Source organism: Gemmata algarum (genome assembly GCF_034097035.1).
GTDB lineage: Bacteria > Planctomycetota > Planctomycetia > Gemmatales > Gemmataceae > Gemmata > Gemmata algarum.
Genome location: NZ_JAXBLV010000166.1, coordinates 1 through 57,671, shown reverse-complemented (window position 1 = coordinate 57,671; position 57,671 = coordinate 1). Strand labels below are relative to the sequence as shown.

General features: G+C 69.9%; 38 protein-coding genes and 1 tRNA gene. 21 read left to right on the top strand and 18 right to left on the bottom strand.

The window, feature by feature from the left end; genetic code table 11:
- Positions 1 to 29 precede the first annotated feature (29 nt).
- Complete coding sequence (locus R5W23_RS12835) at positions 30 to 833, top strand: arylamine N-acetyltransferase family protein (protein WP_320686658.1); 804 nt, start codon at positions 30 to 32, stop codon at positions 831 to 833.
- Positions 834 to 869: 36 nt separating this feature from the next.
- Here the strand turns inward: R5W23_RS12835 and R5W23_RS12830 are convergent, their stop codons facing one another.
- The 3 genes from R5W23_RS12830 to R5W23_RS12820 form a co-directional block, all read right to left on the bottom strand.
- On the bottom strand, positions 870 to 1,811 hold the full coding sequence (locus R5W23_RS12830) for an endonuclease/exonuclease/phosphatase family protein (RefSeq protein ID WP_320686657.1): 942 nt from the start codon (positions 1,809 to 1,811) through the stop codon (positions 870 to 872).
- Positions 1,812 to 1,872: 61 nt separating this feature from the next.
- The gene (locus R5W23_RS12825) at positions 1,873 to 4,803 is read right to left on the bottom strand and encodes a serine/threonine-protein kinase (RefSeq protein WP_320686656.1); all 2,931 of its coding nucleotides are present in this window, start codon (positions 4,801 to 4,803) and stop codon (positions 1,873 to 1,875) included.
- 478 nt (positions 4,804 to 5,281) lie between these two features.
- Positions 5,282 to 7,477 (bottom strand): TRAFAC clade GTPase domain-containing protein, encoded by a 2,196-nt coding sequence (locus tag R5W23_RS12820; RefSeq protein ID WP_320686655.1) that lies wholly within the window; start codon positions 7,475 to 7,477, stop codon positions 5,282 to 5,284.
- Between the two features lie 141 nt (positions 7,478 to 7,618).
- Between R5W23_RS12820 and R5W23_RS12815 the strand changes: the two genes are divergently transcribed.
- Positions 7,619 to 8,947, top strand: coding sequence for an MFS transporter (locus R5W23_RS12815; RefSeq protein WP_261188293.1), 1,329 nt, complete (start codon positions 7,619 to 7,621; stop codon positions 8,945 to 8,947).
- A gap of 19 nt (positions 8,948 to 8,966) precedes the next feature.
- On the opposite strand, the gene R5W23_RS12810 is transcribed toward R5W23_RS12815, so the two are convergent.
- The gene (locus R5W23_RS12810) at positions 8,967 to 9,455 is read right to left on the bottom strand and encodes a YciE/YciF ferroxidase family protein (RefSeq protein ID WP_261188292.1); all 489 of its coding nucleotides are present in this window, start codon (positions 9,453 to 9,455) and stop codon (positions 8,967 to 8,969) included.
- 237 nt (positions 9,456 to 9,692) lie between these two features.
- Between R5W23_RS12810 and R5W23_RS12805 the strand changes: the two genes are divergently transcribed.
- The 3 genes from R5W23_RS12805 to R5W23_RS12795 all read left to right on the top strand — a co-directional run bounded on the left by R5W23_RS12805 (position 9,693) and on the right by R5W23_RS12795 (position 13,329).
- Positions 9,693 to 10,406 carry a DUF421 domain-containing protein gene (locus R5W23_RS12805; RefSeq protein ID WP_320686654.1) on the top strand — a complete coding sequence of 238 codons (714 nt, stop codon included), beginning with the start codon at positions 9,693 to 9,695 and terminating at the stop codon, positions 10,404 to 10,406.
- A 323-nt stretch (positions 10,407 to 10,729) separates the two neighbouring features.
- Positions 10,730 to 10,879, top strand: a complete 150-nt coding sequence (locus tag R5W23_RS12800) for a hypothetical protein (RefSeq protein ID WP_261188290.1) — start codon at positions 10,730 to 10,732, stop codon at positions 10,877 to 10,879.
- 140 nt (positions 10,880 to 11,019) lie between these two features.
- Entirely contained in the window at positions 11,020 to 13,329 is a 2,310-nt protein-coding gene (locus R5W23_RS12795; protein ID WP_320686653.1) for an OPT family oligopeptide transporter, read from the top strand.
- 190 nt (positions 13,330 to 13,519) lie between these two features.
- Here the strand turns inward: R5W23_RS12795 and R5W23_RS12790 are convergent, their stop codons facing one another.
- Positions 13,520 to 14,590, bottom strand: a complete 1,071-nt coding sequence (locus R5W23_RS12790) for a hypothetical protein (RefSeq protein ID WP_320686652.1) — start codon at positions 14,588 to 14,590, stop codon at positions 13,520 to 13,522.
- 544 nt (positions 14,591 to 15,134) lie between these two features.
- Here R5W23_RS12790 and R5W23_RS12785 point away from each other — a divergent pair.
- Positions 15,135 to 19,658 carry a vWA domain-containing protein gene (locus R5W23_RS12785; RefSeq protein ID WP_320686651.1) on the top strand — a complete coding sequence of 1,508 codons (4,524 nt, stop codon included), beginning with the start codon at positions 15,135 to 15,137 and terminating at the stop codon, positions 19,656 to 19,658.
- A gap of 206 nt (positions 19,659 to 19,864) precedes the next feature.
- Positions 19,865 to 21,247, top strand: a complete 1,383-nt coding sequence (hflX, locus tag R5W23_RS12780) for a GTPase HflX (RefSeq protein ID WP_261188283.1) — start codon at positions 19,865 to 19,867, stop codon at positions 21,245 to 21,247.
- Positions 21,248 to 21,280: 33 nt separating this feature from the next.
- On the opposite strand, the gene R5W23_RS12775 is transcribed toward hflX, so the two are convergent.
- From R5W23_RS12775 to R5W23_RS12755, 5 genes are all read right to left on the bottom strand, one after another.
- Entirely contained in the window at positions 21,281 to 21,940 is a 660-nt protein-coding gene (locus tag R5W23_RS12775; RefSeq protein WP_261188281.1) for a hypothetical protein, read from the bottom strand.
- Positions 21,941 to 22,917: 977 nt separating this feature from the next.
- The gene (gene bamA / locus R5W23_RS12770; protein ID WP_320686650.1) at positions 22,918 to 25,275 is read right to left on the bottom strand and encodes an outer membrane protein assembly factor BamA; all 2,358 of its coding nucleotides are present in this window, start codon (positions 25,273 to 25,275) and stop codon (positions 22,918 to 22,920) included.
- Between the two features lie 364 nt (positions 25,276 to 25,639).
- A complete protein-coding gene (locus R5W23_RS12765; protein ID WP_320686649.1) occupies positions 25,640 to 27,133 on the bottom strand; it encodes a hypothetical protein in 1,494 nt (497 codons plus the stop codon).
- 20 nt (positions 27,134 to 27,153) lie between these two features.
- Positions 27,154 to 27,600, bottom strand: a complete 447-nt coding sequence (locus R5W23_RS12760; RefSeq protein WP_320686648.1) for a hypothetical protein — start codon at positions 27,598 to 27,600, stop codon at positions 27,154 to 27,156.
- Positions 27,597 to 28,121, bottom strand: a complete 525-nt coding sequence (locus tag R5W23_RS12755) for an RNA polymerase sigma factor (RefSeq protein WP_320686647.1) — start codon at positions 28,119 to 28,121, stop codon at positions 27,597 to 27,599. Before R5W23_RS12755 ends, R5W23_RS12760 begins: the two co-directional genes overlap by 4 nt.
- A 35-nt stretch (positions 28,122 to 28,156) precedes the next feature.
- Between R5W23_RS12755 and R5W23_RS12750 the strand changes: the two genes are divergently transcribed.
- Positions 28,157 to 28,867 carry a 5-oxoprolinase subunit B family protein gene (locus R5W23_RS12750; RefSeq protein ID WP_320686646.1) on the top strand — a complete coding sequence of 237 codons (711 nt, stop codon included), beginning with the start codon at positions 28,157 to 28,159 and terminating at the stop codon, positions 28,865 to 28,867.
- Between the two features lie 28 nt (positions 28,868 to 28,895).
- Here the strand turns inward: R5W23_RS12750 and R5W23_RS12745 are convergent, their stop codons facing one another.
- Together R5W23_RS12745 and R5W23_RS12740 are read right to left on the bottom strand one after the other, a co-directional pair.
- Positions 28,896 to 30,299 (bottom strand): ABC transporter permease, encoded by a 1,404-nt coding sequence (locus tag R5W23_RS12745; RefSeq protein ID WP_320686645.1) that lies wholly within the window; start codon positions 30,297 to 30,299, stop codon positions 28,896 to 28,898.
- Between the two features lie 3 nt (positions 30,300 to 30,302).
- On the bottom strand, positions 30,303 to 31,283 hold the full coding sequence (locus tag R5W23_RS12740; protein WP_320686644.1) for an ABC transporter ATP-binding protein: 981 nt from the start codon (positions 31,281 to 31,283) through the stop codon (positions 30,303 to 30,305).
- Positions 31,284 to 31,426: 143 nt separating this feature from the next.
- On the opposite strand from R5W23_RS12740, the gene R5W23_RS12735 reads away from it, so the two are divergent.
- Positions 31,427 to 31,786: a 2Fe-2S iron-sulfur cluster-binding protein gene (locus R5W23_RS12735; RefSeq protein ID WP_261188272.1), complete on the top strand. Its 360-nt coding sequence runs from the start codon at positions 31,427 to 31,429 to the stop codon at positions 31,784 to 31,786.
- Positions 31,787 to 31,873: 87 nt separating this feature from the next.
- On the opposite strand, the gene R5W23_RS12730 is transcribed toward R5W23_RS12735, so the two are convergent.
- Positions 31,874 to 33,727 carry a methyl-accepting chemotaxis protein gene (locus R5W23_RS12730; RefSeq protein ID WP_320686643.1) on the bottom strand — a complete coding sequence of 618 codons (1,854 nt, stop codon included), beginning with the start codon at positions 33,725 to 33,727 and terminating at the stop codon, positions 31,874 to 31,876.
- Between the two features lie 388 nt (positions 33,728 to 34,115).
- On the opposite strand from R5W23_RS12730, the gene R5W23_RS12725 reads away from it, so the two are divergent.
- Positions 34,116 to 34,490, top strand: a complete 375-nt coding sequence (locus tag R5W23_RS12725; RefSeq protein WP_261188270.1) for a hypothetical protein — start codon at positions 34,116 to 34,118, stop codon at positions 34,488 to 34,490.
- A 46-nt stretch (positions 34,491 to 34,536) separates the two neighbouring features.
- Here the strand turns inward: R5W23_RS12725 and trpD are convergent, their stop codons facing one another.
- Positions 34,537 to 35,574, bottom strand: coding sequence for an anthranilate phosphoribosyltransferase (gene trpD, locus R5W23_RS12720; protein WP_320686642.1), 1,038 nt, complete (start codon positions 35,572 to 35,574; stop codon positions 34,537 to 34,539).
- 273 nt (positions 35,575 to 35,847) lie between these two features.
- Between trpD and lexA the strand changes: the two genes are divergently transcribed.
- From lexA to R5W23_RS12670, 10 genes are all read left to right on the top strand, one after another.
- On the top strand, positions 35,848 to 36,477 hold the full coding sequence (gene lexA / locus R5W23_RS12715; RefSeq protein ID WP_261188268.1) for a transcriptional repressor LexA: 630 nt from the start codon (positions 35,848 to 35,850) through the stop codon (positions 36,475 to 36,477).
- A gap of 233 nt (positions 36,478 to 36,710) precedes the next feature.
- Positions 36,711 to 40,130 carry a cation-translocating P-type ATPase family protein gene (locus tag R5W23_RS12710; RefSeq protein ID WP_320686641.1) on the top strand — a complete coding sequence of 1,140 codons (3,420 nt, stop codon included), beginning with the start codon at positions 36,711 to 36,713 and terminating at the stop codon, positions 40,128 to 40,130.
- Between the two features lie 593 nt (positions 40,131 to 40,723).
- Positions 40,724 to 42,646: a chemotaxis protein CheA gene (locus R5W23_RS12705; RefSeq protein ID WP_320686640.1), complete on the top strand. Its 1,923-nt coding sequence runs from the start codon at positions 40,724 to 40,726 to the stop codon at positions 42,644 to 42,646.
- Between the two features lie 23 nt (positions 42,647 to 42,669).
- Positions 42,670 to 43,107, top strand: a complete 438-nt coding sequence (locus R5W23_RS12700; RefSeq protein ID WP_320686639.1) for a chemotaxis protein CheW — start codon at positions 42,670 to 42,672, stop codon at positions 43,105 to 43,107.
- Between the two features lie 176 nt (positions 43,108 to 43,283).
- Entirely contained in the window at positions 43,284 to 45,353 is a 2,070-nt protein-coding gene (locus R5W23_RS12695; protein WP_320686638.1) for a methyl-accepting chemotaxis protein, read from the top strand.
- A gap of 326 nt (positions 45,354 to 45,679) precedes the next feature.
- A complete protein-coding gene (locus R5W23_RS12690; RefSeq protein ID WP_320686637.1) occupies positions 45,680 to 46,516 on the top strand; it encodes a CheR family methyltransferase in 837 nt (278 codons plus the stop codon).
- Positions 46,517 to 46,532: 16 nt separating this feature from the next.
- The gene (gene cheB / locus R5W23_RS12685; RefSeq protein ID WP_320686636.1) at positions 46,533 to 47,570 is read left to right on the top strand and encodes a chemotaxis-specific protein-glutamate methyltransferase CheB; all 1,038 of its coding nucleotides are present in this window, start codon (positions 46,533 to 46,535) and stop codon (positions 47,568 to 47,570) included.
- A complete protein-coding gene (locus R5W23_RS12680) occupies positions 47,570 to 47,944 on the top strand; it encodes a response regulator (RefSeq protein ID WP_261188260.1) in 375 nt (124 codons plus the stop codon). Before cheB ends, R5W23_RS12680 begins: the two co-directional genes overlap by 1 nt.
- Complete coding sequence (locus R5W23_RS12675; RefSeq protein WP_261188259.1) at positions 47,941 to 48,561, top strand: chemotaxis protein CheC; 621 nt, start codon at positions 47,941 to 47,943, stop codon at positions 48,559 to 48,561. Before R5W23_RS12680 ends, R5W23_RS12675 begins: the two co-directional genes overlap by 4 nt.
- A 33-nt stretch (positions 48,562 to 48,594) precedes the next feature.
- Complete coding sequence (locus R5W23_RS12670) at positions 48,595 to 50,643, top strand: hybrid sensor histidine kinase/response regulator (protein WP_320686635.1); 2,049 nt, start codon at positions 48,595 to 48,597, stop codon at positions 50,641 to 50,643.
- A gap of 11 nt (positions 50,644 to 50,654) precedes the next feature.
- On the opposite strand, the gene R5W23_RS12665 is transcribed toward R5W23_RS12670, so the two are convergent.
- The 4 genes from R5W23_RS12665 to R5W23_RS12650 all read right to left on the bottom strand — a co-directional run bounded on the left by R5W23_RS12665 (position 50,655) and on the right by R5W23_RS12650 (position 57,293).
- A complete protein-coding gene (locus R5W23_RS12665; protein ID WP_320686634.1) occupies positions 50,655 to 51,947 on the bottom strand; it encodes a glycosyltransferase in 1,293 nt (430 codons plus the stop codon).
- A gap of 609 nt (positions 51,948 to 52,556) precedes the next feature.
- A complete protein-coding gene (locus R5W23_RS12660; RefSeq protein WP_320686633.1) occupies positions 52,557 to 55,958 on the bottom strand; it encodes an SdrD B-like domain-containing protein in 3,402 nt (1,133 codons plus the stop codon).
- Between the two features lie 275 nt (positions 55,959 to 56,233).
- Positions 56,234 to 56,746, bottom strand: a complete 513-nt coding sequence (locus R5W23_RS12655) for a lipocalin family protein (protein WP_261185976.1) — start codon at positions 56,744 to 56,746, stop codon at positions 56,234 to 56,236.
- Positions 56,747 to 57,227: 481 nt separating this feature from the next.
- Positions 57,228 to 57,293 (bottom strand) — tRNA-Ser (locus R5W23_RS12650).
- On the opposite strand from R5W23_RS12650, the gene R5W23_RS12645 reads away from it, so the two are divergent.
- On the top strand, positions 57,292 to 57,474 hold the full coding sequence (locus tag R5W23_RS12645; protein WP_320686632.1) for a hypothetical protein: 183 nt from the start codon (positions 57,292 to 57,294) through the stop codon (positions 57,472 to 57,474). The two genes, R5W23_RS12650 and R5W23_RS12645, sit on opposite strands and share 2 nt — an antisense overlap.
- Positions 57,475 to 57,671: the final 197 nt, after the last annotated feature.

The following is a 57,671-nucleotide window of genomic DNA, read 5'->3' as shown; positions in this document are numbered from 1 at the left end:
GGCCGCCGAATCTGTTCAAGGTGTGGCTCATGAACCTGGACGCCTACCTCGCGCGCGTCGGCTACACCGGGCCGCGCGAGCCGACGCTCGACGTGCTGCGTGGGCTGGTGCTCGCGCACCAGTGCGCGATCCCGTTCGAGAACCTGGACGTGCTGCTGGGCCGCGGCGTCTCGCTCGCCGACAGCGACGTGGAGCGGAAGCTCGTCGGCGACCGCCGCGGCGGGTACTGCTTCGAGCAGAACTCGCTCTTCTTGCGCGTGCTCACCGCCCTCGGGTTCACGGCGGCGCCGCTTTCGGCCCGCGTCCGGCTCAAGAGCCCGCGCGACTTCACGCCCCCGCGGACGCACCTGTTCGTCGGCGTCATCATCGACAACGTGCCCTGGCTCGCGGACGTCGGCGTCGGCGGGTTGAGCCCGACCGCGCCGGTCCGGCTCGACCGCCTGGGCGACGAACAGCCGACGCCGCACGAGCCGCGGCGGGTCGTGCGCGAGGAGCGGTCGCCCTCGCCCCGGTACTTTCATCAGGCGAAGCTTGGGGACGTGTGGGCCGACGTGTACGAGTTCACGCGCGAGGAGATGCCGGTCATCGACCGCGAAGTCGGGAACTGGTGGACGAGCACGAGCCCGCAGTCGAAGTTCCGGCAGAACCTGATGGTGGCCCTCGCCCGCCCGGACGGCACCCGGGTCTCGGTGCTGAACCGCGAATTCACACACCGCCGCGGGGCCGAGGTGCTCGAGCGGCTCGAACTCGCCGGCACGAATCATCTGCTCGACGTACTCGCGGAGCGGTTCGGTCTCCGGCTCCCCCCGGGCACGCCCCTCGTCGTTCCTTAAAGAACGCGCACCGGCGCGCTCCAGCGGCCGATTCCGTCAATCGGCGGCGAGCGAAAAATCGAACGCCTGATAGCGGTGGTCACTGGTTCCGCTCAGCCCTCCGAGTCGGTAGCGCGCGGGCACGACCCGCGGTCCGTGCAGACAGTGGTCGAGGTCGTAGATCGGCACCGGGACGGGCCAGGTCGCGCCCCAACCGCCGCCGGCGGTGTGATAAGCGTGGGCGTAACCGGCCGGCAGTTCCGACAGGGCACGGGACCGGCGCGGGGCGTTGAAGTCGCCGACGATCAGGTCCGGTCGGTGCCGCTCGATCAGCGCGTTCACCTCGCGCAGCAGCGGGTCACGGGCCGCCCACACGCTGGAGGGCAGATCGAGTACCAAAAGGGCGATCGGGGACCCGTCGGGCACCCAGGTCACCGCCTGCACCTCGAACCCGTCCCGGTCAACCAGCCACCCCTCCGCCCGCAAGTGGCCGCGTCCGACCACGGCCAGGTTCGCAAACGTGGCCGCTCGGTATTCGGCCCCGAGCCGATCGCGCAGCGCCCCGACGTGGGCGGCGTTGACCGCGTCCGTCAGTACGTACAGATCCGCCCGTTCGGCCAGGAGGTGCTCACCGACGCCCGATCGGGCCGGCCGCCCGGCCGTGTTCCAGTGAACGACCCGGAACCGGCCCGTGCCATCAGCCGGACGTCGCCCGGCGTGGTTCTCGATCAGGCCGACGAACGCGACCGCCGGAAGCGCGCCCCCGGCGGCCAGGAGCGCCACCCGGCGCCGTCCGGTCGCGGCGTACAGGAGCGCGACAAGGACCAAAACGGCGGCCACGACGACCGACGGGATGTAGAAGCAGAGCCCGGTGATCCAGGTGGCGTCGCGGGCGAGCTGGCCGACGCCCCAAGCGGAGAGAAGGCACGCCGCTCCGACCGCTGCCGCCGCGCGCCCGCGAGCAAACAGAGACCGCACGGGTGGCAGGGAGGGCGGCATGGGGAGTTCGTTACGACGGGTCAGAAACGCGGGGCGGGCGGTGCTCCGGACCGGAACGACATCACCAGCGGGTGCCGGTGGGGCTCGCGGTGCCGGAACCGACCGGGACCGGTCCGATGTTGAGAGGGGGGCCGTAGATCGTCTTCCAGCCCAGTTCCACCACGGGCCAGACGGTGACGTAGGCGTGGGCGGCGCCGGCGGGCGGCACCAGCGTGACGCCGCCGCCCTCGCGCTGGTGGTTCTCGGCCAGACAGTTGAGGCGCGAGTACGGGTCCGCTTCCGCGGGGTCGGTGAGGAACCGGCGGGCGTCCACCGCGACGACGCAGTGCGCGATCAGCCCGTGCCCGCCCCACGCCCAGCACGCCTTCACCAGCCCGCCGCGCTTGCCCGTGATCGTGTACGCCGGGTACGCCGGCACCAGCCGCGCGTCGCCCGCGAGCCGGGCGCGCACCTGCGCTTCGATGGCGGCCTTCGTCCCGGCGTCGAGCGCGTCGTGGTGCTCGCGCAGGAGGGCCATGTCTTCGGGGGTGAGCGGGCTGCCGGCCCCGATCCGCTGCCGGATCGCGACCACCCGCTCCGCCCGGCCCAGCATGTCCCCCACCTCGGCCGCCCGCGCCACCAGCGGCGGGTAGTCCGTGAGGTCCGGGCCGGGGGCGCCGAGCCGCGCGAGCAGCGTGAACATGTCGCGCGCCTTGAGCGCCTCGGCCACCTTGGCCCACTTCTCGAGCCGGTCGCGGGCCAGCGTGAGCCGCTCGCGCAGCTCCTCGCGGTCCGCGCACCCGGCGAGCAGCTTCCCCTGCTCGCCCCACAGCGCCAGCCACTTCTGGTCCTGGCGGTCCTTGCGCCGCTCGTCGCGATCGATGCCCGCGAACCGGTCGAGCAGCTTACGCCGCACCACCGCCTCCTCGGCCCGCCGGAACAGCCCGGGGTTCACCTTATCGAGGCGGGCGGCGAACCGGAGGTTCCGCGCCTTGAGGCGGTCGTAGGCGGCCGCGATCGCCCGGTCCGACGGCTGCGGCCGTTCCGCCTCGCGGCGCAGCTCGGCCAGCAGTTGCACCGACTCGGCGCCCTCGAGCACCCGGACGGTGTGCGGGTGCGGGTAGTTCGGCGGCAGCTTGCCCGCCGCGGCGAGCACGGCCTCCTCCGGTCCCCCCTGTTCGGCGCCCCGGATCGCCCGCTCCAGTGCTTCGACGAGGGCGAGCCTGGCCCGGGCCTCCGTTACGCGGGCGGCGAACGGCGCGGCCTCGGCGCACGCGCCGAGCCCCGCCCCGTCGCCCCAGGCGCCGACCAGCTTGGAGTCGTTCTCGTGCGACGCACCCGCGGGGACGCGGCGCAGCTTCTCCAGCGCCGGCCACCAGCGGGCCGCGTTCTCGCCCCGGGCGCGGTGCGCGGGGCCGAGGGACGGGTGCGGCGGGCCGGCCGTGACCACCCCCTGCCAGGCGTCGGACAGCTCGCGCTCGGTCTGGGGGCTCTTGGCGAACGCCGCCAGGAACGCGTCGGCGGCGCGGATGCGGGCGCGCCAGCCGTTCGCGGCGGCCTCGTAGGCGCGGGCCTCCGCGGCGCCCGACAGCTTGGCCCCGGTGTCGTCCCAGAGCTTCACGAGCGCCCGCCCGTCGCCCGGGTTGACGGTGGCGGCCTTCAGAGCGTCGAGGAGGGGCACCAGCCCGGCCGCCGCCCGGGCGGCGGTGAGCAGGTGGGGCTCCAGCCAGTCGTCGAGCAGCGCGGGCTGGTACGCGGCGGCGGTCGCCCGCGGGTTCCGCTCGTCCACGGCCCGTTTCAGCGCCTCGCGCACCACGACCCGCTTGCGGGCGGTGTCGCAGACGGCCCGCAGGTCGGTCGGCAGCGCCCGCCCGGCCGCTTCCAGCCGGGCGCCCTCGGCCGCGATCCGGGGCCAGTCCCGGACCGGGGCGTCGCACAGCCCGCGCAGCGCGGCGACGGGGTCGGTGCTGCCCTTGAGGTCCGCGGGCAGGTCCTTCCCGGCGCGCCGGAGCCGGACGGTCTCGGTCTCGATCTGCGCCCAGTCGCGTGCGGACACCGTGAGCAGCGAGCGGAGCCGGGCGAACGGGTCGAGGGTGAACGGCGGGATCTGGGCGAACGGCTTGTCGAGCGACGCGCGGAGGTTCCGCGCCCACTCCGCGACCTCGGGGTCCTTGGACCGCATCAGGTCCGGCCAGAGCTGCGACTTCGCGGGCCGCTCCATGTCCGCGGGGGTGAACAGCAGGTTCTCGTTGTCCGTCTTGAGGACGTACTTCACGTACAGCTGGGGGTCCGCGGCGATCGCGCGGAGCGCGACCAGGACGACCCACGCCGAGAAGTGGTCGAGGTCGGCGCCGAGCCGCTCCGCGGCCCGCGCCGGGTGCTGGTAGGCGGGCTTGCCGAACTCCAACTGCTCGAGCCGCTGCTTCGGGTCGGCGGGGGCGAGCGCCGGGACGCACATGCCGTCGTAATCGACCAGCACCGGGGCGTCGTTGACCACCAGCACGTTGTCGTGCTGGAGGTCGCCGTGCGCGATCTGCGTCGCCTGGAGCTGCTGCACCAGCCCGACCCAGCTCTCGGCCATCCGCTTGAGGGCCGCGACGTCGGGCACCTTCCGTTCCGTCGTTTGGCGCACCCACTCGCCGAGCGCGACCCCCTTCACCCAGGCCATCGTGAGGGTCGGGTACCACGCCTTCCCGACGCGGATGCCCTCGGTGTGGTACTGGAACTTGACCACGCACGGGGGCTTCTTCGGCCCGAGCGTCCGCTCGAGGTAGTCGGACACCGCCTTGTACCGCCGCGCCCGGTCCTCGTTGGGGAAGTTGAACAGCTTGAGCGCGACGACCCCTTTGGGGCCGGTCATCTTGTACACGCTGGCGAACGCGCCGCTGCGGGCGCGGGGCACGCCCATCGGGCTGCGCTCCGCCTGGCTCTGCCGCAGGTCCGGGTCGCGGAACGCGGTGTCCGGGTTCTGGAGCGAGTCCTTGTAGTCGGACTGTGTGGGCCAGCTCGCCATCGAGACCGTGTGTGTGGTGTTGAGGGGTGTTGAGTGTTTAAGGGTTGAGGGTTGGTGTCCAGTTACCGGCGGGCGGTCGCCCGGCGCTACTCGGTGAGTGCCCTCGCGAGCCCCGATGCGCAGTCCGTTTCGTGCCGAGTTGGGACAGCTTTTTCAGCGTGGCAACCTCCCCGGACGTGAGTACGTTCCGCCGAAAACACGCGGCGCTGCCGGTGGCGAGTTCCGTTAAACGAACCGCGTGCGATGGGGCCGTACCGGCGGCTATCGCGGAAGGAACCGGCCGCGATGTTTGCCCCAATGCCGTCCGCCGCCTTCACCAGTTGTTTGCCGGCCGTGTCGCGTGCGAAGTTCGTCCGCCGTTCGGCGGTCCGCCCCATCGCGTCCGCGACTTCCTCAGCCAGTTTATACACCTCCAAGTCGCGAACGCGCACGAACCCCATACGCTCACCCCAAAGCACCAAGCACCGAGCACCAAACACTAACGGGCGAACACCTCGTACCCGTGCATGTGGAGCAGCCAGAGGAACGGCTCCGCCACCCCGAACGGCGCGAGCGTGCGTTTCGACAGGTCCTCGACCCCCAGCTCGTTCTCGAACAGGCTCACCGACGACGCCGGGAAGAACAGCACCTGTTTCCCGAAGTAGCTCTCCACGACCGCCCGCACGTCCACGCCGCGGAACATCAACTCTAACATGTCCTCGACCAGATCGCTGCGCTCGCGGACGAGGTCCAGGGTGGTGCGCTTCGGCTGCGCCGGCGTCAGGTCGCCCAACAACTTGCGGACGAACTGCACCGACTGGCCGGCGATCGGGTTGCGGGTTACCAGCAGGTCGAACTTCGGGATCACCACCGCCACCGGGACCGGGATCACGTCCCCGGGCCGCACCCGACGGGCCTCCCGCATGTCAGCCATAAACTCGTTGAGTGCCGCCAGTTGCCGGTCGAGCGTTACCCCGCCCTTGCGCCCGTCGAGCTGGGTCGGGTCGAGGAACAGCATGAACCCGTCCATTTTAACCGCCTGCTTCTTCAGGCGGTCCACGCCGATCTTCTGGTTCACCAGTTCGCCCGAGTAATCGAACAGGTTCACCAGCGCGGTGTTGGCGCCTGCCGGGTCAACGTCCCGGACGTGCATCATCACCGGGTCCGGCGGGGTGTTCACGTCGTGCAGCGTGTTGCCCGCGTCGCGCTTCAGGTTCAGGATGAGGTCGATGTAGAGGTCGAACCGCTCGTCCCCCGCCGAGGGAGCCGGTATCAAGGTGGCGGCGGTCGGGGCCACTTGCTTACGGACCTTGTCGTAGGCGGTCGCGAGCAGGTGCGTTTTGCCGCTGTTCCGCACGCCCACCACTGGGAAGCACAGCCGGCGGACCTGCTGGTAGCTGCGCAAGAACCGGAACCCGCACGTCTTACACTCGACGTACCCGGATTCGGCGGGCTCTGGAGCGGCCGGCCCGGGCTTGCGTCGCGGCGGCGGGGGCTTACGGTTCGCCGCCCGGTAGCGCGGGCGCGTCGCGGCCTCGTCGTCCGGGGCGAACCGCTCCGGCATGGAAATCGTACCCGCCTTCTCGACCACGAGCTTTTCGCTGAAGCATCGAGGACACTTCTTTGCGTCCGCTTTGATCCGGGCGGCTTCCTGGCCCAGGGCACGCCGGTAGGGCAGAACTGCTAGCCCGAACAACAGTGCCGCGGCGCAGCACCGAACCGCCGCGAACCCGATCGCCCGCCACCGGGCGCCGCCCCGGAGTTCTTCAAGTTTGCCCCGGTCGGTCGCGAGCTGGGCCTGACCGGCTTCGGCCTCCTGGGTGAGCCGGACGGCGAGCCGCGCGTCGCGGGCCGCGGACCGGAGCCGGTCCCGAACGTGCGCTTCGCCCTCGCGCACCACTTTTTCAAACGGTGCTCCGGACGCGGCGACCCGTTTCGCCCACGATTCGACCGCAGCCGCCCACTTTTGGTCCGCCTCAGCTTCCGCCGCGTCGGCCTGTGCCGCTGCGTCCTTCGTGGCGGTGGTCAGTTCGCCCTCTTCGCGCACGGCCCAGGCGCTACTGTCCGGGTCATAGGAGGCGGAGCACCCCGGAATCATGAGAAACAGGCACGCCAGCGCCGCCCCGGTCGCCCGCCGGTCGCGACGGAGCGACACCCGCCGTACTCGCGCCCTGAGCCTTCGCGCAACAGCGAACACGACCGCGGCGCACAGGAGCAGCCCGGCGTCGGCGGGCGTGAACTGGAAGGGGCGGTGGACGCCGGCCCCGAGATCGAACCCGTAGGCCGCCTGCTGCTGGTCCGCGTACCGGTGGAACGCGACCTTCTGCTTGTACACCTCTTCCCACTCGCGCCGCGCGGCGTCCGCCCGCGCCCGCGCCGACTCCGACATCCTCAGCGCGGCGTCGCGGAGCGCGTCGTAGTCTCTGTCGAGTACGGGGAGCAGTTCGTTGATTAGCGCCGACGGGTCTTGCGTCTGCCCGGCCGATTGGTCGCGCGGGCGCGGGGGCGAAATGAGATCGACCTCCCACCCGGCGGCCTCCCGCCGGGCGTGCTGCCGGTGCCACTCGTACCGCAACCCGGTCAGCCGCTCCGCATCGGGCGGCGCCGCGCGGGCCGGGCCGCCGAGCGCCAGCACGGCCAGCACGGCACCGAGCGTCAGGGCGCGGCTGCGCGGCCGGCGGTAAGATTCGGCCATGATGGTCCGGATGACGGTTGAGGCAACGGCGCCCAATTTAACGTAAGGACCGGTCGCAGCGGCCGCAAGCCATTTCGCCCCGCGCGCCCCGGCCCGGCGCCGGCGCTATCCGGGCGCGGCGGGAAGCCGTATCTTCTCCGCATGAACGACACTCCCCCCGCCCCCGGCGCCCCGGCCCGCCCCGCCCCCAACCGGGGCGCGCTCGGCATCGTCTGGCTGGTCGTGTTCATCGACCTGCTCGGCTTCGGCATCGTCCTGCCCGTCATGCCCCGCCAGGTGGAACCGTACCTGGCCCACCTCGAACTGGCCCCCGCCGCCCGCGGGGCGGTGATCGGGGTGCTGTTCGCGGTCTTCTCGCTGATGCAGTTCGTGTTCAGCCCGGTGTGGGGGCGCGTCTCGGACCGGATCGGCCGGCGCCCGGTGCTGCTCCTCAGCCTCTTGGGGTCGGTGGTCTTCTACGCCCTGTACGGGTTCGCGGTGGCGCTCGACGCGGCCCGCGCGGAACTGGCGATCGGGCTCATGCTGCTGTCGCGGGTCGGGGCCGGGATCGCCGGCGCGAGCGTCGGCACCGCGGCGGCGGTGATCGCGGACTGCACCCCGCCCGAGAAGCGCGCGAAGGGGATGGCGCTGATCGGGATCGCGTTCGGGGCGGGGTTCACGTTCGGGCCGCTGGTCGGGTTTTTCGGGCTGGAGCTGTTCGACGAGCAGCCGTGGGGCGTCGGGGCGCTCGCGTCCGGGCTGTCGCTCGTCGCCCTCCTGGTCGCGGTGTTCGCGTTCAAGGAGACGCGGGACCCCGCGCATAAAGCGGGCAAAGACTTCTTCAGCGTCGCGCGGTCCGTCGAGGTGCTGAAGATGCCGACCGTGGGCGCGCTGGTGCTGATCTACTTCATGGCCATCTTCGCGTTCGCGAACTTCGAGGCCACGCTCGCGCTGCTGACCCGCGACGCGCTCGGGATGACCAACACCCGCGAGAACCTGTTGGTGTTTGCGGCGGTGGGCGCGGTGCTCACGTTCGCGGGCGGGGCGTACCGCCCGATGGTGAAAAAGCGGTCCGAGGAGGCGCTGCTCCGGTTCGGGCTGGTGCTGATGGTCGCGGGGCTGGCCGCGGTCGGGCTGGTCGCGTTCGCGGCGTACCGGTGGCAGGCCGACGGCACCGTCTCGGGCGCGCAGCTCACGGCGGGGTTCTACCTGTCGATCTCGGTCGCCGTGATCGGGTTCGCGTTCGTGAACCCGTCGGTTTCGGCGCTGGTGTCGAAGCGGTCCGATCCGACGCGGCAGGGCGAGGTGCTGGGGGTGAACCAGGCGTTCGCGTCCCTGGGGCGAATCCTGGGGCCGTTCCTCGGGTCGGTCCTGTTCCAGACGGAGCCGTCGCGCACGCTGCCCTACGCGGTCGCGGTCGCCACGCTGGTGCTCGTCGGGGTCCTGTTGCTGCCGAAGGTGGAACGGCCGCCGGCGGGCGGAGCGGCGTGAGCCGCCCGCCGACGGGCGGTCACTTGTTGGCCTTCTGGTTGATGCCGCGCTCCGCGAGCGCGGTCAACTTCTGGTCGGTGCGCTTCTCCTCCTCGAGCGTCTCGTGTAACAGCGCGGCGGCGTCCGCATGGCCGAGCTGTTTGGCGAACGTGCAGAGCGTCCCGTACAGCGCGATCTCGTAGTGCTCGACCTTCTGCGCCGCGGCGATCAGGCCCGCGTCCTGGGCGTCGGCCTCGAGGCCCAGGCCCATGATCTCCTCGCCCTCCTCGATCAGCCCCTCGGTCGCCTCGCACGTGTTCGAGCCGGTCTTGCACCCCACCATCTCGCACACGCGCTCGAGCCGGGTGAGTTGCTGCTTGGTCTCCGTCAGGTGCTGCTCGAACCCGGCCCTGAGGTCGGGCGAGGTCGCGGCCTTCGCCATCTTCGGCAGCGCCGCCGTGATTTGCGTTTCGGCGCTGTATGCGTCCTGGAGCTGATCGTGGAACAGATCGGTGAGCGTCTTCGCCATGTGATGACTCCGGTTGGATAGCCCCGCGGCGCGGGGGACTGGTTCCGATTCCTGCGTCACTGCCGTGGCAACTTCCTCGCCGCCCCTCTGCGCCTCTCCCCTCCGGCATCGGATTGTCGGCTCTTCCCGACACTTGGTGTCCCGGCCGCCGTTCCGGCGAGCACCGGTGTGCGCGGGGGCGGGAAGGGGCCGCCTCGGCACGTGGGTTGCTCTGGCGCTCGGCGGAAGGAGAACGCGATGCCCGCCTTTAACTCCCCCGACTGGGCACAGGTGCTGATCCCCGACGCCGCGCTCGCGGAGTCGTTCCTCCGCGGGTCGGTGGTTTATCTCGCGCTGATTGTGCTGTTTCGGGTCGTCCTGAAGCGCCAGGGCGGGTCGATCGGCCTGCCCGACGTGATGCTCGTGGTGCTGGTGTCCGAGTGCGTTTCGAACGCCCTGTCGGCCAACGCGAACTCGGTCCCGAACGGGCTGGTGACCGCAAGCGCGCTGCTGTTCTGGAACTACACCCTCGACCGCCTAGCCGGGCGGTGGCCGTGCCTGCGGCGGCTGCTCGAGCCCGAACCGGTGCAGATCGTGAAGGACGGGAAGCCGGTTCGCGAAAACCTCGACACGGAAGGGATCTCCGACGACGAGTTGCGCGCCCAGCTTCGCGGAAACGGCATCGATGACGTGGCCCAGGTGAAGTCCGCGTTCGTCGAATCGGAGGGCAGCGTCAGCGTGGTCAAGAAGGAGGCCCCTCCGCCCCCGGAACCGACCTCACGCGGCACCAGCACGGCCGACGGGGCGCCGAACGAAGAGCAGCTCATCCGACAGTTCCTCGCCGCCGCGGAAGACCTGCGCGGGGTACTGGAGTGGCACGAGCAGCGGGCTACGGAGCACCAGACGGTAGCCCGGTCGGTGCGCATGATGCTCGCGGAGCATGGGGTGCGCACGCCGCGCAAAAAGAGGTAGTGCCCCGCGACTCTTGAGACACGCGAGCGGCGGCGCGGTCACCCGGCTGGCTGGTCCTTGGGGGCTCAAGGCCCACGGCGTGGCGCACGCCAAAGCCCGGGCCGGTCGGGAGGGCGAGGCCGCGGCGTTCGGAGCGCCCGCCGCCACATTTCACACAACGGACATCTTCGCGAACCAATCGCAGGGTAAGATGCGTCTGTTAAACGTGCGGTCCGGACCCAGCCCGGGTCGTGCGCCGCCCGAAAATTGTGCGCCACATCCCGAAACGTGATCTAGGTTCGATCGCCGGACGGAAGTCCCTCGAACCGCGCGGAGCAACTGCCGTGGATCGTACCGATAGTGTGATGGCGTCGTTCATTCAAGAAGTGGTGCGCCGGGCCGCCGAGAGCGCCCGCACCGCCCCCGGCCCGCAGGACTCGGGTGCCCCCGCTCACGCCGAAGCCGCCGCCCTCGTGGCACAGGCCAGCAAGTAACGCCTCCGACCGCTCTTCGGGCGCCGCGCTTCGGCCGCGCCCGCGGGGCGACCGCACACATCTTCTTCACTTCGCGCGCGCCGGCCCGTAAGCTGTGGCTCAACTCTCCGCCACAGTACCGCACTCGCACGGGCCAAAATATGTCGTCCGAAGTGAAACCGGACCCCGGGTTCCAGCCGTTCGTTCCGGCCTCCGAAGCGCCGCCGGAGCTTACTTGGCCCACCGTTTTAACCGGCGTGCTGCTGGGAATCGTCTTCGGGGCGTCGTCGCTGTACCTCGTGCTGAAGGTCGGGCTGACGGTATCGGCCTCGGTACCGATCGCGGTGCTGTCGATCACGCTGTTCCGCGTGTTCTCGAACGCCTTCAAGGTGCGGAAAACGACCATCCTCGAGAACAACATCGTTCAAACCACCGGGAGCGCCGGCGAGAGTATTGCGTTCGGCGTCGGGGTCACGATGCCCGCGCTGCTGCTGCTCGGGTTCGAAATGGACCCGGTGCGTGTGATGACGGTGTCGGTCCTCGGCGCGGTGCTGGGGATCCTCATGATGATCCCGCTGCGCCGGGCGTTCATCGTGAAGCAGCACGGGAAGCTCATCTACCCCGAGGGGACGGCGTGCGCGGAGGTGCTGGTCGCGGGCGAAAAAGGCGGGGCTACCGCGAAAATGGTGTTCGTCGGGTTCGGGATCGCACTGGCCCACAAGTTTCTAACCGCGGCGACCAAGTTGTGGGCCGCGGAGCCGGCCACCAACCTGTACACCGAGAGCGCGGCCGGCGGGGCGAAAGTCGGGCTGAAGGGGGGCGCGGTCAGTGGCGAACTGTCGCCCGAACTGCTGGGCGTCGGGTACCTGATCGGGCCGCGGATCGCGGCGCTGATGACGGCTGGCGCGGTGCTGTCCTACTTCGTGCTCGGGCCGCTGATCGCGACGTTCGGCGAGAAGTTGACCGAGCCGGTGCCGCCGGCCGTCTGGGACATGGAGAAGCCGCGGGACGAGAGCAACCCCGGGCTGATTCGCAACATGGACCCCGAGGACATCCGCAAGGCGTACCTGCGGTACATCGGGGCCGGGGCGGTGGCTGCCGGCGGGATCGTCAGCATGTTCCGGGCGCTGCCGCTGATCCTCGGCTCGGTGGTCGGCGGCTTGCGTGACCTGCGGGCCTCGCGCGGCGGTGGGGGCGGTGCGGCGGCCCGGACCGAGCGCGACATGCCCGCACCGGTCGTCCTTTGGGGTGGGCTCGCGCTCGTGGTGGCGCTGGCCGCGGTGCCGCAGCTCGGCCTGGGGCTGACCCCATACGGCCTTCTTGGCGCGGGACTCATACTGCTGTTCGGGTTCTTATTCGTGACCGTGTCCAGCCGGCTCACCGGCGAGGTCGGTAGCTCGTCGAACCCGATCTCGGGCATGACCATCGCAACGCTCCTGATGGTGTGTGTGATCTTCCTGGTCCTCGGCCGCACCGACACCGGCGCGATGCTGACGGTCCTCATGATCGCCGCGGTGGTGTGCATCGCGGCGAGTAACGGCGGCACCACCTCGCAGGACCTTAAGACCGGCTACCTCGTCGGCGCGACGCCCTCGAAGCAGCAGTGGGCGATCCTCATCGGGGCCGTGACTTCGGCCCTGGTGATCGGTCTGACGATGCTCGCCTTGAACGCGGCCAAGGTGCACTACACGAAGAAAGGCATTCCGGCGGCCGTGGTGCTTCCGGTGCCGCCGGACGCGCCGCAGGAGCGGCCCGGGCGCCCCTACAACGCCGGGGAACTGCTGGACGCGACGGCTTACTACGTTGTCCACGCCCGGGCCGGCGAGCACGAAGGGTTGAAGCCGGGGCGGTACCTGGTGACCGCCGACGGCCGCCCGGTGTACCGGACCGATGTGCCCATCTCACAAGAGCTGAAACAGATGGACAACGGGGCCGACGCGCCCGAACCGTTCTCCGCCCCGACCCCGCGGCTGTTCGCCAACATCATTCAGGGGATTTTGGGAGGCACGCTGGAGTGGTCGCTGTTCATCGCCGGGGCGCTGATCGCGATCGCGTTGGAGCTGTGCGGCGTGTCCGCGCTGCCGGTGGCCGTCGGTATGTACCTCCCGCTCGGCTCCAGTACCCCCATTTTCGCCGGGGGGATGCTCAGGCTCGCGGCCGACCGGCTGCGCGGCAAACCGAAGAACGAGGCGGACGCGGAAACCAGCCCCGGGGTGCTGCTCGCGAGCGGGTACATTGCGGGGGGAACGCTGTGCGGACTGGTCGTCGCGTTCTTCGCGTTTCTGCCGAACGGGTTTAACCAGCTTCTTAACTTGGGCCTGCACCTGTTCGGGGAGTTGAACGATCAGGGGCAAAAGGTGTGGAAGCCCGACGAGGTCGCGGGCGCCAAGATCGCGGCCGTCGTGGTGTTCGGAGCGCTCGGCGCGTTCCTACTGTGGGTCGGCTCACGTAAGGAGAAGTCGGCGGCATGACTCCGGACGGCGCGGTGCTGGTACTCGGCCCGGCGTTTGTCCGGCATCTGGCCCGCTCGCAGACATGAAGCCGTTCGGGTCCGTTGCGCTCGCCCCGCTCGCTCCGCGGGCGGGCCACACTTCAGGAAGCGCCGAACGAAGCCGCCCGCGAGTGTTCGCTCGCGGGCGGCTTCGTTCGGCGGTCGGTTCGTCAGCGCCGGCCGTTCGGCGGCGGGCCGCCGCCGGGCTTGGTCATGACCTCTTGGGCGCGGCGCTGGAACTTGGTCATCTGCTCCCGCAGCCCGGCGTCGCCGCGCTGGAGCAGGTCCAGCTCGTGCTGGATCTCGGCCGACAGGCGCCGCAGCTCGGTCTCCTGCCGGGCGATCATCGCCCGCTCGCGGGCCATCGACACTTCCATCTGCCGCATCTGCTGCTCGAGCGCGTCCTCGTCCTCGCGCAACTGCCGGCGGTCGTCTTCGAGCTTCCGCTTCTCTTGCGTGATCTTCGCGCTCTCGCGCTCCAGCTCGTCGCCCCACTCCTCGAGCTCGTTGCGGGTCTTCGGGGCGGGCGGCGGGGGGGCCAGTTGGCCGGTGGCGATCTGCTCCTCGATCGCGCCCAGTTGCGCGCTCAGCTCCGCGATCTGCGTGTCCTTCTCCGCGACCGCCGCCTCGAACTCCTTCTCCCGGACCAGAAACTGCTGCTCGGTGTTGCTCGCCTCTTGAAGCAGGTGCTTCATCTCGTCGAGCAGCGTGCGCAGCTCCTTGTTCTCGGCCTTCAGCCGCTGGTTCTCGCCGACCGGCGACTCGTCGAACCGGTGGCCGCCCGGGGACAGCTCCGCGAGGTGGTTCAGCGCGCCGGCGATGGCGCTGCCGGGGTCCGTGGCGAAGGACCGGCCGCCGCCGGTCGGGGTGCGCCGCCCCATCATGCTCCGCGGCGCTTCGGGGGCCGCGGCGAACGACTGCGGCGGGGCGGCGAACGACTGCGGCGGGGCCGCATACGAGGGCGGGGGAGCGGCGGCGCGCGCCGGCGGCACCGGGACCGATCCGGACTTGCCCGGCATGCGCAGCCGCGCCAGCAGGTCGCTGGTGCCCCCGCCCCACGCGACCGGGGCGACCGGCGGCGCCGGGAGCGGCGCCGGGGGCTCTTGTTCTTCAACAAGTTCGGCGAGCGGATCGGGCGTGGACGCGGTCGCGGCGATGGGCGGCGGGGTCGAGGCCAGAAGACGGCGGCGCAGCTCCGCGGCCGTAAGCGATTGGTCGGAGGGCGGGTTCGGGTTCGCCATAGTGTTAAGTTCCAACTCCCAGTCTTCACGTTCCAAGTTCTGACAGCACAACGGCTTGCCGCACCGGTTTGCGGCTCCGTGATGGGGACTTGGCGCCGGGCACTTGGAACTGAGAGCTTCAACGATCCTGGCGGAATTATCCTCTTGCCTAGCCTGAATGAGCCTAGGCCGCAGAACCATCAAGTCAAATCAAAATCCCGCGGCCGGTCGCGCGGCTTGTGCGGACGGCGCGGCCGATAACTTGCGGCCCGCCGATCCGAATCGGCGAACTCGCCAACGCCGTCCCGGGAGCGGCGTTAAACCGGCTAGACTGTCCCAACCGGCGGCGCGCTCGCGGGCGCAAAACCCATCGTAGGGACACAGCCTCGGGCGGCGCAGAATTCCGGGCGCCGCTCCGCCGGTCGGACCGGAACACGGCGGGCGGCGCCCGCTCGGTTTCGCGTAGCGGGCCGCCCGCGGCGTGCCGTAAAATCAAGGCTTGGTTCGTACTTGTTCGGGCCGTCCGACCCTCGCCGGACGGCCTACCTGGAGGAGCGACGGGCAGATGAACCTTCTGAAACGGCTGCGGGTGCTACCGGTGCTGTTGGGGGTGGGCGCCACCCTCGCGGCCCTGGGTACCACCCTGTTCGGCGACATGCGCACGGCCCCGCCCGGCGCGCCCCCAACGGACCCCGTCCGCCCCGACGGCGGGCGGTTCGTCGAAGACCTCGTCGCCACCAAGTTCAGCAACACCCCCGTGCTGACGTACCAGCCGCGGGACGGCGAGCTGATCTTCGCGTGGCAGGTGCAGCCGGCCCTGGCCCCCCAGGCGGCCCGGCCGCGGGACGTGCTGGTGGTGGTGGACACCACCGCCAGCCAGGCCGGCCGGCCGCTCCAGCAGGCCCGGAACATCATCACCGGGCTGGCCGCCGGGCTGACCGCCGAGGACCGGGTGAGCGTGTGGTCGCTCAGCACCCCGAACGCGACCCGGACCCTCACGCGCGACTTCCAGCCGGCCACCTCCGAGAACCTGGCCGAGGCCGCCCGCGCCCTCACCGAGGTGGAGTACGGCTCCGGCGCCGCCGACCTCGCGGGCGGGCTGGACAAGGCCCTCGCCACCATGGCGCCCAACCGCAGCCGGCACCAGGTGGTGCTGTACCTGGGCGACGGCGAGAGCGCGTTCCGGCCGGTGAGCGAAGGTGACCGCATCGCCCTGGGCAACCGGATGGACCGCGGCGACGTGTACTTCTTCGCCGTGCCGCTCGGGCTGAAGCTCGAGCCGCAGAACCTGCACGGGCTGGCCGCCCTCACCGGCGGCGCCGTCGTCCGCGTGCAAGAGGACGTCGCCACGCCGCCGGGCCGCAAGGCCTTCGCCGACCGGCTCAAGGCCGCCCTCGACGTGCCCGTCGCGAAGCCCGAGAAGTGGACGTTCGGCGAGGAGGTGGGCGAGCTGTACCCGACCAAGCTGCCCCCGCTCCGCGCGGACCAGGGGACGCTGGTGATGGGCCGGCTCGCGAAGCCCGCCGCGACCGCCGTCAGCGTCGCGGTCAGCGCGGCGGTGAACGGCCGCCCGGTGGAGCTCAAGCTGTCGCAGCCGCTCCCGGCCCCGGCCGTGGACAACTTCTTCATGAACCGGATGGTGGACCAGTGGAAGAGCGCGCCGCACAAGGACGCGCCGGCCATGCTGCGGTCCGACCGCGCCCTGGCGCTGGCCAGCACGCAGGTGAAGCTGTACCGCGACGAGTTCCTCACCCAGGCGGTGTGGGCCATCAGCGCCGACCGGTTCGACGAGGCCGAGAAGCTGTACGCCGCCGCCGCCAAGGTGGACCCCACCGACAAGGAGGCCGCGAAGGGCGCCGCCCTGGCCGCCCAGATGAAGGCCGGCAAGGTCTCCAAAGCCGCCCTCGCCGAAGAGGTGAGCAAAAAGGTTAACGCGCAGAAGATCTCGCCGAACGAGGCGATCCGCACCGTCCTCCAGGACCCGAAGGTGAACGAGCCGGTGCCGCCGGCCAACCCCGGCGCCGCGGTCGACCTCCTGAAAGAGGCCGCCGCCCGCCGCCGGATCGAGGAGGAGCGGTACCGCGTGCTGGCCGACGCGACCGTCCGCCGGGCCCGCCAGTTGCTCCGCACCGACCCCGAGGGCGCGTACCAGGACCTGAAGCGCCAGCGGGACGACATCCTGGCCTACGACGGGATCGGCGACGACGCCCGGCGCCAGCTCGTCGCGGACCTCGAGGCGGTCATGCGCGAGGTGTTCGTGAAGGGGGCCGAGATCAAGCGCCAGGCCGACGCCGACCGCCAGAGCGTGGCCCGCACCAAGCAGCGGCTCAGCGAGTTCGACCGGCTGGCCGACGAGCAGGCCCGCGACAAGGACCGGATCGACCAGTTCCGCCAGCTCATGAAGGAGGCCCGGTACGACATCGCGTACCAGGAGGCCCAGCTCATGGTGCAGGAGAAGGTGAGCCGCGGGCTGACCGTCCCGGTCGCGGCGAGCGCCAGCTACATCATCGGCCAGCAGGCCACCCAGTTGCGCGAGTGGCGCGAGCTGACCCGGATCCGCGAGGACCGGTTCCTGCTCGCCATGATGCAGACCGAGAAGTCCCACGTGCCGTACCCGGACGAGCCGCCGGTCCACTTCCCGCCGGCCACGGTGTGGCGCCAGCTCACCGGGCTGCGCCGCGAAGCGTACATGAACTCGAACCTCGGCCCCAACGCCAGCGAGAGCCAGCGGCGCCTCAAGAGCGCGATCGAGGACACCGAGGTGGACCTGGAGAACAAGAACCTCGTCGAGACCCCGCTGTTCGAGCTGCTCGGGTTCCTGGCCAAGAAGTACAACGTGTCGTTCGTCGTGATGGAGGAGTACTTCAAGGCCGACGGCGTGCCGAACATCCGCGAGGAGAAGCCGAAGCTGGCCGCGACCCAGCTCCGCGGGCTCAAGCTGGGCAACTTCCTGGACCTGGTCCTGGTGTCGATGAACGCCACGTTCATCGTCCGCCCGGACTACATCGAGATCACCACCTTCCAGCGGAAGCTGGAGGAGAAGGTGACCCGGGTGTTCCCGGTGGCCGACCTGGCGATCCCGATCCCCAGCTCGGTGAACCTGCAAACGCTGCAACTGAACCAGAACGTCCAGAACCAGACGCTGGCCATCTTCGGGGCGGCCAGCGGGGCGGCCAACTTCCTCGGCGGCCAGTTCGGCGCCCAGGGCGGCATCAACGGGCTGGGCAACAACAACAACCCGCTGAACGCCGGCGGGAACCCCGGGCCGTTCGGCAACCAGGGCGGCAACCTGGGCCAGAACCCGAACGGTGTGGGCGGCGGGTTCACCGGCGTCGGCGGCGGCCAGCTCGGCCAGTTCGGTAACCTCGGCGGCCAGTTCGGCATCCAGGGCGGCGACCAGAGCCGGCTGCTGATGTCGCTGATCTTCGAGACCGTCGCCAAGGGCGAGTGGGCACAAATGCAAGGGGTGTCCCCGCAGCCCGGGGAGGGCGAGGACGCGCCGCTGCTGACCGCGGCCCAACTGAACTCGCTCGGGTACTACCCGCCGGCCCGCGCGCTCATCATCCGCGGCACCAGCCGGTACCACTCGGCCGCCAGCGTCAAGCTGCGCAAGCAGGACGGCATGGTCGGGCTGCCGGCCAAGCCGGCGGGCGGCGCGTTCGCGATCGGGCCGGGCAACGGCAACATGGGCCTGCCGGGCAACGGCAACATGGGCGCCGGGGTGGCGCTCGGGGCCGAGAAGCCGGGGCTGGTGAACCCGAAGGTGGACGCGGTGGCGATGCGCAAGGCGCTCGGCGCCGACCCGCGGACCATGTGGAGCAAGGCGATCGACCAGACCGTCACCGACCCGGGGCTGATCGTCGCGTGCGCCGAGTTCCTGATGGAGTTCAACGAGTACGGCCACGCGGCCGAGGTGCTCAAGGGGAACCTGCGGAAGGGGCTGGCGACCGAGGCGTGGGCGCACGAGGCCCTGGCCGTGGCGCTCCAGGCCGGCAACGGCAACCCGGTGGAGGTGGAGCGGGCCGCGGTGTCCGCGATCGACCTCGACCCGGCCGACGCCAAGGCGTACCTCAAGGCCGCGCGGGCCGAGGACGGGCTGAAGAACCACGCCCAGGCGGTCGCGTTCTGCAAGCGGGCCGCCGAGTGCAGCCCGAACGACCCGACCCCGTACGCCAACGCGATGGCCTACGCCGAGCGGGCCAGCGACGTGCGCAGCGACGCCGTGCTGTGGGCGGCCAACAACCTGCTCAAGCGGGACTGGAGCACCACCGACGGCGTGGACTACCACAAGCAGGTGAACGACCGGCTGCCGAAGCTGGCGGCCAAGCTGCACGCGGCCGGCCAGAAGACCGACGCCCTCGACAAGGTGGCGGCCGAGCAGACCCGGCGCGACCTGGTGATCGAGTTGCAGTGGCAGGGCGGCGCCGACCTGGACCTGGTGGTGACGGAGCCGACCGGGTCGGTGTGCTCGCCCACCCACAAGCGCACCACCGCCGGCGGGGTGCTCAAGGCCGACCTGCTGGACCAGCAGAACGACCGGTCCGAGGTGTACACCGCGGCCAGCGCGTTCAGCGGGGTGTACACCGTCACCGCGAAGCAGGCGTTCGGCCGCCCCATCGGGGGCCGCGCCCAGGTCAAGGTGACCCGGTTCAAGGGCACCCCGCAGGAGAGCACCGACCTGCTCGACGTGCCGCTGACCGGCAAGCCGGTCGAGGTCAAGCTGGTCGGCGGCTCGCGGACCGAGCTGGCGACCGTGCATGACGAGATGAGCGCGGGCGCGGACCTGCGGGCCGAGACGACCGGCTCGGCGGTGACCGGCGGCGCGTCGGGCATCGGCGTCGGGTTCGGCCGCGCCGGCGCGGCGCTGAACTCGCCGATCACCTCGTCGAACGGCCCGACGATGCCGGTGGTGGCGACCGAAACCGAGGCCCGCAAGCCGGGCATCGACGGCGCCGGGGACGTCCGGGCGACGTACAAGCTGAACCCGGACCGCAAGACCTACAGCCTCACCGTCAGCCCCGTGTTCGCCGGGGTGAAGGGCGAGCTGGCCCTGCCCAAGGTGCCGCTGCTGCCGGGCGCCGAAAAGTGACCCCCGCGACCGCCAAAACCTGAGCGGTTGCGAACCCGCGGCCCGACCGGGATGTCTAATCCCGGTCGGGCCGCGGGCGTTTCGGCCGAACCCCGCCCCGTCCGGTAACAAATCGTAAAGTCTCGCTCGGTAAAGTGATACGGCTTTAGAACTTGCGACCGGACAAGTTGAGGCTTCGCGCCGTCCCGTGCGGCGGCTTACAATGTGTGCGGCGCGATCCCGCGCCGGAGGACGTGATCATCAGCAAGGCATTCGACACCCAGCGGGAAGAGTTCTCGGTCGCGAGCGAGCGGGCGGTGCTGGTCAGCGTGGCGCTGCCCGAGCGCCCGTGGCCCAACGAGGCCGACCCGTGCGACGAGATCCGCGGGCTGGCGGAGACCGCCGGGGCCACCTCCGTGGCCGAACTCACCCAGCGGCGCCACGACATCCAGCTCGCCACCTACCTCGGCACCGGCAAGGTCGGCGAGCTGCACGACCTGGTCGAATCGGCCGACGCGGACGTGGTCATCTTCGACAACGACCTGCTGCCGAACCAGGCGCGGAACCTGGAGCAGGCGCTGGGCGTGAAGGTGCTCGACCGCAGCGAGCTGATCCTGGACATCTTCGCCAGCCGCGCCCGCACGGCCGAGTCGAAGCTCCAGGTGGAGCTCGCGCAGCTCGAGTACTCGCTCCCGCGGCTCAAGCAGATGTGGAGCCACCTGTCGCGCCAGAAGGGCGGCGGGATCGGGCTCCGCGGCCCGGGCGAGACCCAGCTCGAGACCGACCGCCGGCTGGTGCAGCACCGCATCCGCGACCTGAAGCGCAAGCTGGACGAGGTGCTGGCCCGCAAGGAGCGCGAGGTGAAGAGCCGCGCGGAGGAGCACACGGTCTCGCTCGTGGGCTACACCAACGCGGGCAAGTCGCAACTGATGCACGCGCTGACGAAGGCCGACGTGTACGTCAAGAACCAGCTGTTCTCGACGCTCGACACGCGGACCCGGCAGTGGCACATCCGCGACTGGGGCCGGGTGCTGCTGTCGGACACCGTCGGGTTCATCCGCGACCTGCCGCACCACCTCGTCGCGTCGTTCAAGGCCACGCTGTCGGAGGCCCGGCACGCGAAGCTCCTGCTCCACGTCGTGGACGCGAGCAGCCCGCAGGCCGAGGTCCACATCCGCGCCGTGAACAACGTGCTGAAGGAGCTGGACTGCGGCGACCGCCCGACCCTTCTGGTGCTCAACAAGGTGGACAAGCTCCAGGACCGCTCGCTGCTGACGCTCCTGGAGGCCCACCACCCGCGGGCGGTGACGGTGAGCGGGCTGACGGGCGAGGGGCTGGACCAGCTCGAGGACGCGGTGATGGAGGCGCTCGCGGAGGACTTCGCGGAGGCCGAGATCGTCACGGACTCGGGCAACGGGCGGGTGCTGGCGTTCCTGAACGCCCACGCCGAGATCTACCGCCAGGAGTTCCGCGACGACGCGAACGAGGTGGTGATCCGGTGCCATCTGCCGAAGCACCTACTGCACCACATCGCCGGGCCGACGGTGCAGGTGCGGTTCGTGGAGCGCACGGGCCGGCCGGAAGCGGCGGGGCGCCGCGAGGTCGGGTGAGGTCGGTGTTGTGCGTGTGGCGGGCCGCGCCCGCTACACGCACACTTCCACGGTCAGGAAGTTGTCGGGCTCGGCCTTGTACAGCGCCGACGCCACCCGTAACGTCCGGATGCGGTCGTCGTGCCAGGGGCTCTCCAGCCGCGGCATCGTGTCGGGGTGGGGGAAGTCCTCCAGCACGTCGCACCGCACTAACATCGCCCGCACCTTGCGGATGCGTTCTTCTCCCAGGTGCTCGCAGGTCAGGAACAGGGCGTACCTCACGCTCGCGACCGGGAGCCCGGCGTCGAGCCGGATGTGCCCCTCGACGAAGTGCCCGGCGACCGCGTTGAGCACGAAGTTGAGCAGGAACCAGCGGTCCGCTTTCGGGATCGGCAGGATGGGGTTCGCGGGCGTCGTGGCGCGGGCCGCCGCCCACACCTTCTGGATCGCGAGCCGGTTCAGGAAGATCTCGTCGATCGACCGTTCCATTACGGTGCGGATCTTGAGAGTGCCGTCGGCGAAGATGTTCAGGCTGATCGTGAGCCGGTCCAGGAACTCTTTCGCCTTCCACTGCCGCTTGGCCTGCCGCCGCGCCCACCACCAGGTGAACACGAAGGTGGTGCCCGATGTGGTCGCCGCGACGAGAATGGTCACGATGACACGTTTGGTGTACTCGGCCGACACCTCGGCCTCGTTCAGCCCGAACAGGAACATGCCGCCCCTCAAGGTTTGGCGCCCCGAATCCCGACCGGCCGCGTGGGGCTGTGTATTTTATGAGGCGCCGAACCCGGGTCGGTTCGCTCGCTGACGCGCACCGCGGCCCGGCGCTGTAACGGGGGTTACAGTGCCGATCGATAGCAGCAGGTAGGGTACGGGCTGGACATTCGCTGCCGTTCGACTGGCCACGGGCTACCACTTCGCCGGGCGACTGCTACCCACAAATCCCACGCAATTTTTGCCGCTCACGCGGTTCCGGTCCCGCTGCCATCGGAATGATGTGGGGCGACCGACTCCGGTTGAAGAGTGACGGTGTTCTGTAGCCGGCCTCTGTCAACGAATTTCAATCCCGGGAAGCCGAAGTTGCGAATGGTCATGAAATCTGTGGGGATTAAGGCACTCGGACGCGGGCGAGATCGAGCCGGCCATCGAGCCCCCAAGCTCCTGCTGGTCCTTCGTTACTAAGTCATTGCCCGGATTCGGCTTCCCAGGATTGAAATTCGTTGACAGAGGCCGGCTACAGAATACCGCGCGCATACGGATCAAGCGGATTCCAGTCGCTTCCAGTTGGTGGGGCGTGCCCCGCACAGGTCTTTGAGTGTGGTCCGCTCACTCCGTGAGCGGTCGCTCCGGGTATGGGATGGGCATGGCGCGTAACAACAGGCTCTGCAAGTCTGGGCCGCGAATCGGACCCGCGGGCCGACCGCTCACGGAGTGAGCGGACCACACTCAATGGGCAGGACCACGCTGCGCGAACTGGAAACGACTGGATTCGGTAGGGCGCGGTGCTTCCGCTGTCCTCAACCGAGACGGCCCGAACGGGGCTTGTGTGAGCGAGGCCGGCGCAGCGCCGGTTCCGGAGTTGCGGCACGCGGACGTGGGGGGCGCGTATGCGGATCGGATTCTTGTGTGTCAAAGGCGAACCGCGCGGCCGGACGATCCGGCAACGCGGCTGCACTCGCCCACCGAACTTATTACCGCTGGCTACCGAACAGACCCATCGAGAAGCTGAACAGTTGGCGGTGGTCGTACGGCCCCTTCACCACCGGGAACGCGAGGTCGAACGCCAGCGGGAGCGGCCCCAGCGCCGGCACCGACAGCCGGATGCCCGTACCCACCGACACCCGGTAGTCCTTGATGTCGAATTTGCTCTCCACCGTCCCGTGGTCCACGAACGCGACCCAGAACATCTTCTCGCTCGGCAGAATCGGGATCTGGTACTCGATCGAGTTGAGCAGCGAGAACGTGCCGCCGACCGCCAGCGTGTTCTCGTACGGCCCGACCCCGCGGAAGCTGAACCCGCGGAAGCTCCGGATGCCGCCGGCGTAGAACCGCTCGAACACCGGGGCGTTGGTGCCCGCGACCGCCACCTGGGTGCGGAACCCGAGCACGTGGCGCTGGCTCCCGTCCTCGCGGGCCAGGTACTTGGTGGAGAAGAACTGGGTGAACTCGGCCGTCCCGACCGGGAACGTGTAGTCCCCGAGCACCTGCTCGAACCCGGCGTCGAACATACTCCCCTTCGTCGGGTAGACGTACGAGTCGCGGGTGTCGCGGGTGATCCCGGCCCGCAGCCCGAGCAGGAAGTGGTTCCCCGCGTCCTTGGCGATCGACCACGGGGCGTACGCGGGCACGTCGCGCACGTTCACCCCTTCGACGCGGGTGCTGGCCGACGCGGTCCAGATCGAGTCCAGCCGCCGGTCGATGGTGACGCGCCCGCCGTACCGGTCCTCGTTGTACTCCGCGAACGAGCGGTTGTAGAAGTACGCCGAGGTGGTCAGCCCGAACGGGGTGTCGAACAGGTACGGCTCCCGGAACGTCGCCGAGTACCGCTGGAACGTGGTGCCCGGCGCGGCCTCGAGGCGCAGCTCCTGGCCGGCCCCGCGGAACGCCCGGCCGTACCGGAAGTCGTCCCAACTCGTCGGGATGCGGGTGATGTCGAAGTTGCGCTCGTTGAGCGAGATGTTACCCGTCAGCCCGGCGTCCGAGTTCACGCTGCCGCCGAAGATGATCTGCCCGGTGCGGGTCTCCTTCACCCGCACGTGAATGTCCTTGAACGAGGTGTCCAGCTCGTTCGGCATGTCCCGGACGGTCGGCGGCTCTTCCATATCGAAGAGGCCGAGGCGCGCGAGGCGCATCTGGGCCTCTTCGAGCTTCGGGTACTCGAGGATCTGCCCCGGCCGCAGGTCGAGCTGGTTCAGGATGACGCGGTCGCGGGTGATCTCGTTGCCGTCAATGATGATGCGGCCGACCCGGTCGGGCACCCCGCGGTCGTTGCCCACGTTGTACTGCACCTGGACGACGCCGGGCTCGACCTCGTACCACTGCTCATCGACGGCCACATTGTGCCCGCGGCTGCCGTAATAATCGCGGAGCCGCGTCAGGTCGCGCTGGGCGATGCGGCGGTCGTACCGCTCGCCGGGCTTCAGCTCGGTGACGGCCATGAGCTTGTCGGTCTCGAACGACTTGTTGCCGCTGATGATCTTGTCGGACACGCGGTGCTGCTGGCCCTCGACGATGTGGTACACGATGGTGACGCGGCTCTGGTCGGCCGAGCGGCGCACCTCGGGCTCGATCTTGACCGCGAGGTAGCCGAGCGCCTGGTAGTACTCGGTGAGCGCCTTGCGGTCCATCTCGATCGTCATCGGGTTGAACTTGCCGCCGATCGCGCCCGCGAACGCCGTCTTCGTGGTGATCTGGGTCTTGAGCCGCCCGGTGATCGCGCCGACGTTCCCGACGAACTCGACGCCCGCCACCTTCACGACCGGCCCTTCGACGATGTTGTACACGACGCGGCTGTCGGTCGGTTTGTTCCCCTCGACCAGTTCGACGGTCGCGTGGTACCGCCCGTCGTCCTGGTAGCGGCGCAGGATGGCGGCGCGGCCGACCTCGTTGGCCATCGGGTTCATGGCGTCGCCCTTGCGCAGCCCGGTGAGCGTGCGCAGGTCGCCGTCGCTGAGGTGTTGCGCCCCGTGGTACACGATCTCCTGGACCGTGTTGCCCAGTTCGGTGACGACGAACGTGACCGTCACCCGGCCGTCGGACTCGTTGGTGGTGAGCACGCGGACCCCGTCGGCCGTGAACCAGCGCGTGCTCTGGAGCCGGCGCACGTCCTCTTGAACGAGCGCCTGGTCGTAGGGCTTGCCGGCGCGGGTGTGGACCATGTTGAGGATCTGGGCGGGCGAGCGGAGGCGGCTTCCGGCGGTTTGGACCTCGGCAATCGTTTTCCCCTGCGGGTTGTCGGCCGCGGTCAGCCACCCGCGCGAGCCCGCGAGCAGCGCGAGTGCGAACACGGCGGCTACGAGCCACGGACGGAGACGACGACAGGCGGGCATCGGATTCCCCTGAGGGCCTCGGACAGCGGCGGAGCGGTATCGGTGGCGCGAGACGGGCCAATACGCCGGGGAGAAATTTGTGTCAAGATCGTGGCGCGCGGTGCCGAAAGGCGAACACCAGAAGGTCAGGAAAATGCCCACCACAAAGGCACGAAGAGAGCGCGAAGGGACACCGAGAAGGCAAGAGAACGAAGGGAAGGACGAGAAGCTGGATCGAAAAAGAAGGAAACCAAAGGGGGCCGGCGCGGCCCGTTCGGTTACTTCGGTTCCCCCTCCGGCTTTCGACTTCCCTTTGTCCTCTTGCCTTCTCGGTGTCCCTTCGCGCTCTCTTCGTGCCTTTGTGGTGAACTCTTCTCTTCGGCCTCTACTGAGCCCGCAGAGTGATCTCATACCGCAGTTGGTTGATGACGCTCGGGTGCGCACCCGCCGGGGCCGCGCCGGTCAGTGTGAACGTGTTGCCCTTCAGTTCGTACACGAAAGGCTTGAGCGTGTCGGGGTCTTCGGGCACCGGCACCAGCTTGATGTCGGCCAGCGATTTGGGCGGTTTGCCGTCGCCGGCGGCCGCATGCAACCGGACGGCCTCGACGGCGCGCATCAGCGCGACCCGGCGGTTCAGCCGGGTGTGCGCCTCGAACGTCTTCTCGATCGCGGGCACGTTCATCGCGAACACGCTCACGATCGGGTCGCCGCTCTCCTTGCGCAACTTCTCGGACCGCTCGCGCACCTTCGTAATCTCGGTGCGGGCGTCGGGGACGTTCAGGCTGAAGCACTTCGCGAGGTCGTCGTTGTACGACCGGTACGCGGCGACCGCCCGCAGCGCCACCACCTGCGCCGCCGGCATCTCCTTGATCGCCGCCGCGTCCCAGCCCAGGGTGAGGAGCTGCTTCCGCGCGCCCGGGTAGTTCATAGTGGCGTACGCCGTTGTACCGATGCCGCCGGTGCCGATCTGCTTGTCGTCGGGGCGGCCCATCGTCTGGAACGCGGTCATCATCTCCTCGAGCAGCGCGTTCGCGCGGTCTGTCGAGAGCACACCCTTTTCGAGCAGCCGTGCGTTCGGGAACAGGTTGTCGAACAGTCTGGCTTCGCCCTCGAACGCGATCCGCGGGTCGATGACCGGGCGCGGAAGGGTGGTGAGCGCCCAGTACATGTTCGGGCCGCCCGGGCGCTGGATCAGGTGGTCCACTTCGCCCAGGAAAATGCTGGCGACCGCGATGCCGACGAGCGTGTGAATGAGGGTCGGGCCTTCGCCCACGTCCTTGCCGAGCCGCATCCCGATTTGGATGCAGCGGACGGCCTCGTCGAACTTCCCCTCCGCGAGCGCGGCGCGCGTCCGCAGCTTCTGGAACCGGGCCAGTTCGCGGAAGGTTTGCACCTCCGTGAGCAACCCGTCGATGTTACCGACCGACAGCTTGGAGCCCAGCTCCCAATCGCACCGGTCGGCCCGTGCGGCGTCGTCGAGCGCGCGGAACGAGGCCGCGTGTGTCGCGAGGTACTTCTTCACCTCCGCCAGCGGCAGGGCGTCGACCGGCGCCTCTTCCCACTTGATGAGGGTGTCCTGGAGCTTCTTCGCCTCCTGGGCGTCGTGGGGCCAGTTCGGCTGGAGCAGCTTCGCGCGGTGGTAGTCCATCGCGGCGTTGCCCGGCTTGCGGTCGCGGAGCCGGGGCAACAGTTCGTACTTGAGTGCCGGCGCTGCGGCCGGGGCCGGCGACGCCGCGAGCCGGGTGACGAGCGCGGCCGGCGAGTGGGGACGCTCCACACCTTCGGGCGGGGCGTCCTTTTTCGGCTCGGGAGCGCGTTCTGGTGGTTGTGCCCCCGCGAGCGCGGACGCCAGGAACAGGAAGATCAACACGCGCGCCATGTCTGGTCCCTCCGGATGCTTCACTTCTCGCCCGGCGGAGGCGCCGAGGGGCCGAGTGGGGGCAGCGCGCCGAGCCCGACCGTAAGTAACTCGTTGCGTACCCCGAACCAGCGGACCGCCGCGCCCGGTTCGGGCGCCGGGCTGTCGGCCCACGGCGGGGCGGGCGCGTGTTCCACCGCGGGCGTGGCGCCCTTCGGCGGGGGCGTGAACCGGTCGATGTACACGATGCGCTCGGTCGGCTGGGGAGCGGGCCGGAACACGAGCGCCGCGGCCAACCCGGCCGCGACCAGCGCGCAGGCCCCCGCGACGACGCGCCAGAACAGGAGCGCCCGGGCCTTGGACTCCCGCCCCGCGGCGAACATGAGCGCGTGCCAGTTGAACCCGTGCGGGGACGGGTCGAGCTGCGCGAGTGCGACCGCGAGCGGGTCGGGCCGGTTCGGCGGGTGTTGGGGTGCGGGGGTGCTCATGTGGCTCGGACGGGGCGCTCGGCCCCGAGTTTCTGGCGGAGGGTTTCGATGCCCGCGGCGTAGCGCCGGTAGCAGGTCGCGGCGGAACTGCCCACCGCTTGAGCGATCTGCTCGAACGTCAGCCCGCCCCACAGGTGCGCCACGATGATCTCGCGCGTCTCGGCGGGGAGGCCGGAGAGGGCTTCGGCGGCGGCCCGCGCGTCCAGCCCGGTGGGGTCGTAGGACGGCTGGAACCACCGGGGCGCGCTGTCGGCGGCGGCGGCCTCGTACCGGTGCCGCCGGCGGGCCGCCCGGCTGGCGTCGATGGCCCCGTTCCGCACCACCTTGTAGAGCCACGGGAGCAGGTTGTCCGGCGGGGTGCCGAGGCGGACCAGTTTGAGGAACGCGGTCTGCACCACGTCCTCCGGGGTCGCGCACCACTGCCGCGCGTACAGCACGAGTGCCGCCGCGTACCGATCGACCAGTTCGGCTAGCTGCTCCGGTCCCATCGAAAGGTACTGACGCCGCTCCCGCCGTGGCATTTCAGGCGCCCGCGGCGGCACTATACCAAACGGGTATGAAACTTACCCCTCTGGGCGATCAGGCGGTGCTGGCGTACCTCGCGGACGAGCCCGCGGCGGTGGCGCTCGCCGCGACCGTCCGCGCGGCCGACCCCGCCTGGCTGTTCGACGTCGTCCCGGCCTACGCGAGCGTCGGGGTGTTCTTCGACGCCGATCAAATTCGCGCCGCAGACGTAATGGACTGGCTGAACGCGCTGGCGAGCGGGGGGCGCGGACCCGCCGAGGCGGTGCTCGGTGGCAATGCCCACTCGGTGGGCTCACGCCCCCCGCTCGCCTTTCGCGTTCCCGTGTGTTACGAGATGCAGCTCGATTTACCCCGCGTGTGCGAGCACACCGGCCTTTCGGCCGACGCCGTCATCGAGCGGCACACCGCGACCGTTTACACGGTGTACGCGGTCGGGTTCGTGCCGGGGTTCCCGTATTTGGGGTACCTGCCATCGGAACTGTGTGGGGTGGGGCGGCTGCCGAGCCCCCGAACACGGGTGGAACCCGGAAGCGTCGGGCTGACGGGGTGCCAGACGGGCATTTATCCGCTGGCGCGCCCCGGCGGCTGGAACCTGATCGGCCGAACGCCGCTGACGATCGTGGACGCGGCCGACGGGTTCTTTCCGCTGCGGGTGGGGGACACGGTCCGCTTCGAGCGCATCGACGAGGCGCGGTACCGACAGTTAGAAGGCGAGCGATTAGAGGGCGGGCGAGGGGGCTGAATCCCCTCTGCGCCCGCCCAGGCGGCGGTTAGTAGTCCCGGGCTGCGAACCGCCACGCCGAAATCCCGAGGAGGGTACCAATGCCGCACAGAGACACGAGCACCATTTCGGCCCAGGAGGTGCGAATCGGTCGGTCGTACTCCTTCGCCTTCAACTCGTTGGGGGTGAGCACCCCTTCGGCAATGACGCGCACGAGCCGGTCGTCCATTTCGTAGGTGCGAGGAGTGATGGTGTGGATCGCGCTGAACACTGGGAACGTGGACCGCGGAATGAACCCCCACAGCGGCTGCTCGGATTCGACCTCGCGCAGTACGGCCTCCGGCGTGCCGGCCTGCGGCTTGGCCTGAGCCGCCTGCTCCCGGCGGCTCTCGATGCCGTCGTTCACCTTGCCCACGCCCCACAACAGGCCCCACGCCACGCCGGTGAGCAGGATCGCGACCAACGTGCTACGGGTCAACACCGCCGCCAGCGTCGAGAACGCGTACAGCACGGCGAAGCAGAACGTGATCACGGGGATGATGCTCAGGAAGTTGAGCGGCCAGAGCCCGGTCCGCACGCCGATCGCCAGCCACACGCCGAGGACGGTGACCGTCGTGAGGATGAGCACGAACGTCAGGCCGCCGACGTACTTGTAGACCAGCAGGCGGACCCGGCCGATCGGTTTGGACACGAACAGGTCGAGGCTCCCCTTCGCCAGCATGTTCGGGATGAACCCGGCCGTGATGACGACCGCGACGAAGAGCAGCACGGACCCGGCGACCCAGTTGACGAGGTACTTTTCCAGGTAGTACACGCAGTCGCGCAGGGACCGGTACAGGTGCGGGATCTCGTACACGAACAGGATGGACACCTTGTGCCGCCACGCGAGCCGGTCCTCGACTTTGGTCCCCTTCGTCGTGACCTGGTATCGCACTTCTGTCGGGAGCGCCTTTTTCGGGGCGTCCTTTGCGTCCGTTTTGTTCGCGTCCGTTTTGTTCGCGTCCTTTTTGGCGTCGGCGCCTTCCGGCTTTTCCAACTCTGGCGGGCCGCCGGTGACCTTGACGTCGTTGAGGAACTGGAGCTCGCTTTGAAGCATCCGATCGACCTCGGACCGGGACACCGGCAACCCCGGCCGGTTCGCCTTTTTCATGTCCTCGGGGGTGGCGCAGGCGACGACGAACTCGAACGCGTAGTCCGCCTTCCACGGCTCCGCGGTGTTGGTCGAGGTGACGTTTTCGACGGAGAACTTGGGGCGCCCGCTCTCGGGGTTGGAGTCGAGGAGCCGGGTGTACAGCTCGAGGTGGTCGTCCAACTCGTCCCGGAGGGTGACCGGGCGGAAGCCGACGCTCGCAATGAGAAGTATGAGGAGCGCGGCCAGCACCAGCATCACCTGGAGCACCCAGCCGCTTTTGGCTTCGCGGTACGAGTCCTGAAGGAACGCCAGGAATTGCATCGGTTATTTCTCCCGCCGCGAGGTGCCGACCTGCCGGGCGCGGCCCGGGCGCCGCGGGCCGCGGTCCCGTTCGTCCGCGGCGTCGGTCGCGTCCACCATCGACACGAACACGTCCTCAAGGCTCTGCTTCTTCTCGACCAAGTGCCGCAGGTTCAGCCCCTTCCCTTGGAGGAGGGCGAGTACCGGATCGATCCCTTTCCCGTCGGGGAGCACCACCTCGACGTGCTCGCCGGCGGGTTCCACCGTGTAGCCGAGCTTCGTCACCTCATCCCCGGGGAACGTTTGCCCCGAAGACAAGCCGATCACGAACCGGTTCTGCTGCCGGGTCAGGTCCGCGACCGTCCCCTGGCGCACCAGCTCCCCCTGGTGCATGATCGCGACCCGGTCGCACACCAGCTCCACCTCGCCCAGCAGGTGCGAGTTCAGGAACACGGTGCGGCCCTCGGCCTTGAGCTGCTGCATGAGGTCGCGGATCTCGCGCCGGCCCACCGGGTCCACCCCGTCGGTCGGCTCGTCCAGGAAGATGACGGCCGGGTCGTGGAACATGGCCTGGGCGATCCCGAGCCGCTGCTTCATGCCCTTCGAGTACGTGCGGATGCGGTTGTCCATCCGCTTCCGGATGCCGACCACCTCGAGCATCTCGGGGATCTTGCGGCGCCGCTCGCTCCGGGCCATGCCGTAGAGCTGGCCGTAAAAGTCCATGAGCGTGTACCCGGTGTGGTAACCCGGGAACGCGTGGTCTTCCGGCAGGTACCCGACCCGCCGCCGTGCGGCCGCGGTGCCCGACGGGAGCCCGAGCAGGGTGGCGTCGCCGTCGGTCTTGTGGACGATGCCGAGTAGGACTTTGATGAGCGTCGTTTTGCCGGCCCCGTTTTGGCCCAGCAACCCGTAGATCTCGCCCGGCTCGACGCGGATCGACACCCCGCGCAGGGCCTCGACCTGGCCGTAGGACTTCCGGAGGTCGCGCGTCTCGATCACCGCCATGGTTCGCCTCGGGGCTTCGGACCGTGGAACGGCTTACCCTAAATGAAATCGGTCGTCACGCAGAAGATACGGACAACCCGGTGCGGGAGCAATGGAGTACAACAACGGGGGGCCGAACCTGTACAACCGCGAGGGCCGCTGCCGTGCCGAAGTTAACCGTCGAAGGTGTGGGGGAGTTCGAGGTGCCCGCGGGCAAGCGGCTCGTGCTGGCGCTGGTGGACGAGGCGGGCGTGGACCAGCTCCACGCCTGCGGGGGCAAGGCCGCGTGTACGACCTGCAAAGTCGAGTTCGTTTCCGGCGAGCCCGACCAGATGACGGAGGCCGAGAAGCGCGTGCTCGCGGCCAAGGGGCTGAGCGGGGTGCGGTTGAGCTGTCAGATCGCGTGCGACGCGGATCTGGCCGTGAGGTGCGTGAGCCGGTTCGCCGGCAGCGGGCGCAAGAACGCGGGGCCGCGCCCGGGCGACGCGATCGACCCGCCCGCGGTCTGGACGCCGAAAGAGTGAGCCGGGAGGTCGCCCCGAGGCGTCACCAACGGCTCAACACGCGCGGCCCGCGGAGCGCATGTGCGGAACCGTTCCGCGGGCGGGCACTCAGAAGTCACTGAACCCGTCGGCGCCGAGCGAATCCAGTTCGTGACCCTTCGCGGGGCCGTTACTGCCCCGCCGGTGGTTGATCGCTTTCGTGACCGCCGCCCGGGGCTTGGGACCGCCCCCCCTCTTCGCCGGCTTCGCCGCTTTCGCGGCCGGCGCGTGTCCGCCCGGGCCCAGATTGAACCGGCCCACCAGGTCGCGGAGCTGGGCCGCCTGGTCGGTGAGGGTCTGGGCGGTGGCGCTCATCTCCTCGGTCTGGGAGGCGTTCCGCTGGGTGACCGTGTCCATCTGGGCGACCGCCTTGTTCACCTGCTCGATGCCCGTCGATTGCTCGCGGCTGGCGGACGCCATCTCGGTCACGATGTCGGTGACCCGCTTGACGCTGGTGACGATCTCGGCCAGCGTGGTGCCGGACCGGTTGACCAGTTCGGTGCCGGTGTCCACCTTCTTCACCGAGTCCTGGATCAGGGCTTTGATTTCCTTGGCCGCGGTGGCGGACCGCTGGGCCAAGTTGCGGACCTCGGTGGCGACTACCGCGAACCCGCGCCCTTGTTCCCCGGCGCGGGCGGCTTCGACGGCGGCGTTCAGGGCCAGCAGGTTGGTCTGGAACGCGATCTCGTCGATGGTGGTGATGATGTCGGCGATCCTCTTGCTGGACGCGTTGATCTCGCTCATCGCGCCGACCGCGGAACTCACCACGCTCCCGCCCTTTTCGGCGATCTCCTTGGACCCGCTGGCGAGTTGGCGGGCCTGCTGGGCGCTGTCCGCGCTTTGCCGCACGGTTGAGGTAATCTGTTGCAGGGTGCTGGCGGTCTCCTCCAGGCTGCTGGCCTGTTGCTGCGCGCCGGTGGAGATTTCTTCACTCGCGGCGGACAACTGCCCGGACGCGTCCGCCAGTTCCTCGGCCACTTCCCGCACGCCTTCCAGCGCGGACCGCACGCTCCCCACGGCCTCGTTCAGCGCCGCCCCCACCTGTCCGAGGTCGTCGTCACCGAGGGCGGGCATGGCTTGGGCGAAGTCGCCCGCCGCCATCCGGTTGACCGCCCCCAGCACCACGGCCACCTTGCGCTTCTGCTCGGTGATGTCGGTGGCGAACTTGACCACCTTATAAGGCTTGCCGTCGGCGCCCACGATCGGGTTGTAGGAGGCGTGGATCCACAATTCCTTGCCGCCCTTGCCGACCCGCCGGAACTCACCCGTTATGTACTCGCCCCGGTTCAGCTTGGCCCAGAACTCCCGGAACTCGGGGCCGGCAGCGTGCGCGGGCTCGACGAACATGCTGTGGTGCCGCCCCTGGATTTCGGACAGCTTGTAGCCCGTTGTCGCCAGAAAGTTTTCGTTGGCGGTGGCGATGGTGCCGTCGAGGTTGAACTCGACCACCGCCATCGCCTTGCGGATCGCCGCGATCTGCCCTTGGTAGTCGGCGTTCGCCGCCTCCAGCGCGAGCCGCTTCGTGACCACGTCCCAGGTGACCATGGTGCCTAGCCGGGCGCCGGTCGCCGAAAACAACGGCTTCACGCGCAGCTCGAGCGTCTCCGGCCCGAGGCGGATGAGCGTCGACGGCGGGATGGTGTCGGGGCTCGTGAGTGTCCGCCGGACGTTCTCGGGGCGCTTGTGGAACACGTCGATCGACTGGCCCACCAGCGACTCGGCCCGGACCGGCAGGTGCTCCTGGAGCGCCTTCAAGGTTCGGATGGTGGCCGCGTTGGCGTACCGAATCACGAACTGCGTGTCGCAGAACATGACGTTGAATTCGACGGCGTCCAGGATGTGCGCCGGCACCTCGGCGGGCAGCGCCGCGGCTCCCTTGGCGGCGGTCCGTCCCGCGGCGGGCGTGTGGCTGAAAAAGCCCATAACGTGTCACTGGTCCGGAGGAGGGGTAGCGAGTCAGGTCGCGTGCCGAATCCGGAAACGGCCCACCGCTCCGCTCGTACGGACCGGCTGGGCCGCTTTCGCCGGCGGGAGCGGGGCACGCGCTCCCGGTCGCACGGACGACCGTTTTCGAACAACGGGACGGGGCGTCGTATGCTCACCGGCGGCCCGATCAATAGGATCGATTCCTTCCGCACGGATTTGCTCACACCATAATTCGCCGGCTGGGGGCAGCCTCGAATGTCCTGATGGGTACTGGGTTTGTGGCCGATGCGTCCGGCGGACTTGGCAGTCCAGGGCGCCGCTGGTTAGGGTGATGAGGTGTTCTGTGACTTGTTCCCGGCCCGCTCGTCCTCACTTGGAGAGGCCCTTGAGCCGTTACGCCCGCAGCCAGGTGTCCGGCCCCGCGATGGGGTTATTGGTGACCGCCGCCATTAGCGTCACGGCTCTCATCGTGGCGCTCATCATCGATGTCGTCATTTTGGCCACGTTTCGCCTCGAGCCACAACAGAAAACACAGATAACCATCCGGACCACCTGGGCCGCGCTGATGCTGGTGGCCAACTTCGTGATCATCAACGGGGCGCTCCGCATGAAACAACTGGAGAGTCACCCGCTCGCGCTAACCGCGTGTATTCTCGGTATGATCCCGTGCCTCGGCCCGTGCTTCGTTCTCGGCCTCCCGTTCGGCATCTGGGGGCTCACCGTGTTGAACGAATCCCGAGTCCGACGGGCCTTCCGGTGACGAACTCGTGACCGCGGTGAGCCGGGGCGGGATGGGGCTGATCGCGCTAGCCCGCGCGGCTCCCGGAGCGGCACAGGGCCTCCAGAACCGCGCGGGGCTTGCCGGCGTCGAGCGCGGCTTCAGCCCGCTCCACGCCCTCCCGGAGCGTTCGCACGGCTTCGGCGGCCCACAGGGCCGCGGCGGCGTTTGCCAGCACGATCCGCCGGGCCGGGCCGTCCTCGCCCGCCAACACGCCGCTCACGGCGGCCGCGCTCTCAGTCGCGTCTTGCGCGCGGATCGCCGTGAGCGACACCGGGGCCAAACCGAACTCCGACGGCGGCCACTCGCGCGCCTCGTACTCGTTGCCGCGCACGACCCGCACCATCGTCGGTGCCGTTAGGCTCACCTCATCCAGCCCATCCCGGCTACACACCAAAACCGCTTGCCGGACGCCCAAACGCGCCAGCGCCGCCGCCAACGGGTCTAACAACTCAGATTTCCCCACGCCGAGAAGTTGGTACGGTGCATTGGCCGGGTTCGCCAGCGGCCCCAGCAGGTTGAACAGGGTGCGAACGCCGAGCTTCTTCCGGAGGGCGGAAACGTGGGCCATGCCGCGGTGAAAGTGCGGGGCGAAGCAGAACGCGAACCCGGTGCGGTCGAGGCACTGCTGCGCCCACTCGGGGCCGGCTTCGATCGGCACGCCCAACTCGCGCAGCACGTCCGCGCTGCCCGACTTGCTCGACACGGCCCGGCCCCCGTGCTTCACCACGGGCACGCCGGCCCCGCACGCCACGAGGGCCGCCGCGGTGCTGATGTTGAACGTCCCGCTGTCGTCACCGCCGGTCCCGCAGGTGTCGAGCACCGGCCCGGACACCGGCACGAGTTGGAGCATTTGTTCGCGCAGCACGAGCGCCGCGGCGGCCACCTCCTCTGCCGTTTCCCCCTTCATGCGGAGGGCCGTAATAAACGCCGCGCCGCGGACCTCGTCCACCCGACCGGCGACGAGGTCGCGGACCGCGTCGGTGACCTCTGCCGCGGTCAGGTGTCGCCCGGACAGGAGCGCCGAAAACAGTTCGGGGAACCAAGTTGGGGTCGGTAGCTCCAAGACACACGCCCTACAGGGGTGAAAGACCGGTGTACCTCGCGAAATGCTATCGCGCGGATACCGAAAGCTGCAATTTTTCTCTTCCGCTGTGAACAGTTGTTACTTATACTTCCATTCATGTAGTGGACGGGTGTAACGATTGTTCCGGTCGGGCAACCTGGGGTAGATCGAATGCTCGCGACGCCGTCCGCCACCGAACACGAACCCGCCGACAGCACGGACATCCTCTCGGGGGGCCGTCTGTCCGCTCCATCTGCCTTCGGAGACGACCCCATGTCGGAGCGCGTGCAACTCACGCCCAAGCAGCAGTCGATCTACAACTACATCCGCAAGCACATTGAGGAAAAGGGGTTCCCGCCCGCGATCCGCGACATCTGCACGGAGTTCGGCATCTCCTCGCCCAACGGCGTGATGTGCCACCTGAAGGCACTCCAGACGAAGGGGTACATCAACCGCGTCCAAAAGGGCGAGAACTCGCAAAAGGCGCAGGCCCGCGGGATCACCATCCCGGGCGTCACGTCCGGCGGGTTCAGCTTACCCCTTGTTGGCGTGGTCGCTGCGGGCAAGGCCATCGAATCCGCTGAAGACGATCAGCGGCTCGAGATGCGCGAACTATTCGGCAGCGAAGACCTGTTCGTTGTCAAAGTGCGCGGCACGTCCATGATCGAAGGGCACATTGCGGACGGCGACTTTGTGGTGATCCGCAAGGCCGAGACGTGTGAAAATGGCGAGAAGGTTGTCGCTATGATTGAGAAGGCGATGACGCTCAAGAAATACTACAAGAAAAAGAATGAAATCCAGTTGCACCCGATGAACAGCACGATGGAGCCCATCATTGTGGACCCGTCCCGTGAGGACATTCGCATCCTCGGTATACTGGCGGGCGTCATCCGTAAGTGCTGATCAAGAAACGTTATGCGTTGTGCGTCGTGTCGTCGCCCAGCCGGCGACGACACGACGCACAACGCTTTTTCAAGTGGATGTGTTTTAGGTCCTTCTGGAACGCCATCCACGTTGCGTCCCGCATCGGACCAACTGCCGGACACCACACCTCAAAAACACTTATGATCTGGCGCGGCGATCGTTGGCGCGGGGTGGGAACTTGACACTCCGTTAAGAAGCTCGACACTTTCCCCATGCACCGCGAGATCAGCACTGTTGATGACCCGTTTCGATCCGAGACGCCGCTTGGGCTCTACCTGCTCACGGCTGTCGTCGGGGGACTGGTCGCGGCGGACCTGTGGCCCGTTGTTGCCGGGTGGCTCAAAGGCCAGGGCGTCGAAACGTACACCTGGGCGCGCGAGTTGTACGGGTTCCGCTACGCGCTCGCCGCGGCCGTCCTCGGCGGCGGGCGGGTGTTATACACGTCCCTGGAATCGCTGTTCGAGGGTCGTATCGGCTCCGATCTCGCCCTCGCGATCGCGTGTCTCGCAGCCATCATCCTGAAAGAACCGGTTGTTGCCGCGGAGGTGGTTTTCATCGGGCTCGTGGGCGAATGCCTAGAAGCCTATACGTTCTCGCGCACGCAGAACGCGCTCGGTAAACTCGCGGAACTGTTCCCAACCCGGTGCTGGGTGCTGCGCGACGGCGCCGAGGTTCGCACCTTTACTGCCGACGTCATCGTCGGCGACAAGGTCGTAGTAAAGCCCGGCGGCCGGGTGCCCGTTGACGGCGTGGTGACCGACGGGCGCTCGGCGGTCGATGCGAGCGCGATCACCGGCGAGAGCTTGCCGGTTGATAAGGGCGTCGGCGACGCGGTGCTGGCCGGGAGCATCGTCCAGCAGGGCGCGCTCACCGTCGAGGCGCAGAAGGTCGCGAAACAGACCGTCGCCGGACAGGTGATCGAGCTGACCGGCCAAGCGCTCAAAGACAAGGCCCCGCTCGAGCGTTACGCCGATCGGCTGGCGCGGTACTTTTTGCCGCTCGTGCTCGTGCTGGCGCTGGTCACGTTCCTGGGCAACGTCGGCTACCAAATGACCGGTGCGCCGGCCCCGGGGCTCCCGAAACCGACGCTGCGCGCCGCCGCACAAGTGGCCGCGTACCCCGCGCTGGCGGTGCTGGTGGTTGCGTGCCCGTGTGCCCTCATCCTTGCAACCCCGGCCGCGGTCATCGCCGCACTCGGACGACTCGCGGGTACCGGCGTGCTTATCAAGGGCGGTTCAGCTCTTGAGCGACTGGCCGGCGTAACCGCGTTCGCGTTCGACAAAACCGGCACGCTGACCGAGGGGAAACTCGAACTCGGCGACGTGATTCCGCTTTTCGATGTCACCCCGGAGGGGCTCCTCGCCGCCGCCGCCACCGCCGAACAGCGGAGCGAGCACCCGCTGGCGCGGCTGCTCGTGCGCGAAGCCGGCTCCCGCGGCTTGGCCCTCGCGACCGTTGACGAGTTCCGGGCGCATCCTGGGGCAGGCGTTACCGCCCGCGCCGAAGGCGGGGCCCTCGTCGTGGGGACGCGCCGGCTGATGGAGGAGCAGGGCGTCACGCTGCCGCCGGAGGCGGTGGCGGCGCTGGAACGGCTCGACGCATCCGGGCAGACATCGCTCGTCGTGGCCCGTGACGGCGTCGTGCTGGGCGCACTCGGGGCGCGTGACACGCTCCGTCCCGAAGCCGCACAAGTGCTTGCGGACCTGCGCGCGCTGGGCATTCGGCCCGTCGCGCTGCTCACCGGCGATCGCGCGGCGGTGGCGCGAACGGTTTCGGAACAACTGCCCGTTACCGAAGTTCACGCCGAGATGCTGCCGGCCCAAAAGGCCGAGTGGGTGGCCGCGCAGAAACTGCCCCTCCCGTCCCCCGCCTTTCTGACGGGGAGGGCTGCCTTGGCGGGCCGCGATACGGTCCGGGAGGAACAACGGCCGGCAGACGCACCTGCTGCGGACGCGCTCGCAACTACTGACTCGCAATCGCCTCCGGTCCCCCCCTCTCCGGTGAGCGGCGGGCGGGGGGCGGCGGTCGCGTTCGTCGGCGACGGGATCAACGACGCGCCCGCGCTCGCGCGGGCCGGGGTCGGGATCGCCATCGGCAGCGGAACGGACGTTGCTGCCGAGGCCGGCGATGTCGTGATGATGGGCGCGCCGCTCGCGCCGCTGCCGCTGCTCGTGAAGCTGTCGCGCGAAACGGTCCGCATCATCCGGCAGAACATTCTGATCTTCGCGTTCGGGGTGAACCTCGTTGGCATCTTGCTGACGGGGCTGTTGTGGCCGCTGTTCGCGACCTCGCCGGAGTGGTACGAGTCGGCCCCGCTGGTGGGCGTCATCTACCACCAGTTCGGGTCGCTGGCGGTGCTGTTGAACTCGATGCGGTTGCTCGCGTTCGACCGGGCCGACAACCGCACCCTCTCGCGGGCCAAAGGGGCGGCAAAAGCGGTCGAGGGGTGGCTGAACCGGTTCTCGATCGACGACACCCTGCACGCTGTCGCGCACCGGTGGAAGCTGATCCGCTCCGGCGTCCTCGGAGCGCTCTTTGTTGCCCTCGCGCTCACCTCGTTCGCGCAAATCGAAACCGACGAAGTAGGCGTTGTGCGACAGTTCGGCGCGATAACCACGGACCTGCCGCCGGGGCTACACGTGCGCTGGCCGTGGCCGATCGAAACCGTGACCCGGGTGCGGCCCGACGAGGTGCGCACGGTCGAACTCGGGTTCCGCGTGCTGGCGGAGCCGCAGAGTAAGAAAGCGCCTACGAGCAACACCTGGACCAGCGGACACGGCGACGGCGTCGGGCGGCTCACCGACGAGGCCGTGATGGTCACCGGCGACGGCGATCTGGTCGAGATCCTTGCCACCGTTCGGTACCGCGCCAGCGCCCCGCGCCAATACCTGTTCGCGGCCCGCGACCCGGACGCGCTGATGCGCTCGGCCGCCGAAGCGGTCCTTCGCGAACTGGTCGCCAGCCGGCGGTTTCTGGAACTGCTCACGCTCAAGCGGGCGGAACTGGAGCACGACGCCACGAACCGCCTGACTCAGCGCCTTGCGGAGGTCGCTCCGGAGGGGCTGGGTGTCACCCTTGAGGGGTTTACGCTGCACGACCTGCACCCGCCGCCGGAAGTGGTGAACTCGTATCACTCGGTCGCGAAGGCGATTCAGGAGCGCGACCGCACCATCAACGAGGCGCTCGCCGGCGCGCTACGCACCCGGCGCCGCTCGGAAGAAGAGGCGGACCGCATCCTGAAGCGCACGGAAGCCGAGCGTCACACGAAGGTCGAAAGTGCGAAGGCGGATCGGGACGCGTTCCTCGCGTGGCACACGGCCCGCGTGCGGTTGACCGACGCCGAAGAGGCCGCCCTCGCCGCCGAGCGGGCGAACCGGATCGCGGCGAAGCAGGACCCAGCCGCGGTAGACAGGGACCTCGCCGAGCGCCGGGCTCGCACGCTGGCCGAGCGCCGCACGCTGCTCGAAACGCGGCTGACGTACCAGACCGTTGTGGACGTGCTGAAGTCGCGCGACAAGGTCATCATTGATGCGCCCGAGGCGCCGGGCCGCCGACACCTGTTCCTGCTCGACCCGGAACTGCTCAAGGTGCCCCAACTGGTCGCGCCGCGAACGATCGAGAAAGACCCGTGATGCCGAACGCCGGGCGGCTCAGCGCCCGGGGCTACTCAGAGATCGAATCCGGGCGGTTGAGTAATGCCATTGCGGGTTCGGGGCGCCGCGGCGACGCTCGGATGGTCGGCACCCCAGAGGAGGTGCCCGGCGAGGATCTCGACCAAGCTCGGGTCAGAAGCCCGACCATCAGGTATCGATGCCATGACGACTTCGCGGATCGGTCCACTCGGCTAGATCTTCAACCCGCGACCGGGCCACGCGCGGCTCCGGAACAGGGGTGGCGCTCCACACCCACGCACGCCGACTTCCCACCGGGCGCCGATCCGAAACCCGACCACAGCGGGGCCGGCACCGCGATCGTTGTGGCGGCGCAGACCGCCGACAACTTCAGGACGAGGTAATCGCTCGACACCTCGTTCGCACTCTTCTGCTTGCCGTCCACCACACTCATTCAGTAACGGTTGCGCCGACGGCAGCGGTTGGGCGGCCGGTGGCGAATTGGCGATGTGATGCGTCGCCTGTGGCGGATGGGTAAAATGGGTGCCGTGAGCTATTTTTGCTAGGCTCCCTGATAGTGCTGGAGCAGTGACCGCGCACGGTGGGCCTATTGATTGACCTCCGACGAACCGAGCGACGCAGACGACCTGTTCCCGGACTACCTGGTCGAATGCGACGAGCATCTGACCGGGGCGAGGAACCTGTTGCTCGCGCTCGACGCGCACCCCGGCGCTGCCCGGCCGGAACACCTCGACGAGCTGTTCCGGCACTTCCACACCCTCAAGGGGCTGTCGGGGATCGCGGACGTCGGGCACGCGGAGTCGGTCGCCCACCAACTGGAGGAGTACCTCGGCGCGGTCCGCAAGGGTCGCGCCGCGCTGAACCCGGAAGGGATCGCCGCGCTGGTGGACGGGGTGGCGGCGATCGAAGCCGTCATCGTCGCCCGGCGGGACGACACGCCGGCGCCCGAAACAAGTGCGCTGGCCGCACGCTTGGCCGCGCTAACGGGTGCCCCAGCCGGTGACGCCCCCCGGAGCTCAGTGCCTGGCCCCGGGTCAGAAGCAGCCGGACCCGTGGGAGGTGAGAGCCGAACGTGGAAGGTCACGTTCGCGCCGACGCCAGCCCTGGCCGCGTCTGGGGTGAACGTCGGCGCCGTGCGCGAGCGCCTGCGTGCCGCCGGCGAGATCGTCCGCGCCGAACCGGTGGCCGCTCCCGGGGGCGTTTCGTTCACCTTCGTCGTCACCAGTTCCGACCCGCACTTTGAATCGCTCTTCGCCGCGGACGGGCTGAGCGTGGAGCCGCTCGATCGGCCCGCCCCGGTACCGGCGGACGAGCCGGCGCGGGCGGCACCACTGGCCCCGAGTAACGTCGTCCGCGTGGACCTCACGCGCCTCGACGAGTTGGTGCGGGTGCTCGGAGAACTGGCGATCACCCGGGCGCGCCTGGACGGCGCCTTGGAGCGCGTGGCGCGCCTGCTCCCCGTCGCCGAGCGGCGCGAGCTGCACGAAACGAGCCTCACCGTGGGGCGGCAGTTGCGCGACCTGCGCGACGGCGTGATGCGGGTCCGGCTGGTGCCCGTGCGGGACCTGTTCGCGCGCATGCGGCTGGTCGTCCGCGACCTGGCCCGCGGTACCGGGCGCGGCGTCGACCTCGTGCTCACCGGCGAGAGCACCGAGATCGACAAGTTCGTGGTCGAGCGGCTCGCCGATCCGCTGCTGCACCTCGTACGGAACGCCGTCAGCCACGGCCTGGAACCCGCGCCGGAGCGGGCGGCGGCCGGAAAGCCGGCGCGCGGGCGGATCGACCTGCGTGCCGCCGCGGCCGGCGGGGCGGTGGCGATCGAGGTCGAGGACGACGGGCGCGGGATCGATCCCGAGCGGGTGTTCGCCCGCGCCCGGCAGGCCGGGCTGGCGCCGCCCGGCGGCTGGGGCGACCCGGGCGCCGTCCTGGACCTGATTTGCGCGCCCGGGTTCTCCACCCAGGACGCGGCGGACCGCGCGAGCGGGCGCGGGGTCGGGATGGACGTGGTCCGGCGCGCGGTGGAGGAACTCGGCGGGACCCTCGACCTGACGAGCCGGCCCGGTCACGGCGCCCGGTTCGCCGTCCGGCTCCCGCTCACGCTCGCCATCGCCGACGCCCTGATCGTGACCGTCGGCGGGCAGACCTACGCCGCGCCGCAGGCGGCGGTGCGCGCGGTGCTGGTGGTCGAACCCGGTACCGTAACCGTTTTGGAGAACAACGAGCTGATCCGGAACCACGAGGGCGTGCTCCCGCTGCTGCGCCTGGCGGACCTGTTCGGCACCCCGCGGCCGGCCGGCGCGTTCCCGGCGCTGGTGGTGGGCGAGGGGCGGGCCGCGGTCGCGCTGGGCGTCGACCGCGTGGTCGGGCTGCGCGAGGTGGTCGTGCGCCGGCTCGCTGACCCCCTGGTCCAGGTGCCCGGGCTGGCGGGCGCGACCGAACTCGGCGACGGGCGCGCGGTCCTCATTCTCGACGCCCCCGGGCTGGCCCGGTACGCCCGCACGCGCCGGCCCCGCTGACCCCCAAACGAGGCGAACCGACCGTGGCGACCGCAGAACCGTACGTCCTGTTCGAGCTGGCCGGGACCGCGTACGCGATTCCGAGCGCCGCCGTGCAGCGGATGGAGATGGTCGAGCAGGTGACGCCGGTGCCGAACGCCCCGGCGTTCGTCGACGGGGTCGTGTTCTCGCGCGGCCAGGTCGTGCCGGCAATGAGCCTGCGGGGCCGGTTCGGGTTCCCACGCCGCGGGTACGACGCGGCGACGCGCCTCATCGTGGTCGCGCACGGCGACCGGACGGTCGGCCTGATCGTCGATTCGGCCCGCGAGTTCGTGACCATCCCGGCGGACGCGGTCCGGCCGCCGCCCGAGGGCATGGCCGGCACCAGCGGCAACTACCTGGGCGGCATCGCCACGGTCGGCGGTCGCGTCGTGCTGATCCTGAGCGTGGCCGAAGTGCTCGGCCACGCGAGCGCTCACTGATCGACGATCTGGGTTGCGGATGTCCACGCCCGTATTCTGTAGCCGGCCGCTGTGGCGCCGGCGCGATGCGAGTGGTGCTGCACCGGTCTCACCGAGGCCGCCTACAGAAGAGAAGAACTCTTCAACCGGATCGGGTACGGGTTCGCAGCGGCACAACGAACGCACCGGAGAACGACATGGCCACCGAGCCCGCCGACGCCCCGCGCCTCCGCGAAGGGGCCGCCACCGCCGAGGCGGACGAACTCGCCCGCATTTCGGACGCCACGCTGGCCGGCGCGAGCGCGCAGGTCCGGGCGCTGGACGCTGCCGCCGCCGCCGCGAACGGAACGGCGGCGTCCCTCAAGGAGACCGCGGAGCAGGCCGGCGCTGTGGCCGGCGCGATGGAGGAGTTCGCCTCCTCGATCAACGAGATGGCGGCGTCCGCCGAGCAACTGAACGCCACCACCGCCGAGTTCAACGTCGGGCTCAACGAGACCGCCGCCGCCACCGAGGAGGCGGCCGCGTCCGTCCGCGCGGTGACCGGCAAGGCGCAGGAAATGGGGGCCGCCGCAGCCGCCGTGCGCGGCGCGATGGCCGAGGTGGCGGCCTCGGTGAAGGGTGTGAGCGGCGACACGGCGGCTCTGGCCGCCTCGGTGGAGCAGGGCGCGACCGCGGTCGAACAGCTCGGTCGCTCGATCCGGCAGGTGGCGGGGAGCGCCGACGAGATGACCGCCGCGGCGGAGACGGCGGCCTCCGCGATCAACCAGATGGCCGCGTCGACCGAGCAGATGGCCGCGACCGCGGAGAGCCTCAGCGCCGAGGTCGAGGGCGTCGCCACCGGGATCGAGCAGGCCGCGCGGTCCGCCACCGGGGTGGCCCAGAGCGCCGAAAAAATCACCGACGTGGCCGCCGGCGCGGCCGCCAGCGCGACCCAGCTCGACCGGTCCATTCGCGCCGTCGCCGACCTCGCCAAGGAGGCCAACGCGGTGACGGCCCGCATCGCCCGCGAGGCCGAGGAGGGCGGGGCGGCGGTGCAGAAGTCGATCGCCGGGCTGGGCCGGGTCCGCGACTCCATGACCCAGTCGGCCGGGGCGATCAAGGAGATGGGCAAGCGGGCCGGGGAGATCGGCGGGATCGTATCGACCATCAACACCATCGCCGAGCGGACCAACCTGCTCTCGCTCAACGCGTCGATCGAGGCCGCCCGCGCGGGCGAGGCCGGGCGCGGGTTCGCGGTCGTCGCGGAGGAGATCCGCAACCTCGCCAACCGGGCCGCCCAGGCTACCGCCGACATCGCCGTGATCGTCCGGGGGCTGCAAGAGGCGGTCCAGGAAGCGGTCGCCACGTCCAACGAGGGCGCGAAAGTTGCCTACGAGAGCGGGCAGCTCGCCGAGGACGGCATCGCCGGGCTGAAGAAGATCCTCACGGGTGTTCAGGGGACCACGCAAATCGTCGCCCAGATCGCCCGGGCTTCGGAGGAGCAGTTTCAGGCGAGTAACCAGGTGGTGAGCGCGATCGGCACCACGGCGGCGCAGGCGCGACAGGTGGCGGCGGCGTCCGCCGAGCAGACCCAGGCACTACAGGGGACCGTTCTGTCGACCGGCCAGATGCGCAAGATCTCGCGCCAGGTCGCTCAGGCGATGGGCGAGCAGGGCCGGAGCACGCGGGACATTATCAAAGCCGCTCAAGCGACCCGGCTCCTCGCACAGCAGGTCCGCCACGCCACCAACGAGCAGGCGGCCGGGGCCGCCCAGCTCACGCAGTCGCTGGTGTCCATGCGGAAGGTGGCGGCGAGTACGGCCCGGGCCGTCGCCGAGCAGGCGGCGGCGGCCGATCAGGTCGCGGCGGAAACGGACCGGCTCGTCGCGCTGATCGCCGATGTGACCCGGGCCACCGCCGAGCAGGCGGCGGCGGCCGATCAGGTGGCGAAGGCGCTCGGCGGGATGCGCCGCCAGTCCGGGCAGATGGGCCAAGCGCTCGGCGAGCAGACCCGGGCCACCAAGGACATGACGGACACGGCCGAGCACGTGTCCCGGCAGATGGCGCTCATTACCCGGGCCAACCGCGAGCACTCCGCGGCTTGCGAGTCGGTCCTCGGTACGCTGGCCGCCGCCCGCGAAGGGACCGAGCGAACGCTCCAGGGCGCGAAGGACTCGCAGCGCCTGGCCGAGGGGTTGCGCGAGCGGGTGGCGGCGCTCGGCGCGACCGCTAGTAAGCCCCGTCGCCCAACCCCTAAGCCCCGCCCGCCAAAGGGTAACAAGCCGTAGGGATGGGGCGGGCCGGTGGGTGGCGCTGGACGGACCGGGTGCCGTCACCCGTTATGACACCGCACCCGGTTGGTCTATGTTCTCTAGCCGGCCGCCGTGAGGCCGGTGCGACATCATCCGTGTCGCCGCGAAGAGACGCCAGAAGCGCTTGGCTGGTGGGTCCCACCGCGGCCGGCTACAGCAGAACGTTACTCTTCGATTGGTCGCTTCGTAGGAACGTGTTCGATGGAGATGAAAACGTCGAAGCGCGGGCGATCGGCGGTCCCCCGGGCGGGCGCGGGCCGCCGGCCGGGAGGGGCACACGGGCACCCGGCCGGGTGGCGAATATGACACCGGCCGGGGAGCAGCCCGAACTGCCGCTCGGGACGTTCGTCATCTTGCGCGACCTGATCCGCGACCGCATCGGCGTGTCGTTCGAGGACGAGAAGCGCGACCTGTTGGGCGGCAAACTCGCCGACCGCGTCCGGGAACTGAAGCTGGACTCGTTCCTGGATTACTACTACCTACTCAAGTACGGCCCGGGGGCGGACGCGGAGTGGCCGCACCTGACCGACGCGCTGTCCGTTCAGGAAACGTACTTCTGGCGCGAGTACGAGCAGGTGCGTGCTCTCGTTGACGTGCTCGTGCCCCAACACGTGGCGGCCCGGCGCGGCCCGGTCCGGGTGTGGTCAGCCGCGTGCGCCACGGGCGAGGAGCCGCTCAGCATCGCGATCGCGCTCAACGAGGCCGGCTGGTTCGATCGGGCCGACGTCGAGGTGTGGGCCAGCGACGCCAGCCCCGCGGCGCTCGCGAAGGCCCGCCGCGGCGTGTACCGCGAGCGCTCGTTCCGGGTCCTCCCGCCGCACCTGCGCGAGAAGTACTTTGCTCCCGCCGAGGGCGGCACGAAGGTGGACCCGGGGCTGCACGCGCGGGTCCAGTTCCAACCGGCGAACCTGCTGAACGCGGACGACACGCGCGCCCTCGCGACCGCCCCGTTCATCTTTTGCCGGAACGTGTTCATCTACTTTTCCGCCGCGACCGTTGCGCGGGTCGTGCGCGGGTTCGCCGAGCGGGCGCCGGCGCCGGCGTACCTGTTCACCGGCGCGTCGGAGTCCCTGCTGCGGGTGGCGAGCGCGTTCCAGTTGGAAGAGATCGATAAGGCGTTCGTGTACGTCAAGCGCTGACCGCCCCGGGGGAGCCGTGAACGACGTCGTGCGTGTCCTGATCGTGGACGACTCCGCCTTCGTCCGCAAGTCCGTCCGCCAGATGCTGGCCCGGAGCCCGTTCCTCGAAGTGGTCGGGGTCGCGCGGGACGGCGACGAGGCGCTCGAGCAGGTTGAGGCGCTGCGGCCGGACGTGGTCACGCTCGACCTCCACATGCCCCGGTCCGACGGGCTCGACTTTCTCAAACGGCAGATGGCGAGGCGGCCGGTCCCGGTCGTCGTCCTGAGCGCCGCGGGCGAGGGCGATGAACTGGCGGTGCGCGCCCTCGAGGCCGGGGCCGTCGAGGTGGTCCAGAAGCCGACCGCGCTGGCCACCGAGAAGGTGTTCGAGGTCGCCGACCGGCTGATCGCGACGGTGAAGGCCGTCGCCGCCGCGCGCCTGACGCCCGCGGCTCGTGGGCCGCTCCCCGGGGCGCCCCTTCCGGGCGCCGCGCCGAAGGCCAAGCGGGCCGACGTGCTGGTGATCGGGGTTTCGACGGGCGGGCCGCAGGCCCTCAAGCACCTCGTCCCCCGGTTCCCGGCCGACTTCCCGGTGCCGATTGCGATAGTCCTGCACATGCCGGTCGGCTACACTGAGCTTTTCGCCAGGAGCCTTGCAGCGGTCGCGCGCGTGGCCGTGTCCGAGGCGCGCGAGGGGGACCCGTTTCGCCCGGGCGCGGCGCTGGTCGCGCCCGCCGGGCACCACCTGACGTGCGCCCGCCAGCGGGACGGGACGGTGGCCGCCCGGCTGAGCCTGCACCCGCTCGACACGCCGCACCGGCCGGCGGTGGACGTGCTGTTCCGCTCGGCGGCCGAGGTGTACGGCGGGCGCGCGCTCGGGGTGGTGCTCACCGGCATGGGGTCGGACGGCACACAGGGGGCGGCGTGGATCAAGGCGCAGGGCGGCCGGGTGCTCACCGAGGCCGAGTCGTCGTGCGTGGTCTACGGGATGCCGCGGTCGGTGGCGGAGGGCGGGCTGAGCGACCGCGCGGTCCCGCTGGATCGGATGGCCGAGGCGATTCTGGAGGCCCTGTGATGGCGAAAATCCTGGTGGTGGACGACTCGGCCCTGTCGCGGCGGGTCTCGCGCCGCATCCTGGAGGGCGCGGGGCACAGCGTCGCGGACGTGCCGGACGGGCTGGCCGCGCTGGAGCGGTACGCGCTCGACAGGCCGGACCTCGTGCTGCTCGACGTGACGATGAGCGAGATGAACGGGCTGGAGGTGCTCCGGCAGCTCCGGGTGATGGACCCGGGGGCCGTGGTGGTGATGGCCACCGCCGACGTGCAGAGCTCCACCCGCGAGCTGGCCGACGCGGGCGGCGCGTCCGGGTTCGTGCCCAAGCCGCTCGCCGCCGACGCCGTCCTGCGGGCCGTCGCCGCCGCGCTCGGGCGCCAGGGGGCCGCCCAGTGAGGCTCACCGAGGGGCAAACGGACGCGGTCACCGAGGCGGTGAACATCGCGTTCTCGCGGACCGCGGCGGCGCTGTCGGAGATCACCGGCAACCGCGTCGAGCTGGCGGTGCCGGAGGTGTCCGCGCACCCGATCGCCGAGCTGCTCCCGGCCCTCCACCGGTTCGTCCAGGGGGAGGTCGCGACGGTCCACCAGATCTTCGGCGGGCCGGTGTCGGGGGACGCGTTCCTGCTGCTGGACATCGACGGGGCCTCCAAGCTGGTCGGGCTGCTGGCCGAGGCCGGGGCGCCCACCGGGCAGATGGGCGACTCCGCGCGCGAGGTGCTGGCCGAGATCGGCAACATCCTCCTGAACGCGTGCCTCGGGGTGTTCGGCGATTTGCTCCAGGTCCGATTTACATTCGCGGTGCCGCGGCTACACTTAGACTCACTCGGTTCAATGCTGGACACGCTGGTCATCGGCGCGGACGAGATCCGTCACGCGCTGCTCGTCGGCGCGCGGTTCACGGTCCGCGCCAGCGAGGTGACCGGGTGCATGGTGCTGGTGCTCGGCATCAACTCACTTGATCTGTTCGTTCGGGCGATCGAGGAGTGGGCCGAGCGGGCCGCCAGCGCGTGAGGACACCGGGGGCGCACGCGAACGAGTGAACAGATGGTGGTATCGGCCGATCTCGTTCGCGAGCTGGACGCCGTCGGGGACTGGGGCCTCCTCGCCACGGACGCCGGGCTCGTCATAACCGGTTGGAACCGGTGGCTGGAGCGGGCCAGCGGGTGGCCCGCCGCGGCGGTGCTGGGGCGCGGGCTGCTGGACCTGTTCCCGGACCTCGCGGCCCGCGGGCTCGAGCGGTACTACCGGCAGGCGCTGGCCGGGCAAACGGCGATCCTCTCGCAACAGTTCCACAAGTACGTGCTCCCCATCCCGACGCCCGTGCCCGGGGCGCCGCAATCGCTGATGCAGCAGTCGGTGCGGGTGCTCCCGCTCGTCACCGGGCGGCACGCCGGCGGCACGCTGACCCTCGTCGCGGACGTCACCGAGCGGGTGGTCCGCGACGCCGAGCTGCGCGCCCGCGGGCGCCAGCAGGCGTCCCTCGCGCAGTCCGCGCGGGCCGCGCTGGCGGGCCACGACATCGTGGAGCTGTGCGGCGACGCGGTCCGCCGGCTCGCCGAAACGGTGTGCGCCGAGCTGGCCGAGGTGCTCGAACTCCTCCCCGGCGGGGGCGACTGGGGGCGGCTCGCGGGGGCCGGCTGGGCCGAACCGTCCGCCCTGCTGCGCCCCGGGACCAGCCCCCGGATCGACGCCGCGCTGCGCTCCGAAGGGGCCGTCGCGCTCGGCGACCCCGGGGGCGGCGCCCCGCTGGACCCGGACCTGAAAGCCGGGGGCGCCGCGAGCGGGCTGGTCGTGCGCATCCCCGGCCGCGGCCCGCGCCCGTTCGGGCTGCTCGGCGCGTACACCCGCGCCCCGCGCCGGTTCACCCCCGACGAGATCCAGTACGCGCAATCGCTGGCCGACATCATCGGCAGCGCGGTCGAGCGGAAGCGCCTGGAAACCGAGCTGCGGCTGCGCGCCAAGGAGCTCGCGGACGCGGACCGGCGCAAGGACGAGTTCCTGGCGATGCTGGCCCACGAGCTGCGCAACCCGCTCGCCCCGGTGCGCAACGCCGTCTACGTCCTCCAGTCCACCAAGGCCGACGACCCCGACGTGGCGCGGCTGGCCGGCATCCTGGGCCGCCAGGTGGGGCAGATGGCCCACCTGGTGGACGACCTGCTCGACGTGTCGCGGCTGACGAGCGGGAAGGTGACCCTGCACCGGGAGCGGGTGGCGCTCGCGGACGCGATCGGCCGGGCGGTCGAAACGGCCCGCCCGCTGATCGAGTCCCGGCGGCACGAGCTGGTCGTCTCCGTCCCGCCGGACCCGATCCCGCTCGACGCCGACCCGACGCGGCTGACCCAGATCTTCGGCAACCTCTTGAACAACGCCGCGAAGTACACCGACCCCGGCGGGCGCATCGAGCTGAGCGCCGCCCGCGAGGCCGACCGGGCGGTGGTCCGGGTCCGCGACAACGGCATCGGGCTGAGCCCCGAGATGCTGCTGCGGGCGTTCGACCTGTTCACCCAGGAGCTGCGCACGCTGGACCGCGCCCAGGGCGGGCTCGGCATCGGCCTCACCCTGGTGCGCAACCTCGTCGAGCTGCACGGCGGGAGCGTCGAAGCGCATAGTGCCGGCCCCGGGCGCGGGAGCGAGTTCGTGGTCCGCCTGCCCGCCCTCGCGGCGGGCGCCGCGGGCGGGGACCCGGCCGGCCCGCCGGCGCCCGCCGCGCCCGCGACCCACCGGCTCCTGATCGTGGACGACAACGTCGATTCGGCCGAGAGCCTGGCCGAGCTCCTGTCGCTGAGCGGCCACACCGTGCGGACCGCCCACGACGGCCCGGCCGCGCTCCGCGACGCCGCGGCCCACCCCCCGGGGGTCGTGCTGCTCGACATCGGGCTCCCCCGCATGAGTGGTTACGAGGTCGCGACCCGGTTGCGCCAGGTCCCGGGCCTCCGGGACGTGACGCTCATCGCGATGACCGGCTACGGCCAGGACGACGACCGGCGCCGGTCGCAGGAGGCGGGCTTCGACCACCACCTCGTGAAGCCGGTCGATCTCAACGAGGTGACGGCCCTGCTCCTGTCCATTCCCGCCTCGCCCCACGCGCCCTGACCACCGTTCGGTTACCGGTGCCGGCCCGCGGCGGTACGACACAGGAACGCTTCGGCGACTGGAAGCACCCGCTCCGGCTCCCACGCCCGGGCGCGGTCCAGGGCCGCCGCCCGGTGCCCGGCGCGAAACGCCGGGTCGTCCCACAGCCGCTCGATCGCCGCCACCCACTCTCTCACCTCGTCCCCCGTCGGCACCGCGGCGAACCGCTCCGGGGCGGTGTACCGCTCGGGCACGTCGAACAGCAGCCCTGCCCCGCCCAGCGTCTCCGGCAGCGCCCCGCGCCGGGTCGCCAGCACCGGCAGCCCGTTCGCCAGCCCTTCGGCCGCCACCCGCCCGAACGTCTCCTCGCACAGCGACGGAACCAGCAGCGCCCGCGACCGGCCGTAGAACTCCGCGGGGCGCGGGGTGGAGTGCATCCCGCTCAGGTTGCGAGCCGCGGACAGGTCCAACCCGAGGTGGCTCAGGCCCCCGGCCCGGCCCCGGCCCTCGACCACCAGGAACGGTATCTCCGGGCGCCGCCGGGACAGTTCCGCCGCGATCCGCGCGACCCACGCCGCCCCTTTCGCCGGGATCGGGTTCACGAACGTCACGAACTCGCCGGTGCTGCTTTCGGAGACCGCGCGGGTGCGGTCCCAGGGCCACGGCACCGCCTCCGCTTCAACCCCGAGCCGCTCGCGGTACGCGTCCCGGGCGAACCCGGACGGCACCCACACGGCGTCGGCTTCGCGGAGCAACGCGGGGTCGCGGTAGTCCAGGTTGTGCAGGCAGAACAGCACCTTGGCCCCGCGCCGCCGGACCCGCGCGATCAGGTGCGGCCCGACCGGTTGCCCGCCGTAGGTGAGCACGAGGTCCGGGCGGAACTGCCGGCACGCGCGTGACACCACGTCCAGGAACGGCATCCCCTGGGCCTGGGTCGGCGGGCGCCGCGGGTCGAACCCGTCGGGCCGGTACTGGGTCACCGGCACCCCGTTCAGCACGAAGTGGAACAACTCGTACCGGCCCCCGCCGGGCGGCGCGCACCGCTCGCGCTGGTACGCCAGCCGGTGCCCGGCCAGCACCTGGGCCGGGTCGCGCCCGTCGCCGTGGTCCAGGGCCGGGCCGCACACCACCCGGCACGACCACCCCCGCGCGGCCAGCCCCTCGAACAGGTCGCGGGTGGCCAGCGCGGCCCCGCTCGCGTGGTCCAAGTAGGCGTGGTACGAGGCGAACAGCAGCACCGGTTTCGATTCGGTCGCGGGAGCGTGTTCGGGGCCGCGGGAGTCTTCGCACGGGTCGGTATCGGGAACAACTGGCATCGTGGGCATTTTTTCACCTTTTATTCCGCTTGTAACCACTCCGAACGACCCCAGCCGTCGTGTTCCTGCATCGGGCGATTCGGACACAAGGTTCGGCACGGAAAACGGTTGCGGCAATCCATCCGGGCCGTCCTGGGGTCCGATCCCACACGCTTCGGGGAGCCGCGATCGTGGAATCGGGCGCGATTCGTGGGTAGCGAACGCTCCAGCGGTTTGGCAGCGAATGGCCAGCGGGCCGGTAGCGGATGTCCCGTTGCTGCCCCTGTCCGTTACTCCCGGCGTCACGCGGTGCTCCTGTTCCGGTGGCAGGAATGCCGCAAACCATCTGCGGCGCCGCTTCTGTTGACGGGCCGCGACCGCCCGGGCACGCGGTCACGGCTCGTCAGGAAGGCGGACGTGCTACCGGGTCCGCGCGTCCGCCGATCCGCGCACGAGAACTCCCCCAATAGCCAGATGGCACGGAGCGACCTGCGGGCGCGTACCGCCGGCGCGGTCGCCGCCCCCGGATGAAACGAGCGACGATGATGTGCGCGGCGTTCGGTATGGCGGGCCGCGCCCGAGCACGTGCCCCGGCGCGGCCCGCCATACCGAACGGAACGAAGATCGCTGGAATGCGGGTTAAATGCCCGAACTGCCGGACCCGCCGGAGCCGCCCCACCACATGCCCGCGTCCAGGTCCAGGTACTGCTGGTTGGCCGACAGGCTGAACACGGCGCTGCGCCCGGTGGTGGTGTCGGCGTCGCTGTCGAGGGCGTCGTTACCGCCCTGGTCCTTGGGGCTGAACGTGTACCCGCCGGGCTTCACGAACTGCACCTGATACGAGCCGGCGGACAGGCCCGAGAACGCGTAGTGACCGGACCAGTCCGTGGTGGTCGTGGCCAGCAGGTTGTTGGACCCGTCGAACAGGTACACGGTGACGCCCGACACCCCGTACTCGCCCGCGTCCTGCACGCCGTCGTGGTCCTGATCTTCCCACACGTAGTCGCCGATGTACCCGCCCGAGCTGCCAGGGCCACCAGATCCGCCCGAGTTGCCCGGTCCGCCGGATCCGCCCGAATCGCCCGGGCCTCCCGAGCCGCCGGACCCGGGCGACCACCAGAACCCGGCGTCGATCCCAGTGAGCTGCTGATTGGCGCCGAGGGTGAACGTGCCGGTGCGGCCGGTCACCGGATCGGCGTCGCTGTCCCCGGCGTCGTTGGTGCCCTGGTCCTTGGGGCTGGCGGTGCGCCCGCCCGGGGTCACGAACTGGACCTCGTAGGTGCCGGCCGCGAGCCCGCCGAACGAGTAGTACCCGCCCCCGTCCGTGGTGGTCGTGGCCAGCACGTTGCCGAGCCCGTCCAGCAACTGCACGGTGGCCCCGTACAGCCCGTACTCGCCCGGGTCCTGGATGCCGTCGGTGTCCGCGTCCTCCCACACGAAGTCGCCGATGCTCCCGCCGGACCCGCCCGAGCCGCCCACCTCGGCCACGCTCACCGACACGGCGGCCGTATCCGTGCTGCCGTGCCCGTCGCTGATGGTGTAGGTGAACGTGTCGGACCCGAAGAACCCGGTGTTCGGGGTGTACGTCACCCCGGCCGACGTGAAGGTTACGGTCCCGTGCGCCCCTTGCGTCACCCCGGTCACCGACAGCGCGTCGCCGTCCGCGTCGGTGTCGTTCAGCAGCACCGGCACCGACACCGGCATGTTCTCGTACGTGCTCGCCGCGTCGTCGGTCGCCACCGGGTTGTCGTTCACCGCAGAAACGGTGACCGTGACCGTGGCGTAAGAGAAGCGGCCATGTCCGTCGTCGATGACATACGTGAACACGTCGGTGCCGTTGAAATCGGCGCCCGGCGTGTAGGTGATGGTGCCATCCGGGTTCACGGTCGTGGTGCCGTACAGCCCGTCGGACGCGCCGGCCACCGTGAGCGGGTCGCTGTCCGGGTCCGTGTCGTTGTCCAGCACGTCCACCACTACCGCGGCGCCCTCGCTGGTGGTCGCGGTGTCGTTGACCGCTTCGGGCGGGGCATCGGTGACGGTGATCTGAACGGCCACCGGCTCGCCCGGCCCGCCCGCGTCGGTGGGCCGGTACGTGAACGTGTCGGTGCCGGTGAATTCGTCGTCCGGGGTGTACAGGAACGAGCCGTCGCTGTTCAGCACGAGGGTGCCGTGGGATGGGCCGGTCACGAGGACCGCGGTGAGCGGGCCGTTGGGGGCGGTGTCGTTCGACAGCACCCCGGACACGGCCGGCACCCACAGTTCCGCGGGAGCGGAATAGCTGTCCGCAGTGCCGACCGGCGGTGCGCCGCTCACGGTAATGGTCACGAGCCCGGAATCGGTACCGCCGAACCCGTCGGTGACGGTGTAGGTGAACGAATCGGTGCCCGTGAAGCTGGTGTTCGGGGTGTAGACGAACGACCCGTCCGGGCTCAGCGCCACGGTCCCGTGCGCCGGGCCGCTGGCGAGGGCGGCCGTAAGCGGGTCGGCGTCGGCGTCGGTGTCGTTGAGCAGCACGGCCCCGGGCACGGTGGTGTTGATGTGCCCGGTGTAGGTGTCATCGACGGCGATCGGGGCCGCGTTGTAGTAGAACCCGGCGTCGATGTGGAGTTGGTCCTCGGCCACGCTGACGACGACGCGCCCGGAGAGCGGGTCCGGGTCGCTATCCAGGGCGTCGTCACCTCCCACGTCCGGGGCCGCGAACCGCTCCCCACCGGGCCGGTTGAACTCCACAACGTAGGTGCCGACGTCGAGGTTGTCGAACAGGTACTGACCGTTGACATCAGTAATGGTAGACGCAAGCAGTGTGGTGCCGGCTTCGTCGAACAGGCGCACCGTGCGGCCCGCGAGCACCGCCTCATCGCCCGGCTCGAACACACCCGCCACCGCCTCGTCGTCACGCCACACCCGACCGCCCAGTTTGCCTTTTACGGCGCCGATGGCCACGTTCGGTTTCAGCCAGTACTTGCTCGCGTCCTGCCCTTTGGACCAGTTCGGGTCATCGGCCACGCCGTCGAAGATGGTGAAGTCGCCGCCGTTCACACGGCTCGTGTACGTCAGGAACCCGATGACATCGTTCACCCCGAGCGCCGCGTGACTTTGAGCGAGCGTTGCGACCAGCACGCGCTCGCTACCGGCCGGCCCGGCCAGCGACACGTTGCCCCCTCCGCCGGCCCCGGGTACCACCTCGATCCGGTCGTACCCGCCAGGCAGGTTCGGCCCGTAGATATCGATCTCGAGCCCACCACGGTACATGTGGAAGTTGCCCTCCACACGGATCGTTCCGGCCTTACCGATGCGCAGTGAAAAGGGCCGTATTGCGGGCATTGCGCCGGAGTTTTCTGTTTCATCTGCCAGTGACAAGTTGCCCCGCACAATGCCGTCACCGCCGAGCGACCCGTCCAGGATCCGTAGGCCGTCTGTCGGAACCTCGACCGCGCTCCAAGAGAACAACAGGAACCGGCCACTCGAAGCGGTTTGCTTTGCCGTTCCGGCAATTTTAAGAGTACCATTTTCAACCACGGTTGCGCCCGCGGTGCGGTAATCGCCCCCGAGTGTCGCACGGGCCGCCGTGTCCACTGTAACGAGCCCATTGGCGTCGTTCACAACGGTGAACGAGCCCCCGCTGCCGAACGTGGCGTTCGCCGCGGTGATCTTGAAGCGGCCCGCGCCTTGGACCCGGACTTCCGAGGCCCCGACCGTTTGGACATCGCCACCGTTCCACCAGAGCGTGCCCTGGACCTTCAGCGTGCTGGTACTCAGGATGCGCCGGCCCGTGTTCCAGACTTCGAGCTGCGCGTTGGGCGCGATTGTGAGGCTGGCGGCGGCGATCGTGCCGCCCTGCCAACTGCCCTTGGCGCCGGTACCCAGCACCAGCGCCCCGTCCGCCAGGGTGCCCCCCCACTGGTCGAAGGTGGTCGTTACGGTCAGCGTGTGCGTCAGCGCGACGCGGGCCGTGGACGTGCCCCCCAGCTTCAGCCCCCCGATCGTCACCGCCTGGTTGACGAACGCCCGCCCACTGGACCCGTCCGGGAAAATCGCCACGTCGCCGGCGTCGTCCTCGCCCGGATACGTAGCCGCTGGCCGCCAGCCAAGAGAGTCGTTGTATACGCTCCAGTTGAGGCTACTCGTCCAGTTGTCATCCGTACTCGCGATCGACGGGTCCCAGCGGAATGTCGCTGCGGGAACGTGGCGACTCTCTAACTCCTCAAGCCAGAGCGCGCGGTGCAACCGGCGGCTTACCGGTGTGGGCGAATGGGCAAAACGCATGACTCCCCCGGACGAATGGTGAGGTGGTGTTAATTGTATTTGATTTGTAACTATTTAGTATCTGCAACCCTATCCATTTTGTATCGCGTCTTGTTTATTCCATACTCGGGGTTGTTAAATTCGCTCGTGAAGACGAGTCGAGTGTCGCTGATCTCGATAATCGCCCCCACGCCGTTCACACGATGGCCCTCTTCGGTCGTGACTTGAAGACGCAGTTTGGCGCCCTCGATTGAGTAGGTGCCACTTCGAGACCGCGTTCGGCCGGGCCGGTCATCCGCGAACGTATGGAACTGCCCGTCCTGCTCGAACGTGAACTGGTACACGCAACCCGTCGGCACCTTCCGGCCATCGAGCTCAATGGCCTCCCAGGTGCCGATGAGCAGTTCGGTGGTCGTCTTCTTCGTCCGCGGCGGCGGAGCCACGGGCAAGCCGTAACCGCTGAGCGCCTCCTCGCTCCCCGCTTCCGCGCTGTCGGACGGTGGGGCGTCGAGGGGCGCCGCGCACCCCGGCGCGAGCAGCGCCATCATGAGGGCCGCCGTCCGGGTGAGTCGTCGCGTGTTCATGTCCGTTCTCCGGGTCGCTCGCTTGGCGGGCGAGAGATGTCGGCCGTTCGATCAGGTGAGCACTGTTTCAACAAGGCTAAGCGGGCGGAAGTGGTCTGTCAAGCGGGAAGCTCCTGGCCCGTTCGCAAGCTCGCAAAACTGGCCGACAACATCGACTGGAGGCGAGGGCGACATGTGGCGTTCGCTTGTGAGTTCGCGGCGCGCGGCGCGCTGCGCCGGCCCCGCTCCGCATCGTGTGCCTCTGCTGCGCGACGACTCCGGACGTGGGCTCTCACGCCGAACGGTGTCGCTTCCCGTTTCTCCGGCGTGCGCGTTCGCGGGCACGGGGAGCACCGAGCTGATGGGCACAGGGGAGGGGCGCCCGGTATGTTCGCCCGAGGACGGCGCGATCGTGCGGCGAGCGGACGGCGGTTCGAACCCGCCGCGGTGTCGGTCTGCGTGACGAGGACGGTCGAGAGGGGACGGGAGGGGAAGAGGAAAGTACGCCCGGTGGGAGTCGAACCCACACGCTTCCGCTTAGAAGGCGGATTGCCAATTCTCCCAACGTGTTGAAAAGCAACGACATCGGCACATCGGACGACTTCCGGAGCAGCACCGGGAGCAGCAACCCCACTGATCCTGAACTCGCTCGGGTCGTCACGGCGTGGGCGACCTTGCCCGACCCGATCAAGCGGGCCATTCTCGCACTCGTCGGCACCACAACCGAAATCCCAACCTCGCCGCACTGACCACCCGTGAGCGGGGCAATGGTTGGTTCCGTAGTACACGCCGGGGGAGGGGGCGTCAAATGGGGTGGGAACTGCGACACGGCGGGCGCTGGTACTTGTACCGCAACCGCCGGGTGAACGGGGAGCCGGTTAAGGAGTACGTCGCCAGTCGTGACCCGTTCGGACTCGGTGACGCGTTGGCAGTTACGCTCGCCGAA

Coding starts and splice junctions, on each gene's coding strand:
- R5W23_RS12835 (WP_320686658.1), top strand. CDS start 30: ATGAACCTGGACGCCTACCTCGCGCGCGTCGGCTACACCGGGCCGCGC.
- R5W23_RS12830 (WP_320686657.1), bottom strand. CDS start 1,811: ATGCCGCCCTCCCTGCCACCCGTGCGGTCTCTGTTTGCTCGCGGGCGC.
- R5W23_RS12825 (WP_320686656.1), bottom strand. CDS start 4,803: ATGGCGAGCTGGCCCACACAGTCCGACTACAAGGACTCGCTCCAGAAC.
- R5W23_RS12820 (WP_320686655.1), bottom strand. CDS start 7,477: ATGGCCGAATCTTACCGCCGGCCGCGCAGCCGCGCCCTGACGCTCGGT.
- R5W23_RS12815 (WP_261188293.1), top strand. CDS start 7,619: ATGAACGACACTCCCCCCGCCCCCGGCGCCCCGGCCCGCCCCGCCCCC.
- R5W23_RS12810 (WP_261188292.1), bottom strand. CDS start 9,455: ATGGCGAAGACGCTCACCGATCTGTTCCACGATCAGCTCCAGGACGCA.
- R5W23_RS12805 (WP_320686654.1), top strand. CDS start 9,693: ATGCCCGCCTTTAACTCCCCCGACTGGGCACAGGTGCTGATCCCCGAC.
- R5W23_RS12795 (WP_320686653.1), top strand. CDS start 11,020: ATGTCGTCCGAAGTGAAACCGGACCCCGGGTTCCAGCCGTTCGTTCCG.
- R5W23_RS12790 (WP_320686652.1), bottom strand. CDS start 14,590: ATGGCGAACCCGAACCCGCCCTCCGACCAATCGCTTACGGCCGCGGAG.
- R5W23_RS12785 (WP_320686651.1), top strand. CDS start 15,135: ATGAACCTTCTGAAACGGCTGCGGGTGCTACCGGTGCTGTTGGGGGTG.
- R5W23_RS12775 (WP_261188281.1), bottom strand. CDS start 21,940: ATGTTCCTGTTCGGGCTGAACGAGGCCGAGGTGTCGGCCGAGTACACC.
- bamA (WP_320686650.1), bottom strand. CDS start 25,275: ATGCCCGCCTGTCGTCGTCTCCGTCCGTGGCTCGTAGCCGCCGTGTTC.
- R5W23_RS12765 (WP_320686649.1), bottom strand. CDS start 27,133: ATGGCGCGCGTGTTGATCTTCCTGTTCCTGGCGTCCGCGCTCGCGGGG.
- R5W23_RS12760 (WP_320686648.1), bottom strand. CDS start 27,600: ATGAGCACCCCCGCACCCCAACACCCGCCGAACCGGCCCGACCCGCTC.
- R5W23_RS12755 (WP_320686647.1), bottom strand. CDS start 28,121: ATGCCACGGCGGGAGCGGCGTCAGTACCTTTCGATGGGACCGGAGCAG.
- R5W23_RS12750 (WP_320686646.1), top strand. CDS start 28,157: ATGAAACTTACCCCTCTGGGCGATCAGGCGGTGCTGGCGTACCTCGCG.
- R5W23_RS12745 (WP_320686645.1), bottom strand. CDS start 30,299: ATGCAATTCCTGGCGTTCCTTCAGGACTCGTACCGCGAAGCCAAAAGC.
- R5W23_RS12740 (WP_320686644.1), bottom strand. CDS start 31,283: ATGGCGGTGATCGAGACGCGCGACCTCCGGAAGTCCTACGGCCAGGTC.
- R5W23_RS12730 (WP_320686643.1), bottom strand. CDS start 33,727: ATGGGCTTTTTCAGCCACACGCCCGCCGCGGGACGGACCGCCGCCAAG.
- lexA (WP_261188268.1), top strand. CDS start 35,848: ATGTCGGAGCGCGTGCAACTCACGCCCAAGCAGCAGTCGATCTACAAC.
- R5W23_RS12710 (WP_320686641.1), top strand. CDS start 36,711: ATGCACCGCGAGATCAGCACTGTTGATGACCCGTTTCGATCCGAGACG.
- R5W23_RS12695 (WP_320686638.1), top strand. CDS start 43,284: ATGGCCACCGAGCCCGCCGACGCCCCGCGCCTCCGCGAAGGGGCCGCC.
- R5W23_RS12690 (WP_320686637.1), top strand. CDS start 45,680: ATGACACCGGCCGGGGAGCAGCCCGAACTGCCGCTCGGGACGTTCGTC.
- R5W23_RS12680 (WP_261188260.1), top strand. CDS start 47,570: ATGGCGAAAATCCTGGTGGTGGACGACTCGGCCCTGTCGCGGCGGGTC.
- R5W23_RS12670 (WP_320686635.1), top strand. CDS start 48,595: ATGGTGGTATCGGCCGATCTCGTTCGCGAGCTGGACGCCGTCGGGGAC.
- R5W23_RS12665 (WP_320686634.1), bottom strand. CDS start 51,947: ATGCCCACGATGCCAGTTGTTCCCGATACCGACCCGTGCGAAGACTCC.
- R5W23_RS12655 (WP_261185976.1), bottom strand. CDS start 56,746: ATGAACACGCGACGACTCACCCGGACGGCGGCCCTCATGATGGCGCTG.